At 38.8% G+C, this 57,185-nt stretch carries 60 protein-coding genes and 3 riboswitches (2 of these 63 cut by a window edge); of the genes, 42 read left to right on the forward strand and 18 right to left on the reverse strand.

Annotation, left to right across the window (positions count from 1 at the left end):
• The 4 genes from AC1D0Y_RS07295 to AC1D0Y_RS07310 all read left to right on the forward strand — a co-directional run.
• Positions 1-247 carry the 3' end of a DUF1643 domain-containing protein gene (locus tag AC1D0Y_RS07295; RefSeq protein WP_225049547.1) on the forward strand. The gene continues 392 nt to the left of window position 1, outside the view, so 247 of the gene's 639 nt are visible here — the last part of the coding sequence; its start codon lies off the left edge, out of view; it ends in the stop codon at positions 245-247.
• Positions 248-348: 101 nt separating this feature from the next.
• Positions 349-768, forward strand: coding sequence for a hypothetical protein (locus AC1D0Y_RS07300; RefSeq protein WP_028407667.1), 420 nt, complete (start codon positions 349-351; stop codon positions 766-768).
• 464 nt (positions 769-1,232) lie between these two features.
• A complete protein-coding gene (bluB, locus tag AC1D0Y_RS07305; protein ID WP_028407668.1) occupies positions 1,233-1,886 on the forward strand; it encodes a 5,6-dimethylbenzimidazole synthase in 654 nt (217 codons plus the stop codon).
• A 168-nt stretch (positions 1,887-2,054) separates the two neighbouring features.
• Entirely contained in the window at positions 2,055-3,086 is a 1,032-nt protein-coding gene (locus AC1D0Y_RS07310; RefSeq protein ID WP_060746020.1) for an AI-2E family transporter, read from the forward strand.
• On the opposite strand, the gene AC1D0Y_RS07315 is transcribed toward AC1D0Y_RS07310, so the two are convergent.
• Entirely contained in the window at positions 3,083-3,961 is an 879-nt protein-coding gene (locus tag AC1D0Y_RS07315; protein ID WP_060746019.1) for a LysR family transcriptional regulator, read from the reverse strand. The genes AC1D0Y_RS07310 and AC1D0Y_RS07315 overlap by 4 nt on opposite strands.
• 169 nt (positions 3,962-4,130) lie before the next feature.
• Between AC1D0Y_RS07315 and AC1D0Y_RS07320 the strand changes: the two genes are divergently transcribed.
• Together AC1D0Y_RS07320 and AC1D0Y_RS07325 are read left to right on the forward strand one after the other, a co-directional pair.
• A complete protein-coding gene (locus AC1D0Y_RS07320) occupies positions 4,131-5,111 on the forward strand; it encodes a zinc-binding dehydrogenase (RefSeq protein ID WP_060746018.1) in 981 nt (326 codons plus the stop codon).
• A gap of 233 nt (positions 5,112-5,344) precedes the next feature.
• A complete protein-coding gene (locus tag AC1D0Y_RS07325) occupies positions 5,345-5,911 on the forward strand; it encodes a DedA family protein (protein WP_225049548.1) in 567 nt (188 codons plus the stop codon).
• Between the two features lie 118 nt (positions 5,912-6,029).
• Here the strand turns inward: AC1D0Y_RS07325 and atzF are convergent, their stop codons facing one another.
• The 5 genes from atzF to AC1D0Y_RS07350 all read right to left on the reverse strand — a co-directional run bounded on the left by atzF (position 6,030) and on the right by AC1D0Y_RS07350 (position 14,457).
• Complete coding sequence (gene atzF / locus AC1D0Y_RS07330; RefSeq protein WP_060746598.1) at positions 6,030-7,778, reverse strand: allophanate hydrolase; 1,749 nt, start codon at positions 7,776-7,778, stop codon at positions 6,030-6,032.
• A 14-nt stretch (positions 7,779-7,792) separates the two neighbouring features.
• Complete coding sequence (gene uca, locus AC1D0Y_RS07335) at positions 7,793-11,404, reverse strand: urea carboxylase (RefSeq protein ID WP_060746597.1); 3,612 nt, start codon at positions 11,402-11,404, stop codon at positions 7,793-7,795.
• A 16-nt stretch (positions 11,405-11,420) separates the two neighbouring features.
• A complete protein-coding gene (locus AC1D0Y_RS07340; protein ID WP_060746596.1) occupies positions 11,421-12,074 on the reverse strand; it encodes an urea amidolyase associated protein UAAP2 in 654 nt (217 codons plus the stop codon).
• A 19-nt stretch (positions 12,075-12,093) separates the two neighbouring features.
• Positions 12,094-12,831: an urea amidolyase associated protein UAAP1 gene (locus AC1D0Y_RS07345; protein ID WP_060746595.1), complete on the reverse strand. Its 738-nt coding sequence runs from the start codon at positions 12,829-12,831 to the stop codon at positions 12,094-12,096.
• Positions 12,832-12,878: 47 nt separating this feature from the next.
• Positions 12,879-12,983, reverse strand: a riboswitch (guanidine-I (ykkC/yxkD leader).
• Positions 12,984-13,107: 124 nt separating this feature from the next.
• The gene (locus AC1D0Y_RS07350) at positions 13,108-14,457 is read right to left on the reverse strand and encodes an APC family permease (RefSeq protein ID WP_060746594.1); all 1,350 of its coding nucleotides are present in this window, start codon (positions 14,455-14,457) and stop codon (positions 13,108-13,110) included.
• Between the two features lie 69 nt (positions 14,458-14,526).
• Positions 14,527-14,628, reverse strand: a riboswitch (guanidine-I (ykkC/yxkD leader).
• Between the two features lie 212 nt (positions 14,629-14,840).
• Positions 14,841-14,942, forward strand: a riboswitch (purine riboswitch).
• A gap of 505 nt (positions 14,943-15,447) precedes the next feature.
• On the opposite strand from AC1D0Y_RS07350, the gene AC1D0Y_RS07355 reads away from it, so the two are divergent.
• Positions 15,448-16,776 carry an amidohydrolase family protein gene (locus tag AC1D0Y_RS07355; RefSeq protein WP_477707416.1) on the forward strand — a complete coding sequence of 443 codons (1,329 nt, stop codon included), beginning with the start codon at positions 15,448-15,450 and terminating at the stop codon, positions 16,774-16,776.
• A gap of 47 nt (positions 16,777-16,823) precedes the next feature.
• Here the strand turns inward: AC1D0Y_RS07355 and AC1D0Y_RS07360 are convergent, their stop codons facing one another.
• Positions 16,824-17,021 (reverse strand): cold-shock protein, encoded by a 198-nt coding sequence (locus AC1D0Y_RS07360; RefSeq protein WP_013055689.1) that lies wholly within the window; start codon positions 17,019-17,021, stop codon positions 16,824-16,826.
• Positions 17,022-17,443: 422 nt separating this feature from the next.
• On the opposite strand from AC1D0Y_RS07360, the gene AC1D0Y_RS07365 reads away from it, so the two are divergent.
• The 9 genes from AC1D0Y_RS07365 to AC1D0Y_RS07405 all read left to right on the forward strand — a co-directional run bounded on the left by AC1D0Y_RS07365 (position 17,444) and on the right by AC1D0Y_RS07405 (position 24,382).
• Positions 17,444-18,076, forward strand: coding sequence for an NAD(P)-dependent oxidoreductase (locus AC1D0Y_RS07365; RefSeq protein WP_028407683.1), 633 nt, complete (start codon positions 17,444-17,446; stop codon positions 18,074-18,076).
• A 171-nt stretch (positions 18,077-18,247) separates the two neighbouring features.
• On the forward strand, positions 18,248-19,234 hold the full coding sequence (locus AC1D0Y_RS07370) for a Gfo/Idh/MocA family protein (protein WP_028407684.1): 987 nt from the start codon (positions 18,248-18,250) through the stop codon (positions 19,232-19,234).
• Positions 19,235-19,377: 143 nt separating this feature from the next.
• Positions 19,378-19,536 (forward strand): hypothetical protein, encoded by a 159-nt coding sequence (locus tag AC1D0Y_RS07375; RefSeq protein ID WP_169305225.1) that lies wholly within the window; start codon positions 19,378-19,380, stop codon positions 19,534-19,536.
• 399 nt (positions 19,537-19,935) lie between these two features.
• On the forward strand, positions 19,936-20,478 hold the full coding sequence (locus tag AC1D0Y_RS07380) for a peroxiredoxin (RefSeq protein WP_014461319.1): 543 nt from the start codon (positions 19,936-19,938) through the stop codon (positions 20,476-20,478).
• A gap of 117 nt (positions 20,479-20,595) precedes the next feature.
• Positions 20,596-21,039, forward strand: a complete 444-nt coding sequence (locus tag AC1D0Y_RS07385; protein WP_013055693.1) for a TlpA family protein disulfide reductase — start codon at positions 20,596-20,598, stop codon at positions 21,037-21,039.
• A 453-nt stretch (positions 21,040-21,492) separates the two neighbouring features.
• Complete coding sequence (locus tag AC1D0Y_RS07390; RefSeq protein WP_477707417.1) at positions 21,493-22,104, forward strand: sigma-70 family RNA polymerase sigma factor; 612 nt, start codon at positions 21,493-21,495, stop codon at positions 22,102-22,104.
• Entirely contained in the window at positions 22,097-22,243 is a 147-nt protein-coding gene (locus AC1D0Y_RS07395; RefSeq protein WP_013055696.1) for a YvrJ family protein, read from the forward strand. The genes AC1D0Y_RS07390 and AC1D0Y_RS07395 overlap by 8 nt, the downstream gene beginning before the upstream one ends.
• Before the next feature lie 4 nt (positions 22,244-22,247).
• On the forward strand, positions 22,248-22,475 hold the full coding sequence (locus tag AC1D0Y_RS07400) for a helix-turn-helix domain-containing protein (protein WP_025749662.1): 228 nt from the start codon (positions 22,248-22,250) through the stop codon (positions 22,473-22,475).
• Positions 22,476-22,849: 374 nt separating this feature from the next.
• On the forward strand, positions 22,850-24,382 hold the full coding sequence (locus AC1D0Y_RS07405) for a GGDEF domain-containing protein (RefSeq protein WP_477707418.1): 1,533 nt from the start codon (positions 22,850-22,852) through the stop codon (positions 24,380-24,382).
• 28 nt (positions 24,383-24,410) lie between these two features.
• Here AC1D0Y_RS07405 and AC1D0Y_RS07410 read toward each other — a convergent pair whose 3' ends face one another.
• From AC1D0Y_RS07410 to AC1D0Y_RS07430, 5 genes are all read right to left on the reverse strand, one after another.
• Entirely contained in the window at positions 24,411-24,584 is a 174-nt protein-coding gene (locus AC1D0Y_RS07410) for a twin-arginine translocase TatA/TatE family subunit (protein WP_013055701.1), read from the reverse strand.
• Positions 24,585-24,657: 73 nt separating this feature from the next.
• Positions 24,658-24,972, reverse strand: a complete 315-nt coding sequence (locus AC1D0Y_RS07415) for a DMT family transporter (protein ID WP_028407687.1) — start codon at positions 24,970-24,972, stop codon at positions 24,658-24,660.
• Between the two features lies 1 nt (position 24,973).
• Complete coding sequence (gene sugE, locus AC1D0Y_RS07420) at positions 24,974-25,315, reverse strand: quaternary ammonium compound efflux SMR transporter SugE (protein ID WP_014461313.1); 342 nt, start codon at positions 25,313-25,315, stop codon at positions 24,974-24,976.
• Positions 25,316-25,357: 42 nt separating this feature from the next.
• Positions 25,358-25,948 (reverse strand): TetR/AcrR family transcriptional regulator, encoded by a 591-nt coding sequence (locus AC1D0Y_RS07425; protein ID WP_014461312.1) that lies wholly within the window; start codon positions 25,946-25,948, stop codon positions 25,358-25,360.
• A gap of 83 nt (positions 25,949-26,031) precedes the next feature.
• Complete coding sequence (locus AC1D0Y_RS07430) at positions 26,032-26,685, reverse strand: hypothetical protein (RefSeq protein ID WP_034269809.1); 654 nt, start codon at positions 26,683-26,685, stop codon at positions 26,032-26,034.
• A gap of 908 nt (positions 26,686-27,593) precedes the next feature.
• Here AC1D0Y_RS07430 and pgsB point away from each other — a divergent pair.
• The 6 genes from pgsB to AC1D0Y_RS07460 all read left to right on the forward strand — a co-directional run bounded on the left by pgsB (position 27,594) and on the right by AC1D0Y_RS07460 (position 33,981).
• Entirely contained in the window at positions 27,594-28,775 is a 1,182-nt protein-coding gene (pgsB, locus tag AC1D0Y_RS07435; RefSeq protein WP_014461310.1) for a poly-gamma-glutamate synthase PgsB, read from the forward strand.
• A gap of 16 nt (positions 28,776-28,791) precedes the next feature.
• A complete protein-coding gene (pgsC, locus tag AC1D0Y_RS07440; protein ID WP_013055707.1) occupies positions 28,792-29,241 on the forward strand; it encodes a poly-gamma-glutamate biosynthesis protein PgsC in 450 nt (149 codons plus the stop codon).
• Between the two features lie 40 nt (positions 29,242-29,281).
• Positions 29,282-30,478 carry a CapA family protein gene (locus tag AC1D0Y_RS07445; protein ID WP_028412240.1) on the forward strand — a complete coding sequence of 399 codons (1,197 nt, stop codon included), beginning with the start codon at positions 29,282-29,284 and terminating at the stop codon, positions 30,476-30,478.
• 29 nt (positions 30,479-30,507) lie between these two features.
• Positions 30,508-32,070: a gamma-glutamyltransferase family protein gene (locus AC1D0Y_RS07450; protein ID WP_477707419.1), complete on the forward strand. Its 1,563-nt coding sequence runs from the start codon at positions 30,508-30,510 to the stop codon at positions 32,068-32,070.
• Positions 32,071-32,090: 20 nt separating this feature from the next.
• Positions 32,091-32,294 carry a CapE family protein gene (locus AC1D0Y_RS07455; RefSeq protein WP_013082014.1) on the forward strand — a complete coding sequence of 68 codons (204 nt, stop codon included), beginning with the start codon at positions 32,091-32,093 and terminating at the stop codon, positions 32,292-32,294.
• Between the two features lie 124 nt (positions 32,295-32,418).
• The gene (locus AC1D0Y_RS07460; protein WP_477707420.1) at positions 32,419-33,981 is read left to right on the forward strand and encodes a gamma-glutamyltransferase family protein; all 1,563 of its coding nucleotides are present in this window, start codon (positions 32,419-32,421) and stop codon (positions 33,979-33,981) included.
• A 26-nt stretch (positions 33,982-34,007) separates the two neighbouring features.
• On the opposite strand, the gene AC1D0Y_RS07465 is transcribed toward AC1D0Y_RS07460, so the two are convergent.
• Positions 34,008-34,457 carry a staygreen family protein gene (locus AC1D0Y_RS07465; RefSeq protein ID WP_028407691.1) on the reverse strand — a complete coding sequence of 150 codons (450 nt, stop codon included), beginning with the start codon at positions 34,455-34,457 and terminating at the stop codon, positions 34,008-34,010.
• 148 nt (positions 34,458-34,605) lie between these two features.
• Here AC1D0Y_RS07465 and AC1D0Y_RS07470 point away from each other — a divergent pair, with 148 nt between their 5' ends.
• The 3 genes from AC1D0Y_RS07470 to AC1D0Y_RS07480 all read left to right on the forward strand — a co-directional run bounded on the left by AC1D0Y_RS07470 (position 34,606) and on the right by AC1D0Y_RS07480 (position 36,229).
• Positions 34,606-34,773, forward strand: coding sequence for a hypothetical protein (locus AC1D0Y_RS07470; RefSeq protein ID WP_013055713.1), 168 nt, complete (start codon positions 34,606-34,608; stop codon positions 34,771-34,773).
• A 192-nt stretch (positions 34,774-34,965) separates the two neighbouring features.
• Complete coding sequence (locus tag AC1D0Y_RS07475; protein WP_060746586.1) at positions 34,966-35,439, forward strand: hypothetical protein; 474 nt, start codon at positions 34,966-34,968, stop codon at positions 35,437-35,439.
• Between the two features lie 130 nt (positions 35,440-35,569).
• Entirely contained in the window at positions 35,570-36,229 is a 660-nt protein-coding gene (locus AC1D0Y_RS07480) for a haloacid dehalogenase type II (protein ID WP_013082018.1), read from the forward strand.
• A 30-nt stretch (positions 36,230-36,259) separates the two neighbouring features.
• On the opposite strand, the gene AC1D0Y_RS07485 is transcribed toward AC1D0Y_RS07480, so the two are convergent.
• From AC1D0Y_RS07485 to AC1D0Y_RS07495, 3 genes are all read right to left on the reverse strand, one after another.
• Entirely contained in the window at positions 36,260-36,442 is a 183-nt protein-coding gene (locus AC1D0Y_RS07485; RefSeq protein WP_013082019.1) for a CsbD family protein, read from the reverse strand.
• A 140-nt stretch (positions 36,443-36,582) separates the two neighbouring features.
• Complete coding sequence (locus tag AC1D0Y_RS07490) at positions 36,583-37,077, reverse strand: NUDIX hydrolase (RefSeq protein WP_253352243.1); 495 nt, start codon at positions 37,075-37,077, stop codon at positions 36,583-36,585.
• Between the two features lie 88 nt (positions 37,078-37,165).
• The gene (locus tag AC1D0Y_RS07495) at positions 37,166-38,716 is read right to left on the reverse strand and encodes a glycoside hydrolase family 10-like protein (RefSeq protein WP_060746584.1); all 1,551 of its coding nucleotides are present in this window, start codon (positions 38,714-38,716) and stop codon (positions 37,166-37,168) included.
• Positions 38,717-38,931: 215 nt separating this feature from the next.
• On the opposite strand from AC1D0Y_RS07495, the gene AC1D0Y_RS07500 reads away from it, so the two are divergent.
• The 16 genes from AC1D0Y_RS07500 to rpiA all read left to right on the forward strand — a co-directional run bounded on the left by AC1D0Y_RS07500 (position 38,932) and on the right by rpiA (position 53,623).
• The gene (locus AC1D0Y_RS07500) at positions 38,932-39,786 is read left to right on the forward strand and encodes a MurR/RpiR family transcriptional regulator (RefSeq protein WP_060746583.1); all 855 of its coding nucleotides are present in this window, start codon (positions 38,932-38,934) and stop codon (positions 39,784-39,786) included.
• Positions 39,787-39,800: 14 nt separating this feature from the next.
• On the forward strand, positions 39,801-40,106 hold the full coding sequence (locus AC1D0Y_RS07505) for a PTS sugar transporter subunit IIB (RefSeq protein ID WP_060746582.1): 306 nt from the start codon (positions 39,801-39,803) through the stop codon (positions 40,104-40,106).
• A gap of 82 nt (positions 40,107-40,188) precedes the next feature.
• Positions 40,189-41,490, forward strand: coding sequence for a PTS sugar transporter subunit IIC (locus AC1D0Y_RS07510; protein WP_013082024.1), 1,302 nt, complete (start codon positions 40,189-40,191; stop codon positions 41,488-41,490).
• A gap of 54 nt (positions 41,491-41,544) precedes the next feature.
• Positions 41,545-41,811: a hypothetical protein gene (locus tag AC1D0Y_RS07515; RefSeq protein WP_060746581.1), complete on the forward strand. Its 267-nt coding sequence runs from the start codon at positions 41,545-41,547 to the stop codon at positions 41,809-41,811.
• A 16-nt stretch (positions 41,812-41,827) separates the two neighbouring features.
• Positions 41,828-43,144, forward strand: a complete 1,317-nt coding sequence (locus AC1D0Y_RS07520; protein WP_060746580.1) for a 6-phospho-beta-glucosidase — start codon at positions 41,828-41,830, stop codon at positions 43,142-43,144.
• A gap of 1 nt (position 43,145) precedes the next feature.
• The gene (anmK, locus tag AC1D0Y_RS07525; protein WP_060746579.1) at positions 43,146-44,291 is read left to right on the forward strand and encodes an anhydro-N-acetylmuramic acid kinase AnmK; all 1,146 of its coding nucleotides are present in this window, start codon (positions 43,146-43,148) and stop codon (positions 44,289-44,291) included.
• 17 nt (positions 44,292-44,308) lie between these two features.
• A complete protein-coding gene (locus AC1D0Y_RS07530; RefSeq protein WP_013055725.1) occupies positions 44,309-44,644 on the forward strand; it encodes a PTS lactose/cellobiose transporter subunit IIA in 336 nt (111 codons plus the stop codon).
• Positions 44,641-45,729: a DUF871 domain-containing protein gene (locus tag AC1D0Y_RS07535; RefSeq protein ID WP_060746578.1), complete on the forward strand. Its 1,089-nt coding sequence runs from the start codon at positions 44,641-44,643 to the stop codon at positions 45,727-45,729. The genes AC1D0Y_RS07530 and AC1D0Y_RS07535 overlap by 4 nt, the downstream gene beginning before the upstream one ends.
• A gap of 4 nt (positions 45,730-45,733) precedes the next feature.
• Positions 45,734-46,627 carry a BadF/BadG/BcrA/BcrD ATPase family protein gene (locus AC1D0Y_RS07540; RefSeq protein WP_060746577.1) on the forward strand — a complete coding sequence of 298 codons (894 nt, stop codon included), beginning with the start codon at positions 45,734-45,736 and terminating at the stop codon, positions 46,625-46,627.
• Between the two features lie 35 nt (positions 46,628-46,662).
• Complete coding sequence (murQ, locus tag AC1D0Y_RS07545; RefSeq protein WP_060746576.1) at positions 46,663-47,577, forward strand: N-acetylmuramic acid 6-phosphate etherase; 915 nt, start codon at positions 46,663-46,665, stop codon at positions 47,575-47,577.
• A 160-nt stretch (positions 47,578-47,737) separates the two neighbouring features.
• Complete coding sequence (locus AC1D0Y_RS07550; RefSeq protein WP_225049551.1) at positions 47,738-49,765, forward strand: BglG family transcription antiterminator; 2,028 nt, start codon at positions 47,738-47,740, stop codon at positions 49,763-49,765.
• A gap of 15 nt (positions 49,766-49,780) precedes the next feature.
• Positions 49,781-50,056: a PTS sugar transporter subunit IIB gene (locus tag AC1D0Y_RS07555; protein ID WP_060746574.1), complete on the forward strand. Its 276-nt coding sequence runs from the start codon at positions 49,781-49,783 to the stop codon at positions 50,054-50,056.
• A 3-nt stretch (positions 50,057-50,059) separates the two neighbouring features.
• Complete coding sequence (locus AC1D0Y_RS07560) at positions 50,060-51,322, forward strand: PTS ascorbate transporter subunit IIC (RefSeq protein WP_013055731.1); 1,263 nt, start codon at positions 50,060-50,062, stop codon at positions 51,320-51,322.
• Between the two features lie 68 nt (positions 51,323-51,390).
• On the forward strand, positions 51,391-52,149 hold the full coding sequence (locus AC1D0Y_RS07565) for a carbon-nitrogen hydrolase family protein (protein ID WP_477707421.1): 759 nt from the start codon (positions 51,391-51,393) through the stop codon (positions 52,147-52,149).
• A gap of 132 nt (positions 52,150-52,281) precedes the next feature.
• On the forward strand, positions 52,282-52,872 hold the full coding sequence (locus AC1D0Y_RS07570) for a hypothetical protein (protein WP_028407704.1): 591 nt from the start codon (positions 52,282-52,284) through the stop codon (positions 52,870-52,872).
• An 82-nt stretch (positions 52,873-52,954) separates the two neighbouring features.
• Entirely contained in the window at positions 52,955-53,623 is a 669-nt protein-coding gene (gene rpiA, locus AC1D0Y_RS07575) for a ribose-5-phosphate isomerase RpiA (RefSeq protein ID WP_098525458.1), read from the forward strand.
• Between the two features lie 32 nt (positions 53,624-53,655).
• Here the strand turns inward: rpiA and AC1D0Y_RS07580 are convergent, their stop codons facing one another.
• Entirely contained in the window at positions 53,656-54,249 is a 594-nt protein-coding gene (locus tag AC1D0Y_RS07580; RefSeq protein WP_013055735.1) for a YdbC family protein, read from the reverse strand.
• Positions 54,250-54,385: 136 nt separating this feature from the next.
• On the opposite strand from AC1D0Y_RS07580, the gene AC1D0Y_RS07585 reads away from it, so the two are divergent.
• Positions 54,386-56,317 (forward strand): hypothetical protein, encoded by a 1,932-nt coding sequence (locus AC1D0Y_RS07585; RefSeq protein WP_477707422.1) that lies wholly within the window; start codon positions 54,386-54,388, stop codon positions 56,315-56,317.
• Between the two features lie 64 nt (positions 56,318-56,381).
• On the opposite strand, the gene AC1D0Y_RS07590 is transcribed toward AC1D0Y_RS07585, so the two are convergent.
• Positions 56,382-57,185: the 3' portion of a L,D-transpeptidase family protein gene (locus AC1D0Y_RS07590; protein WP_102813626.1), read on the reverse strand. The gene runs 261 nt beyond the window's last position; the window shows 804 of its 1,065 coding nt (coding positions 262-1,065); its start codon lies beyond the right edge, outside the window; it ends in the stop codon at positions 56,382-56,384.

The following is a 57,185-nucleotide window of genomic DNA, read 5'->3' on the forward strand; positions in this document are numbered from 1 at the left end:
ACACAAGCCGGTATACTGTTTTGGAAAAACGAAGCAGCAATTTCCTCGCCATATTTTATCCGTCGTGCACCGCACAGAATTACAAAAATACGAAATGCCGGCTAATCGTGAAGAGTCGGAAGAAGTTTCTTCATTTATTGAAGACATAGATCAAAGTTTTGGTGGAGAGGAGTATTCTCCAATTAAACAACTAACAGAAGAAGAACCGCTTATGTTTATTGAAGATATTGCCAGTATGTATCGGTAAAAAGAAGAAGCGAGGTTTATATTCCTCGCTTTTTCGTTAGTATAAAACACCAAGTTTTGTCATATGGTTGTATCAAGAAGCGTGTGTGAAGGGGGAACTTTATGAAGTTGAATGAAGTGTTGCACCGCATCACAACTATTTATAATGAGTTAGAAGAAGAGTGCTTTCAATATATAGGGGCTGTGATCAACGAAAATGCAGAGCTGGATATTTCTCGTCTAGAAGAATTAAGTACGCTGTTAAACTTTGTATATGAATGCTCACAGGATGTATTAGTAGGTTCTATTTTAACAAAATTGGATTATGGACAACCCATTTATCAATTTGCTATGTTAAAGCCTATTTCCCTTGAAGGAAATGAAGATAAGTTAGATATTTTATATGAAGAAAAGGTAAAAGTAGAAAGGGCTATTCTAGATGTGTATACAGCTCAGCGAAAGAAGTTATTGACTGAAGCAGCTGAAGACTTAAAAGAACTTCACTACGAGCTGCAGACATACGTGTATGCTTGCAACATATAAGTGAATCTGTTGAAATGGCAAGGCATATATACAAATAAAAGGGAACATGTTAGGATAAATAAAAAGAACTCCTAATCAAAGAGTTCTTTTTATTGTAAAATATATGATTTTTAACTAGTAAAGCATAAAGACGGTGGTAATGGCAGTTACCCTTTTCTTTGTGCTTTTTTTATCCGATTGTGTTGATGATGCTGCTTACTGCGTTAAAAAAGTTCATAAGTACCTCGTTTAGCATGCAATATGCCCCCTCTCTTACTCAATATGTACAATCAAATTATCCAATTGTGTTAATGATGCTGCTTACTGCGTTAAATAAGTTCATTAAAACGTCGTTGAACATGTTTGCAACCTCCTTTATGATAGATTCATATAGTAATACGAGAAAACATAAAGTTTGGATCACATTTTTTTAATGTTTTTTTAGAAAAATAGTTAAAAAAAGAGTTTAATGGAGGTTGAAGAAGATGAATTCGTTTACAAATGACGAAAAGCAAGCAGTATACAAAGCGATTTATGGAAGAAGAGATGTACGAACATTTTTGTCTGATGAGATTCCGAATGAAACGGTTTATAACATTCTGCAGGCTGCTCACAGCGGACCTTCCGTCGGGTTTATGCAGCCTTGGAATTTTATATTAGTATCTGATACAGAAGTGAAAAATAAACTTGCCTGGGCAGCAGATAAAGAGAGAAGAGCACTGGCTATTCATTATGAAGGTGAAAAGAAAGAAGATTTTTTAGAGCTAAAGATTCAAGGATTAAAAGAAGCGCCGTTAACTATTTGCGTAACGTGTGACCCAACAAGAGGGGGATCTCATGTTCTCGGAAGAAACTCAATTCCAGAAACTGATATGATGTCAACGGCGTGTGCGATTCAAAATATGTGGCTTGCTTCATATGCAGAAGGACTGGCAATGGGGTGGGTAAGTTTTTATAAGAAAAATGATGTACGTGACATTTTACATATTCCTCCTCATATTGATCCTGTAGCGCTTATGTCAATTGGCTATACAGATAAATATCCTGAGAAACCAATCTTAGAACAAGCAAACTGGGAAAAAAGAAGGGATTTAAACAAGCTAATTTATCATAATGTATGGGAAAATGAAAAAGAATAGCGGAGAGAAAATAAAGACATACTAAAAAGCGCCGAAATATAGTAAAATTTGAATATTAAATGATACACTATATATAGCGAAAGCGGATATGAGCGTCTAGCGTATCCGTTTTATTTATATGTATACAAATGACTTGGGAAAAAGAGAGATAGGAGAATTGAAGGTTTCATGAATATTGCAAGAAGTTGGCTTCACAACAAACTTACTGTTCGCATCATTACGCTTATTATCATTACAGTTTTACTTGTCAGCATTAGAAGTATGCTTCAGCTGCTGTTATTTACGTTTATTTTCACCTTTTTAATTGGTCGTCTTCAACAAACGTTAAGAAAAAAGCTTCCGCTTAATTCAACGCTTATACTCATCGTCATCTATATCGCACTGATTGGGGCGCTCGGTATTGTAGGATATGTATATATCCCGGTTATTATGACGCAAGTTACTGAGCTTGTACAGAAGCTGATGTATTTTTACAAACACCCCCCTGATAATACATTCGTCACCTATATTATCGATAATCTAAAGAGATTCAAATCACCAGAAAATATTCAGCAGAATATTGATTTAGTATACAGCTATTTATCTAATATTGGAAAAGTAAGTGCACAAGTTTTCTTAGCACTCTTGTTAAGCCTATTCTTTTTACTTGAAAAGTCGCGGATTCACCGGTTATTTGTCCAACTGGAACAATCTAGGCTGGGCTGGTTTTTCAAAGAAGCTGGCTATTTGGGGAGAAAATTTGTTAATTCCTTCGGCAAGGTAATAGAAGTTCAGTTTATTATCGCTTTTGTGAACAGCATTTTATCCGTTATTGCGCTGTGGGTGTTAGGGTTTCCTAATTTGCTTGCACTTGGCGTTATGGTCTTTCTACTAGGGCTAGTGCCGGTTCTTGGGGTATTTGTTTCACTCATTCCACTTTGTACAATCGCTTACAGTTTAGGAGGCGGTGTAAAAGTACTATCTGTGTTAATTATGGTGGTAGTGCTTCACGCACTTGAAAGCTATGTATTAAATCCAAAGCTCATGTCATCTAAAACAAACTTGCCAACGTTCATTACGTTTATCATTTTAGTGTTTGGTGAACACTTCTTGGGCGTATGGGGGCTAATTCTTGGTATTCCAATTTTTATTTTCTTTTTAGATTTGGTAGGCGTAGATTCAGCACAGCAACTGTCAAAAAAAGAAACCTCCGCAGACTAGTCTGCAGAGGTTTCTTTTTTTAAGCAGCGTATCGTTTTTTGAATAGTAGGATGATCGCGATGCTTAAGTTTATAAGCAAGAAAGATCTGATTTTTTACTGCTAAATGTTCAAGTTCGATTTTTACTTTTTTTTCTCGAAGCGCTTCTTGAATTAAATAGCGGGGAAGCAGGCTGATTCCCATGTGATGCTGAATGGCTTTTAACACCGTTTGAAGATTTGGAATCACGTGATGAGGCTGAATTTCAGGTCGTTTTTTAAAATGCTGCCGCCAAAAACGTCTAATAATAGGAAGTTCAAGACCATAGCTAATCCACCGCTGGTTGTATAAAAACTCTTCTATGTCTTTACTAGCTGTCATTTCAAAAGAAGGAGGGACGGTTAAGACAAACTCTTCTTCTTCAATGACCGTATATTCAATTCCAGGTATTTGCAATCTTTGGGTTGTAATCGCAATATCAATTTCGTCGCTTTGTATCTTTTCAAGCAAAACAGAAGCAATACCAAACTGGCTGTAGCAGCGGATGCCTGCATCTTTTATTCTTTCTAAAGCTTGTTCGGTAAAATACTCTACGGGAGAACCAATTTTTACGACCGGCAGCGCGTCGGGAGATGAAGCGGTCATTTTTAATTCAATTGAAGCAGCTTCTAGACTTTCAATTAACGGGACAATACGCGTGTACAGTTCTTTACCTTTTTCTGTTGGAATCATTTTTCTCGGTGCACGGATAAATAAACCTTCCCCTATTTCAGCTTCTAAAGCAGCTAAGTGCTGACTCATGGCCGGCTGCGTTAAGATCCTCGCTCTGGCTGCTTCAGAAACGGATCGGTATTTGTAAATGCTAATAAAGCTGCGATACCATTCAAAATCAATCATTTATGCTATCCTTTCTTATAAATTTATTTATGCATATCTATTTATTTTCTAATTTGTATTATAGACAAGCTCCCTTTAAAATAAAAATAGTAAGCAAATCATTTTTAGATAAAATAATAAAAGCAACGCTACAACGCTAGGAAAATGATTTAAAAAGGAGAGTTAGACTGTGAAAGCATTATTATTGCAAGATAAAAATAAATGGACAGAAATGAAAGTAGAAGAAATAGAAAAACCTCTTCCAAATAAAGGGGAAGTAGTAGTTGAAGTTCACGCAGTAGGACTTAATCCCGTAGATTATAAAACGGCTACTAATGGAAATCCTCATTGGACATATCCTCACATTCTAGGTTTAGATGTAGCTGGGACAATTGATGAAGTTGGAGAAGGAGTAGTTGATTGGAAAAAAGGAGACCGCGTTGTCTATCACGGGGACTTTATGAAAAAAGGCGGATATGCTGAATATGCGGTTACAACTGCTCATTCAATTTCGCGCATTCCTGATGCTGTTACATTTGAAGAAGCTGCTGCTTTGCCTACGGCAGGTTACACAGCGTATGAAGCACTATTTCGTAAACTTCCAATGAACCATATTCAAACAATCTTAATTCATGGAGGAGCTGGAGGCGTAGGAGGCTTTGGTGTGCAGCTTGCTAAAAACGCTGGAAAAACCGTTTTCTCAACAGCTTCAGCACATAATCATGAGTATGTGAAGTCGTTAGGAGCTGATTATGTAATTGATTATCGCGAGGAAAACGTCGCGGAAAAAGTATTGGAGCTGACAAATGGCCGCGGCGTAGATGCTGTGCTTGACACGGTGAGCGCAAAGAACGCAACGGATTCTTTAGATATGATTGCCTATAGAGGACATTTAGCACATATTGCTGGTGCACCTGATTATACAAAAGTAAAGCCTTTTACAAAGGTGATTTCTTATCATGAAGTAGCTTTAAATGCTGCACACCACATTGATGACATGATTGCGCAAGCGGATTTAGCAAAAATGGGCGATGAGCTTTTAGCATTAGTAGCAGAGAAGAAAGTAGCTCCGATGATTGAGCGCATCATCTCGTTAAAAGAAGTGCCAAGTGCATTAGAAGAGCTTTCAAAACGCCATGTGAAAGGGAAAATCATTGCTAAAGTTAAATAATAGCAGAAAAAAACTCTTTTATTATATAACTAATAAAAGAGTTTTTTTCTGCTATTTTCTTTTTTTGCGTTACTTCACTTATGAACTGCATATGATAGAAGATAATCGAATATATCAAACGGGTGCGTATGAGCTTTTTTTACTAGTAAAATTGCTTTGAAATCGTGAAATTTTGAATAGTTTGAGTTATGATGAAAGAACGTGAAATTTGTATGATTGAAAGGAGAAAAAAGGTGCAAGGGTTTATTGATTTTGTACAAAATTTAGGCATAGTGGGCATCTTTATTGCTACAGCAATCGAAGCTGCGGCAATTCCTTTTCCGTGTACGTTATCGATTTTGCTTATTGGCTCGGTGCTGCAGCTCTCAATATGGAAAATCCTTATTGTTTCAGCTGTTAATACCGTTATTTATATTGCATTCAACTATATTCCGTTCGTTATGGGATACAGGTTTGAATCTATTACCAAGCGCTGGTTTGGTGAAAAAAATATAAAACGTGCCCAAAAATGGTTTCATAAATATGGAAAATGGAGTATTACGATTTCCCGTCCCATCAGTATCGCAAACTATATAACCTATTTGGCAGGTCTTAGTAAAATCAAATCTAGGGACTTTGTTTTATACAGCACCTTAGGCATTTTTCCGTGGTTTGTTTTTTTGCTCTATGTAGGAGGACTTGGAGATATTGAAAAAATCCAAAAATATTTGCATGATGTTGATCGTTTAATATTTGTTATTCTCGTAATCGGAGTGATAGTTGGTGCAGGCTGGTGGATGAAAAAGAGAAAAAATACATAAAAAAGGATCTGCCTAAATAAGCACTGCCTTAAAATAAGAGAGTTTTTAAATTGAGGTTTTCATAATTCAAAAGAGCCGCCTCTGAGCCGAGTTTTCGACTTAGAGGCGGCTCTTTTATTCAACTACGAAGAGCCCGCCAGCTTCTATAAGACGTAATATTCTCCGCATCTTCTGTCGCATGAGCTTCACAAAGAAAACCCGCTACTTCACTGCCGTCTTCAAGAGTGATTTTGCCTAGTCCGAGAGGAGAAGGGATAGAATCGGCAAAAGAGCCGAGTAGTGATAAAGGCATTTCCCAAAGTTCAACTTCAATTTTTTCTCCTTGTTGATGTGTTCGCAACAGCCCCGGTTTTGCTGGAGAAGTAGGCAGTTTAAAAAGCTGGTAATAAGGAGCGGTTCGGTCTTTTCGTACGAATGAAGCTCCGTGTTCACGCATTTGAGATTCAAGTGGAAACCCGCGCATATGCAAACCGCAAACAGCTACTAATGTTGTATCTTTTTTTGAGCCAACGGTTCGTTCACCATTTAAAAACAATTCGCTGAGTCCGCAAATGAATTGTTCGCCGTCAAATGTAGAGAAAAATGAAATGCCAAACGGTAAATCAAGATCCGCATCTTGAGATGGAAGAGAGACGGCACACAAGTCGAGTAAGTTACAATGATTTGTAAAACGCCCCATGTCACTGTTTGTTTCAATTGGATTTTCTCTTACTTGTTCCCGCGTCCACGTTCCGCCTGCTGTCGGCATAACAAGAACAGCATTTTTAAGCTGATGATATGCTTTATGTTTAAAGGATTGAAGCTTATGTGAAGCTTGAAATAAAGCAGCAGCATCATATTCTGATTTAGCTCCTGAACGAAGCACTTGCTCGGTTACAGGAAAAGCTGTTTCTTCATGAGAAGTGATAAATTCTCCTAAGTCAGCCCAGCGCTCTGCTACGTAAGGGCCGTCATATAATAAAGCAGCTGCTTCACTTAAATACGAGCCGTCCATGTATTCGATAGGAATAGATAAACCTTCAATCTTTTTCACAGCTTGTTTCCATGCTTTTTCGTACTGCTCAGCAAACGGCCCGTAAAACGAAAGCGGTTCTTTTACCATATAAATTTTTTCAGGAAGCGCCGAAGAAGCCCGAACAACAGAGCGTGACCATGGGTCTCGATCGTCTACTCCTCTAATAATGGAATCTACGAGCAGTACGTCACTCCATTCATGAGCAAAAGCAGTGACGCAGTCTAAGCTTTTACATGCCGGAACTACACCTGCAGATGGCCAAGCTCCAAGGGAAGGTTTGTAGCCGACTAGGCGATTTAAACCAGCTGGAACCCGCCCTGAACCTGCTGTATCGGTGCCTAAAGAAAAAGCAGCATGCCCCCGAGCTACGGATACAGCTGATCCTGAGCTCGATCCGCCGCTAATGAGCTCTTGCTTTAACGCATTCTGCGTTTCGCCATACGGGCTTCGTGTCCCGACCAGTCCTGTAGCAAATTGGTCCAGGTTGGTCTTTCCAAGAGGAATAGCACCTGCATCGATAAGGCGTTGCACAACCGTAGCATGTGCAGAAGGGATATACGTATATTCTTTACATCCGGCTGTCGTTGGTACATGTGCTATATCAATATTATCTTTAACGGCGAATGGAATTCCCCATAAAGGTAACGCTTCAGGGCTTAGGGTAGCTAAGCGATCGAGATAAGGTTTTAACTCACCGAGTGTAGGAGGGGTAATCCAAATGTTCATATCTTTGTCAGCTTCTACACGCGTAAGAATTTGATGTACTACATCTTCCGGAGTTAATTCTTTTTTGATATACATATCACGTAACCATTGAACCGAAAATGTTTTAGGCAAACTAACTGTTTTCATTGTATCCACCGTCCTTAATGAGTAATTGGAGAAAAGGCTTTTATACCGGCAATCAGCTGTCCAGCCTGTACTTCATCGCCGGGTTTTACATGAATAGAACTGATATATCCATCCATAGGTGCTAGCTGTGGAAACTCCATTTTCATGCTTTCTTCGATAATTAACGTATCGCCTTTTTTAACTTTTTGTCCTTCTTCAACAAGAACTTTCCATACGCTTCCCGGCATTGTACAGCGGGCGGCTTCCGTACCTTCAGGCAGCTCTTGTTCCGTAATTTCAGCTGTTTCATGTTCAGAGACGTACTCAGCTAAGCCGAGTGCTTTCCAATCTTCTCGTTCTGTTTGAAAAGCAGCCTGCTGGGTTTGACGAAAAGCAGCCGTGCTTTCTTCAATAGATGAAAGAAAATCTAAATATTCTCCAAGTTTAAACGTTGTCTCCGTAATATCTGCTTCAAATCTCCCGCGAAGAAAATCTTCGCGCAGTTTTAAAAGCTCATCTGCTTCTACTGGGTAAAATTGAATTTGATCAAAGAAACGAAGAAGCCACGGTTTTCCTGCTTCAAAACTTTCCGTTTGACGAAGTCGGTTCCACATTTGAATCGTGCGTCCCACAAATTGATAGCCCCCAGGACCTTCCATTCCGTATACGCACATATACGCACCGCCAATACCAACTGCATTTTCAGGCGTCCATGTACGAGCGGGATTATATTTCGTTGTCACTAAACGGTGACGAGGGTCTAGAGGCGTAGCAACAGGCGCGCCTAAATATACATCTCCAAGCCCCATTACAAGATAATTAGCGTCAAATACAACTCGTTTCACATCTTCAATGTGATCCAGACCGTTTACTCGGCGAATAAACTCTAGATTGCTTGGACACCAGGGGGCATCTGGACGAACGTTTTGCTGATAGCGTTCAATAGCCAATTGAGTCGCAGGATCATCCCATGAAAGCGGAAGTTTTACAATGCGAGACGGAACTTCCATTTCTTCAAGAGGAGGAAGCGCGCGATCAATAGCTGAAATGTGCTGACACAGTTCAAGAATAGACATCTTTGTTGCATCAATATGAATTTGAAGAGAACGGATACCAGGCGTTAAATCTAGAACTGGTAAATCCTTATGCTTTTGAATAGCTTCCATTAAAGCATGCACTTGGAAGCGAAGCAGCAGATCAAGCTCCATTTCTCCGTACTCCACAAGTATATTTGCATCGCCTGAGCAGCGGACGGAAAATGGGAAGCGTCTATTTTCCGTTTCGTTAATCAGCAGCGGATAATCGCTTTTGAGCGGCTGTGCTACTGGATTTGTAAGCACAGGAAGTGATGCAGATGTTCCGATATGCTGTAAAAAGTCTTCCTGCGTACATTTCAGTTTTTCAGCTTGTTCAAGGTCAATTAATTTAAACGAAATTTTATCTCCGGGATGAAGCTGTCCTATTTTCCAAAACTCTGCTGAAGCAGTCGTAACAGGGCAAACAAAGCCGCCAAGGCTCGGGCCGTCTGGGCCAAGTAAAATAGGCATATCTCCCGTTAAGTCTAAGGTGCCGATGGCATAGGCGTTGTCATGAATATTTGATGGATGCAAACCGGCTTCTCCTCCATCTTCACGGGTCCAAAAAGGAGCGGGACCTATTAACCTAACGCCTGTTCTAGAGCTGTTAAAATGAACTTCCCATTTTGTATCTGTTAGCTGCTGTAAGTACTCTGGCTGTAAAAATTCTTCTGTACAATGAGGTCCTGGAATTACTCCGATTGTCCATTCTTTAGTCATGGCTGGCTGGTAGGAAAGGGCAAGTTCATTTTCAACGTGAGAGTGGTCAGAGACACGGAGTACATCTCCAGTACGAAGTGCTCTTCCGCCGTGTCCTCCGAAGCTTCCTAGTGTAAAAGTAGAAGAACTGCCTAATATTTTAGGCATATCAAGTCCGCCGCCAATCAGTAAATACGTACGCATTCCTTCGGTTGCTTCATTAAATGAAAGAATTTGTCCCGGCTTTGCTCTAATGGTCTTATACATAGGAATTTCAGCGCCGTCTAATGTAGCATGCATGTTGGCACCCGTAATGCAAAAAGATACATTGTCTCTAAATTTATAAGAGCCGCCTCGGAGAGTCATTTCAATCCCTGGTGCATCTGGGGAGTTTCCGAGAAGTTTGTTTCCTATGCGAAAAGCAAAAGGATCCATTGGACCGGACGGAGGAACCCCTACGTTCCAGTGCCCGGTGCGCCCCGGGTAATCTTGAACAGTGGACTGAACGCCTCCGTCTAATACTTCGAGTGCTTGTTCGCTTGGATTATATGAGTTAAGCATTTGAGTATACACGTCGCCTGTTTTGCACGCTTTTTCTTCTAACAGTCCCTGCAAGTATTGAAGATTAGTAGTAACGCCGTATAATCTTGTCTCTTTTAAAGCAGCGCTCAATTTTAGAAGAGCTTCTTCTCGTGTTTTTCCATGAACGATAATTTTAGCGAGCATAGGATCATAAAGTGATGTTACAGTAATACCGTCCCGTACCCACGTTTCAACTCGAGCACTTTTAGAGAAAATTGCTTGGTCAATTTGCCCGCCGCTGGGACGAAAATCATTTAAGCAATCTTCTGCATAAATACGAGCTTGGATACTGTGACCTGAAGGCACGGGAAGCAAAGAAGGAAGATTTACTAGCTCATCGCATGCTTCTTTAAGCATCCATTCTACTAAATCAGCGTTTAACACTTCTTCTGTAACGCCGTGCTCTACTTGAAGACGAGTATTTACTTCTAAAAAATAAAATTTCTCTGCTTCAGCGTCATAAAGAAACTCTACCGTTCCTGCGCTTCGATATCCGACTTCTTTAGCTAGTCGTGTAGCTGCTTGCAGCATATTTTCCCGTATATATGAAGGGAAGTTTGGAGCTGGGCTTTCTTCAATTACTTTTTGATTTCTTCGTTGAATAGAGCAGTCGCGTTCTCCTAAAGCCACTACTTCTCCAAAAGAATTCCCGAAGATTTGAACTTCTACATGGCGAGCTTTTTGAATATATTTCTCTAAAAAAACACCGCTGTTTTTAAAGTTTGTTTGTGCTAAATGGCAAACTGAGTCAAAAGCTGCTTGAAGCGCTTTTTCATCTTGGCAAACACGCATTCCAATTCCACCGCCGCCAGCTGTACTTTTTAACATAACGGGATAGCCAATCTCTTCAGCAGCACGTACAGCTTCTGATACATCTGTAATAAGAGGTGTACCGGGCAGCAAAGGCACGTCGGCTTTTTGCGCAATTTCCCGAGCTGAATGTTTTAATCCGAATATTTCCATTTGTTGAGGTGTAGGACCAATAAATACAATTCCTTCAGCCTGACAGCGACGAGCAAATTCCGCGTTTTCACTTAAAAAACCGTAGCCTGGATGAATAGCTTCCGCGCCTGTTTTCTTTGCAATATCTAGAATAAGGTCTTCGTTTAAATAACTTTCTTTGACCAGGCCGCTGCCAATCAAAATGGCTTCATCTGCTTCATCAACGTGCAGGCTGTCTTGATCAGCTTCTGTATAAACAGCTACAGATTTCACTCCTAAATGTCGTAATGTTCGCTCAACTCTAACGGCAATTGCTCCTCGGTTCGCAATTAATACTTTTGTAAACATAGATGAACACTCCTTTTTATAATGAATCCCAAATAACTAAGCGAATAGGGGTAGGGTTATAATCGTTGCACGGATTGTTAAGCTGAGGGCAGTTGCTGATCAATACAAGTGTAGGATTGATAGCTTCCATTTCTACATAGTATCCAGGGGCAGATACCCCGTCATTAAACGTTAATCCGCCGCTTGGCGTCACAGGTACATTCATAAAAAAGTTTACGTTTGGTGCTAAATCTCTTTTGGTGTAGCGGCTATCATATTTTGATAGCTGAAGCATAAATGTATCTCGGCAGTTATGCATCGGAAGCGTGTTATGTGCATAGCGTACGGTGTTGCTTTGTGCCGAGCAAGCTCCGCCTAAGGTATCGTGGCGTCCGCACGTGTCAGCAACAATTTTGACTAGTTCTTTGCCAGATTGAGAAAGCAGCACTGTGCCGGTGGATAAATAAATATTTCCTTGATTAGCAATCGTAGATACTGCACTGTAATGATCTTCTAGGTTTTCAGCATCAAAGAATAAAGTATCCGCTGCTTGATTGCCTTCTACATCTATTATTCTAAGCGTTTGGCCGGGTTTAAGCTCGTGCATCCAGCCGTCCCCAGCCAGTACCGTTTCATCATAAATTGCGTTCTCTATTTTTCTGTTGCTTTCCACTCGATTAAATACAGCCATTATAAAGCCTCCTTTATTTTTAAATCGTTGATAGTGTTTTATTTCCAAGCAATAGATCATAAGACCATGTGTTTTCAAACGCTCGTTTATTTTCAGGTCTAAAATTTAAACAGTAGTCGTCTGAGCTTACAGGAGCTGCTTCATCTACGGTTATTTCAATCGGAACAGAAGGGTACGTTCCGCTCGGGTCTAGAGGGTTAGGTGTATTAGACAGTAGAAAAAGCAAATCCATTTCTGTTCTAAGCGTAATAAAATCTCCTTTTTTACAATGAGAAGAAACAAAATTCATATTGCCTTTTTCGTCGCAGTATATTTTTGAAAACAAGTTAAGGTTAGGGACTAAATCCCGTGTTGTTAAACCGTTGCGCAAAAGCTCCATTGAAAAATTTTCTTCGCCATTTCTTCGCCATTCGTTTCGAGATTCTTGATAAGTAGATGCGCCGTATTTTTGATGAGTTAAGCTGCGCGTAGTGTAGCCTGAAATGGTATCATGCCAGCCGGTGGTGTCAGCAGTAATGCTTGCAAATGCTCTGCCGTTGTCACTCATCAGAACGTGTCCTTTTGTTAAGTGAGCAGTGTGCTGAGCTTTTAAGGTATCGGGCATGTTATATCGTTCTGTTAAATCATAAGCGTTGTATAATAGTAGGGAGACATTTGCACCGGATTCTTGTGCGGTAAACGTCACCGATTTTCCTCTTCCAATTCGGCCTGACCATTTTCCACCAGCCGGGATTGTTTGCTTCCATATAGAACTCATAAAATAACCTCCTTAGAATAAAAAAAAGATAAAAGCCTGGGAGAGTAGTCTCCCAGGCTTTTATCCTTCCGTGTTATACAGCGTAGCGCTATATCGCTCTCTCTCGGACCAGTCTTTAACATATGTTAAACGGAACCCTAGACAGCTTTTTTGTTCTTAACGGCTGTAAGAACCTTTATCCATTTGTGGCTTTCGATTAACCGTAGTATAGTACGAGTGAAAATGAGTTGACAAGCAGTTTGTTAGAATATCTGACATAAAAACTGATTTTTCAGTTTATTTTTCAGGGACCGTCACTTTTGAATGATCTCTCTTTACAAAAGGAGCGGACAGTCGAGATTTTACAAATAAATAGAGAAATCCAACAGTAAGCCAGGCGACACCAATCAAAAGAGTGTCTTTGTTTAACAGTGTGAGCAGCCACCCGATAAATGCTGCTCCGACCAAAGGGAAGATTAAATAGAGTATTGTTTCAGTAAACGACCGTTTCTTTAACTTAATATAAAAATGGGCAATGACTGATACATTAACAAATGTAAAGGCGGTTAAGGCACCGAAACTGACAAAAGTGATGGCTGTGTTTAAATCAATGAACATTCCCAAAAACGAAAAAGCGGTAACAAGCAAGATATTCACCACGGGCGTTTTAAACGTTGGATGAATATATGAAAATACCTTTTGAGGCAGTACGGATTCACGGCCTAAAGCATATAAAAAGCGAGTAACGCTTGTGACTGAAGAAACTCCTTGAGTAAAGGTTGCAATAATTAATACCGTAATAAATAGACTGCTTAAAAGATTTCCGCCCACTAATTTTACAAGGGTGTAGGCTGCATTATCAGGGTTAGTAAACGTGAATCCCGGATAGGCAATCTGTGTAAAATACGAAATAGCGATGTACATAACAGCTGCAATACAAACAATAAGAAAAATAGCTTTTGGAATTGTCCTTTCCGGTTGAATCGTTTCTTCCGCCATTGTTGTAACTGCATCAAATCCTAAAAAGCAAAAGCAAATGAGCGCAGCTCCAGAAAAGATAGTCGTAAACGGTACATCTGAAGCCCAAAAAGGATGAAGTGAAAAAAGAGTAGAAGAACTAGCTTGACCTGTTGCAATATCTTTGATGATAAATAAACAAAACAAACTTATAAATAGAATCTGAACTACAACAGAGATGCCGCTTATACGAGCTACAGATTTAATACCAACAATATTGACTAAAGCTAAGATAATGTTCATGACAATGACCCATACGTATACAGGAATAGAAGGAAATTCCGTATGCATAAAAATACCAAATGTTAAAATAGCGATAATAGGGGAGAAAATATAGTCTAAAAGAAGTGCCCAGCCTACTAAAAAGCCAAGGCGAGGATGTATAGCTTTTTTCGTATACGTATAAGCAGATCCCGCTATTGGATATGCTTTTACCATTCGGCTATAGCTATATGCGGTAAAAAAGATAGCTAAAAAAGCAATTAAATAAGCAAGGACCATTTGCCCTCCAGCCGCATCGTAGGCTACTCCGTAAACCGTAAAGAAAATCATTGGAGTCATCCAGGCAAGACCCAAAAACACAATTTGATATACCTTTAGCGATTTACTTAACGCTGGTTGGTTGTTCATATAAATCCCTTCTTTCCTCTATTTTTATTTTATAGTAGTAAAAAAGAAAAGCCTGGGAGAATGATGTCATTCTCCCAGGCTTTTATCCCTCCGTGTATACGGATCGTTCCGTACGCTCTCTCTCGGACCAGTCTTTAACATGTGTTAAACGGAACCCTAGATCGCTTTTTTGTCTTCAACAGAGTGAAGACCTTTATAGGTAATGTAAGTAGTTCGAAGTATAAGCAGGATTATAAGAAGATGCAACTACTGTGTTAGATAGTTTAACAAACTTTTTTAAAAAGTAAACTTTTGTAAAAGGCGAACTATATACAATTTTATTAAAAAGATTATTCGTTTATAGTTGACTCACAGAAAGACCTGTAGTATATTTGTAGACAAGAAAAAGCTAAATACGGTTCACTCATATATGTTTGAGAATATGGCTCAGACGTTTCTACCTTATCACCGTAAATGATAGGACTATGAGTAAAAAGTGAATCTAGGTTCCCATTTTTACGTTAGTAGAAAGTTTGGTCCAAGCGATTCACATATTCATTTTTGAAAAGAAGTGGATATGACACCGAAGGGATAAAAGCCCAGGCGGGTAGGTTTTTGCTCATTGTATTTGAGAGACCTGCCTTTGTTTGGGCTTTTTCTTATGTGTCTATTTACAGTATGAGCGAGTGATGGAAATTTCTTGTTTGTATCTGCATTGCTTTCTGGGGAGAATAGCGATGCAAAGCATGAAATCACTCACTGAAGCTTTATCTGTAAGCCCTCATTTAACCATGGGAAGTACATTCTATCTATTTTCTAGCATTTTTTCTTTGATGAGCAGCGTGGGGACGCTGCTCCTTTTTTTGTTCTTGCTTTTTTCTCTGTAAATAAAGGTCTCTAAAGAGAAGGTGATTTGCGAAATTTGGCGAATTAATGCTTTAAACAATAAATGATAGAGAAGATAAAGCGGTCTATGAAAAATGAAGAAGTTGAAAAATTGAGGAGGGAATTATGTTGCTTCACTTAATTAATGTTCGTTTGCCAATTATGCACGACCACGCCCTTTTTGAAGTGAAAATTTCAAATGGCATGTATACTTCTATCGTTTTACAAAACGGTTATCTTGAAGGTGACGAGTTTTTTCCGCTGCACGCGGCCGTGTTAGGAAAAGAAATGTCACTTGATGCACAGGGTCGTGTGCTATTACCAGGATTTGTAGATATGCATATGCATTTAGACAAAGCTCATTCGCTTCCTCAAGTGCCCAATATATCTGGAACTCTTCAAGAAGCCATTAAAAATTACAGCAGCAGCCTGCCGGCATTTCCAGAAGAAGAAATTAAGCAGCGAATGTTAAAAACTGCTTTGCAGGCATTAGCTAACGGTACGACTACGATTCGAACGCATATTGATTTTGACTGCAGCATGGAAGAAGATAGTTTATTTCGAAGTTTACAAGCGGCTGTCGAAGTGAGAGATGAATTAAGTCCGTATATGGACGTGCAGGTTGTTCCGCTATTCTCTAACCTAGACATTGATGATATGTACAAGATGAATAAAATTGAACGAGCATTCGACCTTGAAATTGATGCAATTGGAGGCTGTCCTCATTTAGCTAGAAATCCAGAAAAAGAGATTGATGCTCTATTTTCGCTGGCTCAAGCCTATAATAAACCTCTTGACTTACATGTGGATGAAAGCGATGATCCGTCTGTTGATACAATAATTAATATTGCTCATAGAACAATTGAATTAGATATGGAAGGAAAAGTGGTAGTGGGGCATCTTTGCTCGCTTGCAGGAATGACTGATGCAAAAGTGAAAGAAATCTTAAACCTTTTGAAACAGGCGAAAATTGGAGTTGTCACATTACCTGCTTCTAATTTATATTTACAGGGAAGAGAAGATAAAGGAATTGTAAGACGAGGCGTAACGCGTATTCGCGACATACAAAAAGCAGCGGTTCCAATTGCTACTGCATCTGATAACGTGAACGACCCGTTCCATCCGTTTGGAAAAGCAGACTTGCTGCAAGTAGGGTTGCTAACTGCCTATGCTGCACATATGGGAAGTCCGGATGATCAGCGACAGTTGCTCCGAATGATTACAAGTATACCAGCCCGGCTGATTGGAAAAGAAAAGTACGGAGTGGAAGAAGGAAACGAAGCAAACTTTGTTCTATTAAATGTGCAGTCTGTACAAGAAATATGGACTGAACTTCCTGAAACTCGCTTTGTTTTCAACAAGCACCGCTGGCTTAGCGTAAAAGAAACGCATCAGCGGCTCGCGGATACGAACTTGACTAACCTTTGGCAGGAAAATCAAATTTTAATTGGTTAAATAGACATAAAAAGAAGCTGTCACATTAGTGACAGCTTCTTAATCAATTACTTTTGAACGTTAGCAGCTTGTGGTCCACGAGCTCCATCTTCGATTTCAAATGTAACTTCTTGACCTTCTTCAAGTGATTTGAAACCTTCGCCTTGGATAGCTGAGAAGTGTACGAATACGTCGTCTTGTCCTTCTACTTCGATGAATCCAAAACCTTTTTCTGCATTAAACCATTTTACTTTACCTTGTACCATTGTAGTACCTCCTGTGTGGAAAATCCACGAATATATTACTATCTCTGCTCAATTTCAATAAGAATCACTTTAAAGAAAGTCTTTCTATTTGTTAACACCGAACAAGAAATAATATACCTATTATAACACTTTCTTATAAAAAAGAAACCTTTTTTCATAAAAAAGTACTCTGAGATAAAAATAAGTTGAAAATATGGATATATTTTGAAATAGCAAATGAACTATTATTTTGTGGCTTTTTAGCAATCGCTAAAATCTTTTATCTCGTAAAAAAATGAATAGCGAGGTTGACAAATTGAGTGATGTGTAACTATAATGGTTACAACGAGCTGAGAAGAATTAGCAGTGCTATAAAAAGCTCAATTTTTTTGTGTTATATGTAACTGTAATGGTTACAACTAAAATAAAAGGAGAGAATAAGAATGAAAATTGGTGTTATTGGAGCAACAGGTAAAGCAGGTCAATTAATTATGGAAGAAGCAAAACAGAGAGGACATGAAGTAACAGCCGTTGTTCGAAATGCTTCTAAACTAAAAAATCAAACAAACGTAATGGAAAAAGATATTTTTGCCATTACTTCAAAAGACATTGAACAGTTCGATGCTGTGGTAGATGCATTTAATGCACCTCCTGGAAGCGAACAGCTCCACGTTGAGTCTATACAATCACTTATTAAAGTATTTCAAGGTATTCAAACGCGACTCGCAGTAGTGGGCGGAGCGGGAAGTTTATTTGTAGATGCAGAAAAAACAACGCCTTTAATGAGCACAGAAGGTTTTCCAGCAGCTTATTATCCAACGGCTTCAAACATGGGTAAAGGTTTAAAAGAACTTGAAAAATCGACTATAAATTGGACTTATTTAAGCCCAGCAGCCTTTTTTGATGCAGAAGGTGCTCGCACGGGAGCCTATCAATTAGGAAAAGATCATGTGATCACAAATAGTCAAAATGAAAGCTATATTAGCTATGCTGATTATGCGATTGCTTTAATAGATGAATTAGAGAATAAAAACCATGTGAATGAACGTTTTGCTGTAGTGGGTGAGAAAGCATAAGCTTACGTTTGAGTCATATAAAAAACAGCTTACATTTGTTGTGAGCTGTTTTTTATATAAAACAAAATAGATATAAAGCACTTGGAAATGGTATAGATTTTTTATTATTTCTTCGTTTTTCTTTTTAAAGACGATACAATACAATATAGATGATAAAAAGGAGATGAAAAGATGATTCGTTTTGGCGTAATAGGAACAAACTGGATAACAGATCGACTGTTAGAATCAGCTCAGTATGTAGACGACTTTCAGCTTGCAGCTGTTTATTCTCGAACGATTGAAAAAGCAGAAGAATTTGCAGATAAATATGATATTCCTCATATATTTACTGATTTAGAGGAAATGGCAGTGAGTGCTGAAATTGATGCAGTGTATATTGCTACTCCAAATGCTTATCATGCGGAACAAGCTATCTTATTTTTGAAAAATAACAAGCATGTACTGTGTGAAAAGCCGCTCGCAGCCAATGCAGCAGAAGTAACTCGCATGATTCAAACAGCCAAAAATCATAAGGTATTACTAATGGAAGCGATGAAATCAACCCTTCTTCCTAACTTCAAAGTGATTCAAGAGAACTTACATAAAATTGGTCCAATTCGGAAATACGTTGCATCTTACTGTCAGTATTCTTCTCGTTATGATAAATACAAAGAAGGTATCGTGCTTAATGCCTTTAAGCCAGAGCTTGCCAACGGTTCACTGATGGATTTAGGTGTATATTGTCTTTATCCTCTGATTACGTTGTTTGGAGGACCTCATAAAATAAAGGCAACTGCGTTTATGCTAGAATCTGGAGTAGATGGAGAAGGATCAGTTGCTTTAGAGTACGAAGATCGAGACGCGGTCATCATGTATTCCAAAATTACAAATTCGCATTTGCCAAGTGAAATTCAAGGAGAAAAAGGCAGTATGGTTATTGACAAAATACATACCGCTGAAAAAGTAGAAATTCGATACAATGACGGACAGGTAGAAGAGTTAACGGTGGATCAGCCTTATCCTGCTATGTACTATGAAATAAATGAATTCGTAGAGCTGTTAAAGCAAGGAAAGATGGAATCGAACACAAATTCTTATGAGAATTCATATTTAACAATGCACGTGATGGATAAAGTGCGAGAGCAAATCGGTCTTGTATATCCAAATGATAATAAATAAATAACAGAACAGAGGCTGGGCAAAAGTAGTTTAGTTGAAGAAAGATCCGCACGAGTTTGATTCTTGATGGAGAATCAAACTCGTGCGGATTTTTTCATTGATAGGGTGAACGTAGATTTCATGTATGAAGCTGCTTCTAGCTGGTGATTGGAGGGCAAGGTGAAGATTCCTGCGGGAAAAGTGCAAGCGACGAGGATGCTCATCGGCCGCCCGCGGAAAACGAAGTCTTGCACGGAAATCAACAGCGGTGTAACCATTCATCCATACTAGATCATTTTCTAATTTGTTCGTCTCTAAATTAGATTGAGATAATTATGTCTCATTCTCTTTTATTGTGGTTATAAAGAGCATAATTGAGATTCGAAATCTTGCCGCAGCACATTTTAAAAGCAAATATGTTGAAACAAGGGAAGTTTTTTAGTATCTTCTATCTTTATTCATCCCTGCATATATAGGATTAATCAAAGGAAAGAATAAAAAGAGTAGAAAATATTCGATAATTAATCCTAGATTAAAATGATTACAAAAAAGTATTGACTATAATAATAGCTCGTGTATAATAAAGAATGTAATCAATAATTATTACTAGTTTATAATGATACTAATAATCGTTATCAAATAGGAGAAGTCATTGATTGCATTAAAAATAATACATACAAGCATAAGCTTGTGAAATACATTGTACAAGGAGAGATTTTGACATGGCAGAACGTATGGTAGGAAAACAAGCACCACGCTTCGAAATGGAAGCTGTACTTGCAAATAAGGAATTTGGAAAAGTAAGTTTAGAAGAAAATATGAAAAACGGTAAATGGACAGTATTGTTCTTCTATCCAATGGACTTTACATTCGTATGTCCAACAGAAATTACAGCTCTATCAGATCACTACGAAGAGTTTGAAGATCTAGATGCTGAAGTTGTAGGTGTTTCTACAGATACAATTCATACTCACTTAGCTTGGATTAACACAGATCGTAAAGATAATGGACTTGGAGATTTGAATTATCCATTAGCTGCAGATCCAACTCACGCAGTAGCACGTGATTACGGCGTGTTAATTGAAGAAGAAGGCGTAGCGCTTCGCGGATTATTTATTATTAATCCAGAAGGTGAATTGCAATACGCAGTTGTAAACCATAACAACATCGGCCGCAGCGTAGAAGAAACATTACGTGTGCTTCAAGCCCTTCAAACTGGCGGACTTTGCCCAGCTAACTGGAAACCAGGTCAAAAAACACTTTAATAAATAGCGGCGGAGTAGAGGAGAAATTCCTCTACTGCTGCCATTAAAATAGAAAAGATAGTTTTCTAACTATAAAAGACAGAATATTCTGTTTATATTGATGAGGAGGATTTTAAAATGAAATTACGTGAACAAATGCCTGAATTAACTGGAGCAACATCTTGGATTAACGACGAAGTAACAAAGGAAGACTTAGTAGGTGATAAAGCAACGCTTATCCACTTTTGGTCAGTAAGCTGCCATTTATGTAAAGAAGCAATGCCTGAAGTTAATGATCTTCGTGATGAGTATGATGATCAATTGAATGTTGTAGCGGTTCATATGCCTCGTTCGGAAGATGACTTAGATATGGGTGTCATTGAGGCAATGGCAATGGGACACGATATTACTCAGCCAATTTACGTAGACAGTGAGCATAAGTTAACAGACGCTTTTGAAAATAAATATGTACCAGCATATTATGTATTTGATAAAGAAGGTCAGCTTCGTCATTTCCAAGCGGGTGGAAATGGAATGCCAATGCTTCGCAAACGTATTAACCGCGTCTTAGGCGAAGAATAATCTCTACATGAAGAAGAAATAAAAAGGCCCCGGATAAAAATATTTTAACTGAAATTAAAAACGAACCACTGGTCAACATGTTTGATTAGCGGTTCGTTTTTTTTTTTTTGCTATGCTGAACGTAGATTTCATCTGTTTCGTTCCTTCTAGCAGTTGATTGGAGGGCAAGGCGAAGTCTTGCACGGAAATCAACGGCAACGGCGGTGTCACAAGCGGATCAGCTCATATATCCTATTTGTGCGTCTTTAAATTGGATTCATTTCGTTATCTCTCAATCTCTTTTTTTATTTTTTACTAAGTCTTTTCAATCATTAATAAGCCTTTCATCATATTGACATAAAAAACCTAATATAGTTAAATTTAAATAAGAACAAATGTTCGTTTTTGGTGTTGTTATTTTACTCTTTTCTCCCTTTTTAATAAGTATAGGAAAAAAAGGAGGAGATTTGCACAATGACTCAGCTCTATTCGCAGCAAGAAAAGCGGCACGACAAAGAATGTACCTTTCATACATTTCTTACAAACCACAGCGCAACTCTTCAGACTCATATAATGAATACATTTTTGACACCAGAACGCTATGAGCGATTACAAAAAGCGGTTGTTAAACATGATACAAAAGAACAAAGACTTCTAAACAAAGAATTTCATCAGTTTTATAGCGAAGTTAGATTGCTTCATTATATTAACAAGCTTTGCAGACATTATTCCAGAGATGTTATGCGTGTAAAAGAAAAAGAGCGTTCTTATATTCCTCTTCGCCTGCAGCAGCCGGCTGCGCTAGATGGAAATCGAACAGTGGAAGATATGCTAGGAGTACAGGACGGGGCTGTATGGGAGCATGAATTTTTAGGAAATCAATTCGAAAATCGTATTCTTCATCATGCATTTCGCCAATTAACGGCCAAGCAGCAGTATATGCTGCACTTGATTATTGTCGAACGCTGGACTCATAAAGAAATCGCTGCTTATTTTTCTATTTCTCAGCAAGCGGTTTCTAATCATTATCAACGTGCGCTAAGCAAGTTGAAAAAAATTATGAAGGTGAGTGATAGATATGTTTGATCCTCAGTGGCTTCAACTTGTTGGAAACGTAGGATTTCCCGCTGTCCTTTCTTTTTATTTATTACTGCGTGTAGAAAACAATATAAAGCGACTTGAAGAAAAAGTGGAAGAACTAACAACTGACTTAAGAAAGAAGTGAAGAAATGGAAACTCTATATGAGCTTGTAAATAAAGTGAAAGCTGGAGATGAAGAGGCGTCAAGGCGTCTATTAAAAAAGCTGGAACCAAAACTAAATAAAGCTGTCCAAAGCTTTTCACTGCATGAGAGAGAAGACGTAAAGCAAGATTTAAAGATTAAAATTCTTTCCGCTGTTAAGACGTTTGATTTTTCCAAAACGCCAGGACTTTGGGAATTTTTACGCCAAAAATAAAAAAGAGCGCTCGTTGTATCGACGCTCTTTTTTTATTTTTGTTGCAGTTCGACTACGTACCTTACAGTAAAAAATACAAAAAATAGAAAATGGATAAATATTTAAAAAAAGGTAAAAGGTGATGTGTAAGAATAGAGTTTAGTAGTATACTAACAAGTAGAATTTCTTGTGTAAAAGGAAGGTAATCACTCTTTATATAGAAAGGATTGTCGGCGACGAATAGAGGATAGAAGAGTTTTATTTAATGAAGGAAGAAATCGTGCTGTTCGATAAATCAAACAGTACGATTTATAAAAAAGCGGCAGTAAAAAATATGTAAGGTAAGAAGCCTATTGTTTTTTGTTTTAGCTTTTTGCAAAGAGGTGAAGAATAAAGTGAGTCAACTTCTCTTTAATATCACGTTAATTATTTCTTTCATGTTTGCTGCGAGTATAGTTCGAGAGCAAATCATTTATAGAGTAGAAGGAATAAAACGGTACAAAATGTATCGTTTAATTTATTACGGATGTTCTTACGGACTATTAGGCAGCATTTTAATGGTATATACAATTAAAATAGATTCTACTATTATTCTTGACTTTCGTTTTTTAGCAGTGACAATTGTTTGTCTTTATGCAGGAATAGTACCCGCTATCATTGCGGCTTGTATTATAGGGGTAATGCGTCTGCTTTTGTTTGGAATTACGGTAAGCGGAATAATAGGCGCTGCTGCAATTATCGTAATGGCTTTACTGTCTGGGTGGGCGGTTCGCTTACCTTATCGTCCATTTATTCGTTTTCAATTAATGAATTCTATCAGCTTGCTTTGCGTATTTTTCTCACTGTCCTTTCTTTTTAAAGATATCAAGCACGCTGCTACAATTATCGTCTATTTACTGCCTGCTTCTTTTATAGGTGGGTGTTTAGTGTATCTGGTAGGCAGATATATATATGTATCTCGAGTAACGACAAGTCAGCATAAAAAACTGTCTAAAATGTTCTCGGTTATGGTTCAAAATGCAAAGACAGGCACCATGATTGAAACGCCAGAGCGCGAAGTAGCCGTTATTAATCAAACTTTTTGTGACATGTTTGATATACCCGGACCTCCTCATCAATACGTTGGATTGAAAAGTAATCAGCTGTTTTTATCTCACGCTCCTATGTTGAAAGATCCTGCTAGGTTTTTAAAAACGGTAGAAAGCACTGTTTATTCAAAAGAGTCAATAGTAGATGAAGAAATTACGTTTATTAACGGTAAAATTTATGCGCGTGACTACATTCCAATCTATGAAGGTCATGTGTATATTGGCCACTATTGGGAATATCGAGATATTACGGAGAAAAAGAAGGCTGAGTGTGATCTTCGCAAAGCCAATAAAAAGCTTGAAATGCTGTCCATGAAAGATGGCTTAACGGGTCTGAACAACCGCCGATCTCTTGATAAACAGCTGGAAATTGAGTGGGAATACGCACAGAAAGAAAAAGAACCGCTTTCTTTTCTCTTATTTGATATTGATTATTTTAAAGCGTATAACGATACCTATGGCCATATTCAAGGAGACGAATGCTTAAAAGAAGTAGCGAATATTGCTAAAAGCGTTGTCTTTGAAGAATCGGCTTTTGTCGCAAGATACGGAGGCGAAGAGTTTGGTATATTGCTTCCTCGAGCTAATCAATATGAAGCGATAAAAATGGCAGAAGCTATTAGACAGCAAGTGGAGCACCGTGGAATTATCCATCAAGCTTCTGACGTGTTTAAGTGTATCACAATCAGTGTTGGAATAATGACAGTCGTTCCATCCGAAAACATACCGCCGATTTCAATTGTCCATGGAGCAGATCAGGCTTTATATGAGGCAAAGCGTACGGGTCGAAATCGAATTTCAGTATATTCTCACCACAAAGAAGCTGACTCAAACGTTTGAGTCAGCTTTTAAAAGAGATATAAGCCTCTTATTTAGGAGGGGCTTTTTCTTTTTCGTCTTCTTCCATAATTCCTTTTGTAGCGTTTTTAAACTCTTTTAACGTTTTTCCGGCAGCTTTCCCTAATTCCGGAAGTTTCTTCGGGCCAAAAAGCAATAGAGCGACAAATACAATTAAGGCAATTTCTCCAAACCCAAGGTTCATTGTCATCGTCTCCTATTTTTTGAAAGTGTTTACAAGTTTAGTATAGCATGAAAAGAAAGGAAGTAGTACACCATTATCCAGTGATTTTAAGGCCGATTACACCTGCTACAATACAAAAAATAAATAAAATTCGACGCATATCTTTTGCTTCATGAAAGAAAAGCATGCCAAGAAGTACGCTTCCAGCAGCTCCTACCCCCGTCCATATGCCGTAAGCTGTTCCAATAGGTATCTCCTTTAATGCTAAGGAGAGAAGATAAAAGCTTCCTGCACCAAAAAGGATAAATCCAATGGAAGGAACCAGCCGCTTAAACCCATCGGAAAGTTTTAAAAAAATCACAAATCCCACTTCGCAAAAACCAGCAGCTATTAATGCAATCCAAGCCATGTTAAGATTCCTCTCTTTCTGTTTCTTCAGTAGAAATTAACTTTAAACCAACGATTCCAAAGATCATTAATCCTAAAAATAAAATCTTTCCAATATTTGCTCCTTCGTCTAAAACGGTCATTCCAAGTATCGCTGTGCCAGCAGCTCCTATACCAGTAAATACTGCATAAGCTGTTCCGACAGCAATTTTTTTTAAGGCATTTGAAAAGAAATAAAAGCTGATGACAATTGTGACGATCGTAATGATTGTTGGAGTTAATTCGGTAAATCCATGTGAATATTTTAAGCCGATTGCCCATACAATTTCGAGCAAACCAGCGATAATAAGGTAAATCCAAGCCATTTTAATTCCTCCTTGCATAATAATAAGCCCTTTTTACAGGGCCTATTTAGCACGTATGCCTTCCCAAAATATCGTCCAAGCATCGTGGATTTTTTGGTCATAATACTCTGGTTCATAATAAAAGCGCTGAATGAACAGTCCGTCGGTTAAACAATAAAAGCTATTGATATACAAATCAATCGGACGTTCAATTATTTCGCCTTCAGCCATTCCCTGTGTAAAAATAGCATGCAGAATTTGATCAGACAATCGTTCGCTTCTTAAAAAAATAGCTTTTACTTCCGACTGTAAATGTTCAGGTGGAAATAAAATAAGACGACGGTACATCTGACCAAAAGAATCTTTTTCAATCATCGTGCAGAAATCTACAACAAAGCAGTGAAGCTGTTCTTTAGCAGACTTTGTTTTATGCTGTTCGTATATAACAGATAACTTTGTTAAAAATAAATTCATTAAATCATGCACGGTTAGTAAAAATAAGTCGTCTTTGTTCTTAAAATGAGCGTACAGGGAAGGTTTTTTTATGCCTACTTTTGATGAGATATCAGCAAGCGATGTTTCTGTATAGCCTTTTTCTCCAAAGAGCTCCATTGCGGCAGCTCTAATTTTTTCTACAGTTGATAATTCACTCAAAAAAGCTCCTCCTCAATCTAACTAACGGTCGTTAGGTAAAAGATATCAAATATAAAAAAAAGAAGCAAGGGAATCGCTTCTTTTTAATGTATTTTTACTAAATGACGCTGAGTTAAAAATAAAGAAAAGATAAAAATAAGCTCAAACGTATTTGTTACGGCTGTGCTTGGTATAGGAATTGACACGGCACTTCCTACAATCATCACGGCTACTCCAATCATCATGCTGCTCCACCTGGTCTTGCGAAATAAGGAAATTCCAACAAAAAGCAAAATAATCGCCACAATAAGAACCATAAGAGGGGGACCGGATGATCCCACTAATGTATAGCGAACAATGCCATATTCACGTACAACTTCCATACGCTGACTAATCGTCTCGATTATTTCATAGCTAATTAAGGCAAACGTAGTCAGCAAAAAAACAATGCCGGCAACAGGTTTTTTAGCCCATGTAATCGTCGAATATTTCGCTACGCCATACGCAAAGAGCACCAAAGTAGGGGTAAATAAAGCGTGAAACCAAAAGCGAAGCATGCTGAGTGAACGTAAAGTATCGCCTTCACCGATAAATGAACCAATCCCAATCATTACATTATCGTAAATTAGTCCAGCTATTACTAAAGGAAGAAATAGCATGTAAAACGGCGAAGTGTTTTTTCGTACTACATATATGCTAAAGAAAAACAGGACAATGTAGCAAAAAGAAAATAGAAAATAAAGGATTGTATCAACCATTGTTTTCCTCCTTTTGATGATACTTCTTTTTTTTATGATAACATCATATGCCAAAAAAGTGAGAAATCATGCATTTTTCTAGGCAATCTTAACGGACAAAAGATGCCTTTATCGGTAGAAAGATTCAGAAAATATTGAAATAAAAATAGGAAAAGAGGCCATAGTCAAGAGATTTAGATTTACTGAATTGATTATTAAATAAAGGAAATCTATAAAATAACAACAAAAGCACTAGGTACATATGGAGTCTAAATGCTTATAAAATTAGAAAAAAATATTTAATGTCCTTTCTATTTAAGTAAGTTAAATGTAAGCAGAAAATGATAAATAAATGTATTTTTTTTACTTTTATATCTATCTATCATCCTCACAAGTACGGTTGTTAGACAAATTCAATTGGTATATCCATAAAAAGGAATTAATGGGATAAACTATTTTTTATTCCACCTTTATATTACAAAACGTTTTCTAAAGTTAAGAAATTTTTAATTACGTAATATTTCCGTGTGTTAATTGTAAGAGTGATGTATAAAATATTCCTGTTGTTATGGTAAAAAAAGGTATGGATGGGATTTTTCTAGGTAAATAAACTTTAGACCTATTCTGTAAATTTTAAATAAAACGATGAGTTTTTAATTCTGTAAATAGACAATCGGAATTGTAAGAATATATAACATTTGAGCTATTGACCACTAATGAGCGCAGATGATAGTTTTAGAGCTGTTGAAATTGGTACTCGAGTCCATTTTTCAAAGCAGGTGTTTTAGCAGCATGCTAGCGCTGTTAATTGATTAGCTCCCATACATATATAAAGGGAGTGAAACTATGAAATCGTATATCTATCATTATGAATCAAAAGCATTCATAACGTATCCAACAGGAGAAGTTTGGAAGGAGAAGAATGAAACATGATCTTAATTATCCTATGCTGCCTATTTTTAGTAGGGTATGGCGTTTGGGAGTATCGCAGACATTTACGCAAGCTGCATTCAATTCCTGTACGAGTGAATGTTAATGGTATTCGCGGAAAATCCACCGTTACACGATTGATTACAGGTATTGTAAAAGAAGCAGGTTACAAAACAGTAGGGAAAACGACAGGAACACAAGCGCGTATGATCTACTGGCATACAAGTGAAGAAGAACCAATTATTCGTCGTAAAGAAGGTCCGAACATTGGAGAACAGCGACGAGTGGTAAATGAAGTTGCCGATATTGGCGCGGAAGCTCTTATTTGTGAATGTATGGCGGTACAGCCTGATTATCAAATCACATTCCAAAATCAGCTGATTCAAGCCAAGGTAGGCGTTATTGTAAACGTACTAGAAGATCACATGGATGTAATGGGTCCAACTCTAGATGAAGTTGCTCAAGCGTTCACTGCTACTATTCCTTATGATGGCCACCTTGTTACAATTGAAGGTCCATATTTGGAATACTATAAAAAAATAGCCGCAGAGCGCAACACAAAGGTTATTGTAGCTGACAATGATAAAGTATCTGAAGCGTATTTACGTGAATTTGATTATATGGTTTTCCCTGATAATGCTTCCATCGGTTTAGCAGTAGCAGAAGCACTTGGCATCGATGCTGAAACAGCGATGAGAGGAATGTTAAATGCCCAGCCTGACCCAGGAGCTATGAGAATTACAACATTTGGCGATGAAAAAAATCCAGCATTTTTAGTGAATGGATTTGCTGCCAACGACGCTTCTTCCACGCTTCGTATTTGGGAACGTGTAGATTCAATGAACTATAGTGAAAAGCTTCCTATTGTCATTATGAACTGCCGTCCGGACCGTGTAGATCGCACCGAGCAATTTGCTGAAGATGTAATGCCATACATTGAAGCGGATGTAATGATTGCAATTGGTCAGACGACCTCACCAATCGCTGCTGCACACCAAAGAGGCGAATTGCCAACAAAAGAATTCTGGGATATGGAAGGCGCTTCTACAGAAGAAATTTTAGAGCGCATGAAGCCTTATTTAAAAGATCGTATCGTATACGGTGTCGGAAATATCCACGGTTCAGCCGAGCCGCTTGTTGAAGCTATTATTGAAATGAAAAAGATGAGAAAAGCAGTTTAATCTAGGAGGCCATTTCATGTTCGGATCAGATTTATATATTGCCCTTGTGTTAGGGGTTACACTAAGCTTAATTTTTACAGAAAAAACGGGCGTATTGCCAGCCGGTCTTATCGTACCGGGGTATTTAGCTCTTGTATTTGATCAGCCAATTACCATTTTAATGATTTTCTTAATTAGTATTTTAACGTATGTTATCGTCGTGTACGGAATCTCAAAAGTAGTTATTTTATATGGACGTCGCAAATTTACAGCGATGTTAATTACGGGTATTGTGATTAAAGTTGCATTTGATTATTTCTTCCCGATCTTGCCGTTTGAAGTGTTTGAATTACGCGGAATTGGTATCATTGTACCGGGCTTAATTGCAAATACAATGCAAAAGCAAGGTCTTCCTTTAACAGTTGGAACAACGGTTTTATTAAGTGGTGTAACATTTGGAATTATGCAAGTTTATTATTTATTTTAATACACAAACAAACCGCAGCTGGTAAAGGAAGGTGAAAGCGTTGAAAGAGAAAAAATTAAACTTTCAAGAAAAAGTATTGATGTTTATAAAGAAAACAAAGCCTACAACGGGCAAGCAAGCTCTTATCTTAACGCCAATTTTAATCGTAATTTTAGCTCTTTCAGGATGGATGGAGCGTTCGGACGCTCTTGAAAACCCTGAGACGGCTAATCCAGAGGCCAATAATGATTTAACGATGACTATGGTCGGAGACATTATGATGGGTCGCCATGTAAGAGAAGTAACTGAACGCTACGGAGAAGATTTTGTATTCCGCAACGTGGAGCCGTTCTTTAAAAATTCGGATTACGTAAGCGGGAACTACGAAACGCCGATTTTAACAAACGACGTAGATTCATATAAAGCAATGGAAAAAGGTATTCATTTATATAGTAAGCCTGCTGATCTAGCGACCGTTAAAAATGCGGGTTTCGACGTATTAAACTTAGCGAACAACCATTCAATGGACTACAGTGCAAAAGGGTTAGAAGATACGATCTCTACTTTTGAAGCAAACAAATTAGATTTTGTTGGTGCTGGCCGTAACTCTGAAGAAGCAAAGCATATTTCATATAAAGATGCTGACGGCATCCGCATTGCAACCGTAGGGTTTACGGATGTACATTCAGACGGAATGTCCGCTGGAAAAAACAACCCAGGTATTTTAAAAGCAGATCCGGATCTTATTTTCAGCACGATCCAGCAAGCGAAAGCAAATGCTGATTTAGTTGTAGTAAATGCCCACTGGGGTGAAGAATACGATGCACAGCCAAGTCCTCGTCAAGAAGGACTAGCAAAAGCGATGGTAGACGCTGGTGCGGACATTATCATCGGTCACCATCCGCACGTTCTACAGTCATATGACGTATATAAAGGTTCGGTTATTTTCTATAGCCTAGGAAACTTTATCTTTGACCAAGGGTGGTCAAGTACGAAAAATACAGCGATGGTTCAGTATCATTTAAACAAGCAGGGCCAAGCTAAAATTGATGTTATTCCAATGGTTATTAAAGCAGGTACACCAACTCCAACAGATAACCCTTGGCGCATGAAGCGTATTTATAACGATTTAAACAAGTTTTCTTCAAACCCTGAACTGTTAGAAAAAGAACGAAACAAGTTTGAATTAAACTTAGATCATTCTCGCATTATAAAACATGCAGAGGAGCGCAAAAAGAAAGAAGCACAAGCTAACTAATAGCCCGTCATACACAGAGGAGGTAAAAGATGATAAATAAACGTAATACGATTATTGTTTCCATTGTCATCTTTTCACTCATAGTAGGTGTATGTGTTTATCAATTTATGTTTCCAAAACAAGAATATGCAGTAAGTACTTCAGATCCTCGCGCCACAAAAGTAGGTATGGAAATTCTTAAACAAGGCGGTACAGCAGTTGATGCAGCTATTGCCATTTCCTACACGCTTGGTGTTGTGGAACCGTACGGATCAGGACTTGGGGGAGGCGGCGGAATGCTGATTGATCCAGCAGATGCCTCTCCAACATTTATTGACTACCGAGAAATTGCACCTAAGAATGATAAAGAAGATGAGATTGGCGTACCAGGGTTCGTTGCTGGTATGGATTATATTCAGCACCACTACGGATCTATGTCGATGAGCAAACTAATCGACCCGGCCCTTAACTATGCTGAGAATGGGTATAAAGCGGACAAAGATTTGCACGATAGGCTGGTTTCATACAAAGGTAATGTGAATGAAGATGAAATTCCTAGCTTTTACCCAGATAAAGACGCCATTAACACAGGTGAAATTGTCAAACAGCATGAATTAGCGAACACGCTGCAAAAGATTAAGGAAGAAGGGCCAAATGCTTTTTATAGAGGGAAAATTGCAGACGATATTACAGAAGAAACGAAAGTAAGTCACAAAGACTTGCGAAAGTATGCGCCTGTTGAACGCAAACCTCTATCGACGAATTATAAAGGTCATCAAATTATTTCAGCACCTCCGCCTTTTGCTGGTGCTACGCTTATTCAAATGTTAAAAATGACGGATCAAGAAGATATTTGGAAGCTGAAGGAATCGCATCCTAGTCTTTATTATCATTTTCTTGGTCAAATTTCAAAAGTAGCTTATCAAGACCGCTTGAAAAAAATTGCTGATCCGGCTTTTATAAAAGAAACGCCAAATGATTGGATCGACGATCATTACGTGCATTTACTTCGTAATAAATTAAATAATACTGAAACAGATCATACCAAAGTAAGCGACGTCGAAGAACATGAAAGTACCACTCATTTTGTTGTCATGGACGGTGAAGGAACCGTTGTATCAACAACGAATACGCTGAGTAATTTCTTTGGCAGCGGTGAATATGTAGATGGATTCTTTTTAAATAATACGCTCAATACGTTTGGGGAAGGAATTAATAAGCGTCAACCCGGTAAGCGTCCAAGAACATTTACAGCTCCTACCATTATTCGTGAAGGTGATGAATGGGTAATGTCCATTGGCACACCGGGAGGAAATCGCATTCCTCAAGTGTTAACGCAAGTAATTGGGGATTATTTTGAAGACAAAGATTCCATTAAAAACGCAGTAGAAAACAAGCGTGTCATTTTTGATTCTCATAAGTTTTATTCAGAAGCTAAGCTTAAACAGTCAACGAAAGATGGTTTAAAAACGTACGGCTATGACTTAAAAAACAATGATAACGCGATGTTTTACGGAGGCGTTCAAGCACTTGTGAAAGACTTAAAGAAAAATAAGATTCAAGGTGACGCTGATCCGCGCCGCCACGGTTTATGGGAAAAAAGTACAGACTAACTTAATTGGAGGAATAGAAAATGATCGCAAAACGAATCGTAGGGATTGTAGGACCAATTGCTATTGTAGCAGGAGTAGTAGCAGGACTTGGAGCTTTAAAACATCCGGCTACTCTTTCAACAGATGAACAGCAAAAAATCGAAAATAACGTAAAAATGATTGAACAAACAAAATCTGCTGCTACAGATGCAGTAAATGATGCTGCGGCAGCTGCTGGAAAATAAATCTTATGTAGTAACAAAAAAGGCATCGTCCTAGACGATGTCTTTTTTGTGTGCAATGTAATGTATGGATAAAAATGAAAGCGCTTCACAAAATATACAGATGAGTAAAAATGGAGGGTAAGATGTGAATAAAAAATTACTGTTGTTTAATATTATTGCTTTTTTATTATTGATTTGCGTTATAGCCGCTTTCTTTATGACTCAATCAAGTACAGACCTGAGTCCTAAAAAGCTGCTTAAAAAAAATAATGATCATTCTTATGGTGTGAGTTCATCGAATTCTCTGGCAGCAAATGTAGGGATGGACGTATTAAAAGAAGGCGGGAATGCAGTAGATGCGGCTATTGCTATTTCGTATGCCCTTAACGTAGTCGAACCTTTTGGATCTGGAATTGGCGGAGGTGGAGGTATGCTGATTGCCAAAAAAGATCAGCCTGCTACTTTTATCGATTACCGGGAAACCGCTCCAACTTCTATGAACGGTAAAAACGGCGTGCCGGGATTTGTCGCTGGTATGGAATATATTCAGCAGAAGTATGGTACAAAATCAATGAGTGATTTGATTCAGCCGGCTGTTGAATACGCTGAAAAAGGGTTTGAAGTAGACTCTCTTTTATCGTCTCGATTGTATTACTCTAGAGGAAGGATGAATGTAGACGATCTATCCGCTTTTTATCCGAAGGGAGAAGCAATCGAAGAAGGAGAAACACTGTCGCAGCCAGTGTTGGCTAAAACGTTAATTAAGATTCAGCGAGAAGGTGCATCTGCATTTTATAAAGGAGATGTGGCACAAGATCTTGCTGATGCAACGCCTATTTCTAAAAAAGACCTTTCTTCCTATCAAGTAACAGAAACTAAGCCTGTCGTGTCTACTTACAATGGAACAGAAGTGATTTCAGCGCCTCCGCCTTTTTCCGGAATTACACTGATTCAAATGTTAAAAATGGCAGAGAAAGAAAATCTTGAAACAATGCCTGACAAAGAATATTACGAAACGATGAACAGAATTAAAAAAGCAGCTTACTCCGACCGGTTAAAACAAATTGGCGATCCAGACTTTCATAATCAAAACTCAAGTGAATTAGTCAGTGATGATTATATAACAAACTTGGTCAATCACCCGACACGTTTCTCAGGTGAAGGCGATGAAGAACACGAAAGTACAACACATTTTGTCGTTATTGATTCAGAAGGAACCGTTGTATCTACAACTAATACGTTGAGTAACTTCTTTGGTACAGGCGAACAAGTTGACGGCTTTTTTCTTAATAACAACGCTGATACGTTTGGAAGCAAAGAACCGAATAATCGCGAGCCGGGAAAAAGAGCAAGAACTTTTACGGCTCCAACTATTATAAGAGAAAAAGGCGAGTGGGCGATGGGAATAGGTTCTCCGGGCGGAACGCGGATTCCTCAAATTTTAACTCAGGTACTTTCTAAAAACCTTGCAGGAAATGAATCGCTTCAAAAAGCTGTAAACGAACCGCGCTTTATTTTTGACGATTCGACTATTTATGTAGAGCCCGATTTAAATACAAAAAATATTCCTTCTGCGTTTCGAATAGAAACAAAGGAAAGCGACGTTTTTTATGGAGGTATTCAAGCGTTAACCATTAATTTTCAAGATAAACAAATGGAAGGAGCCGGAGACCCTAGAAGAAATGGAGTTTGGAAAACAGGAGATTAACGAAGTAAAGATCCCTTCTCATATGCTTAGGCATAGTGAGAAGGCGTTTGAAAATATCGAATGGAATGAAAATCTTTGTCGCTGGAATGAAAATGTACGTAAATGGGGGAACGATCTAAAGCAGGGTGAGCGTTGAAAAACGTGGCATCACCGTAGCGCAATGCTTTTAGCAAGTAAGGCATTTCCTGTTTGAAAATAGCGTACCGTATGGCTTGAACGGACTTTTCCGTTTGTTCATTGCCAATAAATACGTATACATACAGCGTATCAACACCGTCTTTGTGGAGCCATTCGGCAAAAAGCTCATTTCGCTGCTCATTTAATTGATCAACAGCAAACTTTTCGTCGATCCAAAGAAATAAATCGTCTGTTTGTTCAGAATGTGTGAGCGTATAGCGTCGCCCAATAAAAGGAAAGGTGGGCGTGCTTCCTTGCCGGTATGTGACGCTAAATTGCTGAGGATTAAAAGCAGACAAAGGGCATCTTCCTTTCACGCTTTTAAGTAGTTTATGCATAAAAAAGAGAAATTTCACACATTCGTCAAGAATTTTAAACTGTTTTTCTTACATGCATACTTATGAAAAAGTTGTTACACTGAAGAAAAGAAATAGTGGGTGATAAAAGATGGAGCCGCTGTATATTGTCTTATCCATTTTTTTAGCAGCGATGCTATCGTATGATATTGCTAAATTTGTTCGAGGGGACCGGCCAGATTGGAAAGAGGGTCTCGTGACGGGCCTTGTATTCGTCGGCTTTTTAGCAGCCATGCAAATGGCTTTTCACATTGTATAGCGACGAAAGAGGCTGGGACAAACGTAGTTTAGTTGAAGAAAGATCCGAACGATAAATCGTTCGGATCTTTTATGTTTATGTCTCAATCCCTTTTTTAAAGATATGCCGGATAAGTTTAGTCCGGCAAGACTAAAAAGCTTGGATATCGAATAAGCTGTTGTATACTGCATTTTTGATAAAGGGGCTTTTTACTTGTATCGAAAAAAAACACTGCTTTTGAAGCAAAGTTTAGGAGTAGCTGTGTTTCTTTCTGTTATTGCGCTGGGAGTTTGGATGTTTCAATTTACATTCTTTTCTCCGAGTCATCAAGCCAAATCTGCCGTAAAAGAATTTTATACGCTAGAACAGGAAGGGAACTTTTCGGAATCATGGGATCTTTTTCATTCATCCATGAAGAAGAAGTGGACAAAAGGTGCATACATACAAGATCGAGCACACGTATTTCTCAATCATTTCGGCGTAGACACTTTTACTTATTCCATTGAAGATGTTGAAAAAAGAAAGAACTGGAAGATGGAAAATGATCGTAAAGCGTTTCCTGTTGTTTACGAAATGACCGTTGTCCAAACGTATAAAGGGAAATATGGAAACTTTGATTTAGTGCAGAAAGTGTATGCTGTTCGTGAAAAAGGAAAATGGAAAGTCGTGTGGGATTATAAACAGTAGGAGAACCTGCTGTTTTTTTTATTTTCATAAGAAGTGAGCATACCTCAGCTGTTAATATGCCTCTTTTTTAACAGAAAAAACGTTATGTTTTTTTGCGAGTGGGTAAAATGAAAGAAGGAGGCGAACACAGATGAAATTTAAAACGATTTTATTTGATGCATATGGAACACTGTTTGATGTACATACCGTTATTGAAACGTGTGATAAGCTGTATCCGGAGCGGGGAGAAAGCATTAGCCATTTATGGCGTTTGAAGCAAATTGAATATGCCATGCAATACCAGCTGATGGGACGGTACGTTGACTTTTATACATTAACAAATCAATCCCTGAAATATGCAGCAGAAGCAAATGATATTGATTTAACGGAACACGAAGAAAAAATGCTGATGAGTGCCTACATGAAGCTGAATGTCTACGATGAAGTCAAAGAGGTGCTCGCCTATTTAAAAGAAAAAGGGTATCGTCTGGCTATTTTTACGAATGGCCCTAAGCACATGATTGATCCGCTTGTTTCTTATCACAATATGAATCATTTATTTGAAGACGTTATTTCCGTAGACGAAATCAAACAGTACAAGCCTACGATGGCAAGCTATCATTATGCAAAAAATAAAATGAACGCAAAAAGAGAAGAAGTATTATTTTTGTCATCGAATACATGGGATATTGCCGGTGCTAAAAACTACGGGTTCGCAACGGCTTGGGTCAACCGAAAAGGAAATGTAGCTGAACATAAAGAATTGCAGCCAAACGTAATCATTAAAAGCTTAAATCAGCTTATTAAATAAAAAAAGAACGAGCATTAAGCTCGTCCTTTTTTATTTATTGCTAAATGTATCTTTTGTTTCGCCTACTGCTTTTTGAGCATTGCCTTTTGTTTTCTCAGCTTTTCCTTCACGCTGAAGGTCGCGGTTATTCGTTGCATTTCCTACTTGATCTTTTACTTCACCTTTAGCTTTTGATACATTTCCTTTAACTTTATCTCCTAAACCTTTACTCATTTTAATCTTCCTTTCTATTAGTAATTAAGTAGTGTTACTTGTCTGTTCCACCATTAGAAAGAAATTAAACATATTTTCTGATTTCAACTTAAACAGAAGCTAAGCGTACGATATTCAGGAGTAATTTATAGGCACTATTATTATTGTTCGGAGGTTTTAAGCTCCCAATCATCATAAATCTGAGATTCATAAGGCCATGATAATAAGCTTAAAGATTCCACTGCTTTTAGAACAAGAGGCGAAGCATTATCGATGTTGAGATCCTGCGGTGCAATCCATAATGCTTCCAAAGAATCCTGTCCTTCAAACTGTACGGGGTGGGAAAGAAGCTCACCGCCGGCAATGTCTACGTAATAGAATACAGCGATGTGATGCACGTGGGTAAATTCTTTCCACTTACAAGGATACTGAAAATCTGTTGTACCCGCTTGAGAAATAATGTTAATCTCGAAGCCTGTTTCTTCCACAAATTCTCTTTTCATCGCTGCCGTTAATGTTTCACCGTGCTCTAGCTGTCCACCTGGCAAATCAAAACGATGAATATACGGACCTCTGTTTTTTCGAATAACAAGCAGCTTGTTATCTCGCATACAAATTCCATATACGCCAAAGGCGCGATCATAGTTTGGTTCCATTTTTTTCACTACTTTCTATAACAGAATGGCTTGATAAGGCATCATTTGATTTCTTTATCCTACCATACATTTTGCTATAGAACCTTTTTTAATGAGATGCTTTTACAGTAAGCGTGCGGGAAACAGCACTTTCGTTATGCAAACGGTCAACAGAGGTTACAACATATGTGTATGTTTGATTTTCAAGTGCATTTTGATCTACAAACAATTGTGTTTCTCCCGTTTTTCGAACCGTTGTCAGCAGATTTTCTGCGCTGTTAATGTCGCCTTTTTTATTGCCTTGAAAGCGATAAATGGCATAATAAGCGGAGTCATTCTGCTGGTGATCTCGAATTTCAAATGCTGCTTCTTTTGTATGAGGACCCGCGTTTTTTAATTTTGGTGCTTTTGGGGCCGTATTATCAAGCCAAGGCATTGCTGGAATAAGCGCAGGGTGTTTATAAATATCGTTTTGCAGCTTGTCTTTTATTCCTAGCGGGTTTCGGTTTAAATCTTTCAGGCTAAAATGCATGCTTCCCTGTACTTCTGGAAACTGGTGATTTAGAGCAATTTGCCTTGGATACTCATCGGGATCAGACCAAGCTTCCACCGCGTTGTTATTAATTTTGTAAGCAGCTTGTCCAATATAAAGGTGGACTGGCTTTCCGCGCACTTCATCTCTCCACCAGTTGAGCAGCGTATCGTAAGCAGCGGGTTCAAATCCGATATTCCAATAAATTTGCGGAGTGATGTAATCAATGTATCCATTTTGAATCCACGTACGCGTATCGGCATACAAATCATCGTAGTTTGTTTGTCCAGCAGTCGTCTCAGAGCCAGTTGGATCATTAGCAATGTTTCGCCATACGCCGAACGGACTGATGCCAAATTTCACGTACGATTTTGTTTTTTTAATAGATTTATTTAAATCTCGAACAAGCTGATTAACATTGTCACGCCGCCAGTCTTCAATATTGGAAAACGTTTGAGCACCGTAGGCTTCATATGTTTTTTGATCTGGGAACGTTTGACCTGCAATTTTGTAAGGATAAAAATAGTCGTCCATATGAACAGCATCAATATCATAGTTTCTTACGACTTCGAGCACTTCTTCAATAATAAAGTTTTTTACTTCTGGAATACCTGGGTTGTAGTAGAGTTGTTTTCCGTAGGAGACGACCCAATCAGGATGTTGTTTGGCAGGATGATTATCGGCTAGTTTGTTTAAATCAGTATGATTCATTGTAATGCGGTAAGGGTTAAACCATGCGTGGAATTCTAAGTTGCGCTTGTGTGCTTCGTCTACCATAAAGGCTAGAGGATCATAGCCGGGATCTTTTCCTTGTGTACCGGTTAAATATTCTGACCATGGGCCATATTTTGACGGATAAAAGGAATCGGCGGTCGGTTTAATTTGAACGACAACAGCATTCATCCCCATCTTTTTTACTTCGTCTAGCAAATAGGTAAACTCTTTTTTCTGCTGTTCAATCGGAAGACCAGGCTGAGAAGGCCAATCAATGTTGTATACGCTTGCAATCCAAGCAGCTCGGAGCTCCCGCTTTTGATACGTAGTAGGTACGTCGGCTTTAGCAGGCAATGTGCTCGAACAAAACAGCAGCAAAAACAAGATGCCTCCAACCCATTTTTTAATATGCATGTTCGTTCCTCCTTCTTTTTTGGTTGAGATAAAATTTCTTTCATAATATAGCATGCGGTCGTTATATTCACAATAGATTTTGATGAAATATTCTGAAAAATAAAATAAAGTTTTAAAAATATCAGAAAAATATTGAAATTAAACTTCAGAAAAAATATAATAATGGTAATTTAAAGAATATTTTAGAAATACGTTACTTAACGATGGAGGAATTCATGCGCCAATTTTCCGTACTTACTTTAATCGATGCACAAATGAATCATTACAGTCCCGCTGAAGGAAGAGTAGCTGATTACGTGTTAGAAAATCCTACCACCACGTTGAACTTAACGACCAAACAGCTAGCTAAGCAGTGTCAGTGCAGCGAAGCTACGATTATTCGCTTTTGTCAGCGTGTAGGCATTAATAGTTTTAAAGAATTAAAGATTGAATTAGCCAAAGATGCTCATAAGGTGAATACCGAACAGCTGCCGAATCTTCCAGTTAATTTTGAAGACGAAACGGATGCTGTGCTTGAAAAAGTCATAAGCAAAAGTATGAGCGCACTGATGAATACAAGCCGGCTAGTGAGCACTTCGGCAATTGATGCAGCTGCGGAAGCTATTCATGGAGCGAAACGAGTGTTTTTATACGGAGCAGGAGGATCATCTGTAGTTGCGCTAGATGCTCAGTATAAACTGCTTCGAATCGATATTTCGGCTCTGTTTTCATTAGATAGTCATGTTCAAATGGTGATGGCTACGAATATGACAAAAGCTGATGTGCTGTTTGTGGTATCCACTTCGGGTCAAACAAAAGAAGTGGTAGAGCTGATGCAAATAGCCAAAGACAAAGGAGCAGCCGTCATTTTGCTAACGCAGCACGGATCATCGCCAGCTTCTAGATTAGCTGATATTCTGCTGACTATTTCGGTAGAAGAACAGCATATTCGAATTGGAACGATGAGCGCTCGTATTGCTCAGTTAGCCATTGTAGATGCGATGTTTATACGGTTATGTATTCAAAAAGGCAATCAAGTGTTTGAACGCATAATCGATACACATAATGTAATTCAAAAAATAAAGAGGTAGGGGGAAACGAGAAAATGAAGGTATTGTTTGTATGTTCTGGAGGAATGTCAAGTGCGATTGTGGTAAAAGCATTAAAAACGGAAGCGCAAAAGCACGGAACGGAGATGGAAGTGCTGGCAATTGGAACAAATGAAGTGGCAGAGGAAATTCAAAAGGGCTGGGACGTTGTAATGGTTGCACCGCAGATTCGTCATCGGTTTAACGCAGTGAAAGCGGAAGCGGATAAAGCTTCTGTTCCGTGCGGGCCCATTCCGCCGCAGGCTTATACGCCGCTTGGAGGTCCAACGCTTTTTAAAACGGTTCAACAGCTCGTTAGCTAAGAAAAGCAGGTGTATTCCTGCTTTTTAAATAGATAAGGGGTTTCGTTTACACAAGGGGAGAATATAGAGGGGGAAAGGGTATATGAGCAAATTTGTGTCGTTTTTAGAGAACAATTTATCGGGACCTATGGCCAGGTTATCAGAACAGCGGCATCTTCAAGCCATTCGCGATGGTGTTATTTCCGCTTTGCCGTTTATTATTATCGGAAGTTTTTTCTTGATTCTAGCGTTTCCGCCTGTGCCGCAAGATAGCACAATTGCGAAATGGGCAGCTGATAACAGCGCCAACATTTTAATACCATATCGAGTAACGATGTTTATTATGTCTTTATATATAGCCTTTGGGATAGGATACAACTTGTCTAAAAGCTATAATCTCGATCCGCTGTCAGGAGCGCAAATTGCAGTAGCTGCACTGTTACTTACGGTGACTCCAAAGCTGATTGAAGAAGAAGGGTTTATGCTTCCAATGACAAACCTTGGAGGTCACGGTTTATTTGTAACGATGATTGTATCGATTTTATCAGTCGAGATTCTCAGGTTTTGTAAAGCAAAAAATGTCACCATAAAAATGCCGGAACAAGTGCCGCCTTCGGTATCAAGGTCTTTTGAAGCACTAATTCCGGTTGCGATTGTGGTTGTACTTATGACGATTATTACCATTGTTTTAGGTATCGATCTTCACCATTTAGTTGATAAACTAGTTGCTCCGCTTGTGGAAGCTGGAGATAGTTTAGCAGGAGTGTTAATCCCGGTTTTCTTAATTACGTTTTTCTGGTCATTTGGAATTCACGGCGTCTCTGTTGTTGGGACAGTGGCACGGCCTGTATGGGAAGTATATTTAGCCAAAAATGCTGAAGCGGTAGCAGACGGAGCTTCCACACTTCCTTATATTGCACCTGAAACGTTCTTTCAGTGGTTTGTTTGGATCGGAGGATCTGGAGCGACGCTAGGTCTTGCCTTAGCGATGCTGTTTTTCTCAAAATCTAAATATTCGAAAGCGCTTTCTAGGACATCTTTTATTCCAGCGGTTTTTAATATTAACGAACCAATTATTTTCGGTTTGCCAATTGTCTTAAATCCTATTTTAATTATTCCATTTATCATTATCCCGATTATTACAACGATCATTTCATACGCAGCAACGGCGACAGGTCTTATTACGCCAACCTACGTAATGGTTCCATGGACGCTCCCGGCGCCGATCGGAGCTTACCTATCTACGGGAGGAGACTGGCGGGCGGTTGTGCTAGTCGTTATTAATATTGCTATTTCTGTCGTCATTTATCTTCCGTTCTTTAAAATGTACGACCGAAAGATGGTCGAAATGGAAAAAAGCGATGAAGCAACGGTTGCACCATCTGATAGTTCAGTTCAAATGTAAAGAAAGAGAAGCCAACTTGTTTGGCTTCTATCTCTTTAGTAGGAGTGAGGGTCAATGTTTGTTCGGTTTCGATATAAAACGGTGTTTTTATTTCTGCTAACCATGGTTCTTTGCAACGTTATTTTTACACCTCTGCTGCAGTATGCCGGTTTATCAGCGCAGCATAGTTTATTTGCCATTACAAGCCTATCAGCAGCGCTGCTTACAACATTTATTTCCATTCGGCTTTCAACCGCAGTTTTATCTAAAACCGCCGTTTGTATACGCTTTGTTTTGCTTGGAATAGGGTGCACAGCCGTTACATATTTAGCCGTTTTTTAACAAGGAGGGGCAAAAAATGAAAGTAGTGACAATAGGGGGAGGATCAAGCTACACACCGGAATTGGTCGAAGGGTTTATTAAACGATATGATGAGCTTCCAATTCGAGAGCTATGGCTTGTAGATGTTGAAGAAGGAAAAGAGAAACTTGAAATTGTAGGAGCACTTGCGAGAAGAATGGTCAAAAAAGCAGGTGTTGATATGAAAATTCATTTAACGCTTGATCGACAAAAAGCGTTGATAAATGCTGATTTTGTAACGACACAGCTTAGAGTAGGTCAGCTTGATGCGCGTATTCAAGATGAACGCATCCCTCTTAAATACGGAATGATTGGTCAAGAGACAAACGGGGCGGGAGGATTATTTAAGGGCTTGCGAACAATCCCGGTTTTGTTGAAAATTGCCGAGGAAATAAACGAAATTTGTCCAAACGCCTGGCTGATTAATTTTACAAATCCTGCTGGTATGGTAACGGAAGCGCTGCTTCGCTACGGAAAGCATTCTAAAGTAGTAGGAGTTTGTAACCTGCCTGTACATATGACAAATTCAATCGCGAGCCTGCTTCAAATAGAAAAAAAAGATGTTCACATTGAATTTGCAGGGTTAAATCACTTGGTATATGGACTGCATGTGTATGCAAAAGGAAAGGAAGTAACAAAAGAAGTCATTCAGCGATTAAGTGATCCAAAGTCTCAAGTAACAATGAGAAACATAGCTCCTATTCCGTGGCAACCGGACTTTTTTGAAGCTCTTGGCGTGATTTTATGTCCTTATCACCGCTACTACTACAAAACAAAAGAAATATTAGCAGAAGAGCTTCTGGCCTTTCAATCAGGTACTACGCGTGCTGAAGTGGTCAAAGTATTAGAAGCCGAGCTTTTTGAACTCTATAAAAATCCAAATCTAGAAATGAAGCCTCCGCAGCTGGAAAAACGAGGAGGCGCTTATTACAGCGATGCCGCATGCAATTTAATTTCATCCATTTATAACGATAAAGGCGATATTCAAACATTAAATGTAGAAAACAAGGGAGCTATTTCCTCACTCCCAAACGAATCTGCGGTTGAAGTAAACTGTGTAGTAACAAAGCAAGGGCCAGTACCGCTCGCTGTCGGTGAACTTCCGGTAGAAGTGAATGGACTTGTGCAGCAAATTAAATCGTTTGAACGAGTAGGGGCAGAAGCTGCGGTTACAGGATCTTATGAAAAAGCACTTGTTGCCATGACCATTAATCCGCTTGTTCCAAGTGACGAGCTGGCTAAGTCGGTCTTAGATGAATTGCTTCAAGCTCATCGCAAGTATTTACCTGCTTTTTTTAAGGAAGTGAACGCGTAGTATGTATGCTGTTGGACTTATGTCAGGAACGTCACTCGACGGAGTTGATGCAGCTCTCGTTCAAATTGAAGGAAGCGGCTATGAAAGTAAAGTTAAGCTTCTTCATTTCATTACCGTGCCGTTTTCACCTCAGTTAAAAAAGGAAATTGAGCAGGCGCTTTCTTTTGAATATTCAAATGTACAGCTGATCTGCAGCTTAAATTTTAAACTTGGCTATGCATTTGCAGATGCAGTGAAAAAAGTGTGCCAAGAAGCCGGCTTTTCTCTTGAACAAATAGATGTTATTGGATCGCATGGGCAAACCATTTACCATCAGCCTTATGCTTCGGGAAGTACAGCGATGTCTACACTCCAAATTGGAGAGCCGGCTGTTATTGCCTATGAAACCAAAACGAAGGTAGTAGCAAACTTCAGAGTGATGGACATGGCAGCGGGCGGGCAAGGTGCTCCGTTAGTTCCTCACACGGAACGGATTTTGTACAGCCACGATGACCGTACAAGGCTGCTTCAAAACATTGGAGGTATTGGAAATGTAACGTTGATTCCGCCAAAAAAATCTCCTATACCCGTAGTAGCTTTTGATACGGGGCCGGGAAACATGATGATCGATGAAGCGTGTCAGCAGCTTTTTCATGTTTCATTTGATGAAAATGGGCGTTTAGCAGCTGAAGGAAAGATTATTTCAGAGCTTTTAGAAGACTGTATGAATCATGATTACATGAAGCTTTCTCCTCCTAAATCGACGGGAAGAGAGCTGTTCGGTACACAGTACACAAGGAGACTGCTAGAGAAATATAGCAAACATAAAAAAGAAGATCTGCTAGCTACGATTACTATGTTCACAGCATCATCCATTGTACATCACTATGAAACATTTATTTTTCCTGCCTATTCTATTGACGAAGTGATTATTGGAGGAGGCGGAAGTTATAATAATACGCTGATGAATATGATTAAAACGCAGCTCGGGAAGCGCTGCAGCGTGTATACACAAGAAGAAATTGGAATGTCTTCAGAAGCAAAAGAAGCCGTAGCTTTTGCGGTGCTCGCAAATGAAACACTTTCAGGTTATCCAAGCAATGTACCAAGTGCAACCGGCGCCTTGTCTCCTGTAATTTTAGGAAACATTACGCCTGCACCACTATAAAAAAGGGGATGGAAGAAATGACAGAAGCAGCAAATATGGAAAATGAAATTTTTGAACTTATTGCATATGGAGGAAATGCCAGATCACTTGCATATGAAGCGTTAGAAGCAGCTGAAGACTATGATTTTAATAAAGCTGACGAACTTTTAAAACAGTCTCAAGAAGAGCTCAGTCATGCTCATAAAACGCAAACTGCGCTTATTCAACGTGAATTGAACGGAAAAACAATTGAAAAGTCCCTGCTTTTAATTCACGCACAAGATCATTTAATGACGGCTATTTCAGAGCAAAAATTAATTGAACATATGATTAAGCTTATTAAAAAATTTAAAAAAGAAGGCGAAAATCAATGAAAAAGCTAGGTATTGCGATTTATCCTGAACATTCGACTGCCGAAAAAGATAAAGCGTATATAGCACTTGCGCATCAATACGGATTTACCCGTATTTTTACATGCTTGCTTTCTGTTGAAGGCGATCAGAAAAAAGTAATGGCAAATTTTAAAGAAACCATTGAGTTTGCCAATGAGCTAGAGATGGAAGTAGTAGTGGACATCGCTCCTCGCGTATTTGGAGCGCTTGGCATTTCTTATGATGACTTATCTTTTTTTCACGAATTAGGGGCTTATGCTATTCGTCTTGATTTAGGGTATACGGGAAATGAAGAGTCCATTATGACTTTTAATCCATACGGCTTAAAAATTGAAATTAATATGAGTAATGCGACGAAGTATGTGGATAATATTTTAAGTTACCGACCGAATCGAAAGCAGCTGCTCGGGTCGCACAACTTCTATCCTCATCGATATGCGGGATTGTCGTATGATCACTTTTTGAAGTGTTCAGCATTGTTTAAAGAACATAACCTTGAAACAGCAGCCTTTATTAATTCACCAAGCGCTACTTTTGGACCGTGGCCTGTTACTGAAGGACTTTGTACGCTTGAAATGCATCGCACGCTTCCGATCGACGTACAGGCTAAGCATCTTTTTAAAACGGGATTAATTGATTGTGCCATTATTGCGAATGCGTATGCATCAGAAGAAGAGATGAAGGCGCTGCGTGATGTTGTTCAGCAAGAGCGCTTTACTTTTAACGTGACCCTGTATGATACGATTACCGAGCTTGAGAAAAAAATTGTGCTGGAAGAGTTTCATTTTTACCGCGGAGACGTATCTGATTATTTAATTCGCTCTACGCAAAGCCGAGTAAAATATAAAAAAGAAGAATTCAAGCCTACGCATACTCCTTCCATTCGAAGAGGCGATATTTTAATAGAAAATGAGCTCTATGGACAGTACAAAGGAGAGCTGCAAATTGCGCTGTTAGACATGGAGAACTCAGGTAAAACAAACGTAGTAGGACGCATTGCAGAAGAGGAAATTTTTTTACTAAATGAACTGCAGCCATGGGACAAATTTGCTTTTTGTGAGCAGTGATAAAATGGACTATATTATTGGTATCGACGGCGGGGGAACAAAAACAGAAGGCGTTGCATATAGCTTAGACGGTCAAGAGCTCGCTGCTTCAAAAAGCGGCTATGGAAATTTGCTCATTAATTACAACACGGCTATTACTCATATTGATGAATGTATTACGGCGTGCAAAACTGCGCTTGCTGGTCATACATGTAAAGGCATTTCACTAGGGCTTGCTGGAAGTAAAGCATTATCTAAAGAAGAAATAAAAAGATATTTTTATGATCGTTATCAGGTAGAAGTAGGTTTATATGATGACGCCATGATTGCACATGAAGCACTACTGCATGGAAAAGACGGGATTTTAACCATTGCAGGAACTGGAGCCGTCAGCATTGGAAAAAAAGACGGAGTGTACGAATACGGAGGAGGGTGGGGACACCTTCTTGGAGATGAAGGAAGCGGATATTGGATTGGTCTTCAAGCACTGATATTGCTGACGAAAGAGCATGATCAAAGCCTTCCTTACAGCAGCCTTAGTCAGACAATCTTGCAACATGTAAAAGCAAATACCATACACGATATAAAAAAGTTTGTCTATTCATCTCCTAAATCAGAGGTTGCTTCACTCACTCCGCTTGTTGTAAATCAAGCGAGAAATCATAAACAAGAAGCAAGTGACATTCTTCAACAGGCTGGAAAGAACCTTGCAAACATGACTCTTCATTTATATAAGAAACAGCGGTTTGAAGGGAGCTGCTTGCTGTCATGCAAAGGCAGCATTTTAACGGAAGTTCCAGAAGTGTTTGATGTTTATAAAAAAGCATGTGAAAAAGAAATCAAGCATATCCAGTGGGCAACACAGCGAGTATCATCTGCTAAAGGAGCTTATCAGCTGTTCATGAACGAGTATAAATAGAGAAAAAATGATGGTGGAAAAGGCAGGGGATCACAGTGAACTTAAATCATATCTTAACAGAAAAACGCAATCCGCAAACCTTAAACATTGATGAATTATCAAGTCTGGAAATTGTAAAAAAAATTAATGAAGAAGATCATCAAGTGCCTCAGGCAATCAATAAGGTGCTGCCCGTTATTGCTTTGTTAGTAGATGAAATTGTCAGTGCTTTTAAACAAGGCGGACGTCTTATTTATATCGGAGCAGGTACAAGCGGACGGCTAGGTGTGTTGGATGCATCTGAATGTGTACCAACATTCGGTACACCTGCCGAACAAGTAATTGGGATCATAGCCGGGGGAGACAAAGCGCTCCGGCATGCGTTAGAAGGAGCAGAAGATAATAAGAAACAAGCGATAGAAGATTTGAAAGCGATTAATTTATCAAATAAAGATATTCTTGTAGGTATAGCTGCAAGCGGAAGAACTCCGTATACACTCTCAGCGCTTGCGTATGCAAACAGCCTGGGGACAGTAACGGGCTGCGTTGTCAATTCTCCTCAATCACCTATGGAACAAGAAGCAAAATATGCAATAGTAGCAGAATCAGGGCCGGAAGTTGTAACAGGTTCAACAAGAATGAAAGCCGGAACTGCCCAAAAGCTTGTTCTTAATATGCTGACGACCGCTTCTATGATTCAAATTGGTAAAGTCTACAGCAATCTAATGGTAGACGTACAGCCGACTAACGATAAACTCGTACAGCGTGCTAAGAATATTATTGCGGAACTAACAGGCGTCTCATCAGAAGAGGCAGCGGAAAGTTTACAAACCTACAAAACGCCAAAAGCCGCCATTCTTGCGCTTCTTACTTCTACAGAAGGTGATGAGGTGCATCGGCTGCTTGATAAACATGATGGACATTTAAAAAAAGCCATTGGAGAAGCAATGAAACAGCCGACTAAAGATTAACCCTTAAAAGAAGTGCATACAGCACTTCTTTTTTTTATTGAGTACATTTTTTGCACAATGTATGTGGGTGAATTCGGTCTAATCATTTTGTAAGACCCGTAGTATAGTAAAAGCATAAAGCATAGTAAGTATTTCAATTTGTGCACGAATTGGACTGAAGGTGATTCATTTGTTAGACAAACGCAGTACGGCCGTATTGCAAGTTTTGCTTCAAGCCGCAACATTTATATCAGTACAAGAGTTAATGAAGCAGTTTCAAGTGTCAAGGCGTACCATCTATTATGATATTGAGAAAATTAACGATTGGCTGTGTCAGCAAGAATTAGAGTTTGTTCAGTACACATATGGGAAAGGCTTTTTTCTAAACGATCAAGCAAAGGACCAAGTTGCTAAACAAATTTCTCATGTTATGCCATCTGCTTACTTATCAGTTGAGGACCGGCAAATATACGTTGCTTTGATGTGTATACTTCGAGGCGGGAAAATCGGAACTCAGCAGCTCATGGATGAAACAGAAGTTAGTCGCAACACTGTCTTACAAGATATTAAAGACTTAAAAAACAAGTGGATAAAGAAAGGCATATCTTTGACATATAGCTATAAAGATGGATACGAAGTAAAAGGATCTGAAAGCGACATTCGAAATTTGCTTTATATACACATCACAGAATTATTAAGTCAACATCAGGAAGAGTTGTTGAAAAGGGTCATGAAAGCAGATTACGAATATTCAATGATTTATAACTGGCTTGTAGAGTGTGAAGATAAACTGGGAATGGCGTTTACAGACAAGATGCTGACGCAATTAGCCTATATGCTCACGTGCTGTATTCAGCGTATTGGAGGCAAGCGCTATGTAGACGCCTCGATTACTAGAAAAGAAGAATTAGAAAAAACCAGGCAGTACAAAGCGCTCCAAGAAATTGAAAGCGTTTTAGAGTTTGATTTTCCACCTCACGAAAAACATTATCTGGCCACGGTTTTACTAAGTGCAAAAGTAAATGTAGTAAATCAAGCAGATAGTGATGATTGGATGAGAAGCATTGTAAAAGAAATGGTATCACGGTTTCAAGCATATGCTTGTGTGGTATTTGAAGATCGAAATCGTCTTGAACAAAATTTATATATTCATTTGAAGACGGCTTATTACAGGCTTCTCTATAATATTCACCTCCCTAACCCTATGCTTTCGGCTATTCAAACAAAGTATCAGGATATAGTGGAACTGACAAAAAAAGCGTTGCTTCCTTTGGAAAACAGCCTTCAAATACGTATTAATGAAGACGAAATTTCTTATTTTGCTCTTCATTTCGGAGGGTGGATGAAAAAACAAGAGGGAAGGCAAAAACAAAAGCGTATTGTTATTGTTTGTGCCAATGGAATTGGAACGTCCCGTATGCTTCAGTATCAGCTTGAACAACTGTTAACAGATGCTGAATTGATAGGGCCAATGACGGTAAGAGATTATGAGCAGTTTAAAGAAACCTATGATTTAGTTATTACAACTACGCCATTAAAAAAGCGAATGAATGTGATGCTTGTGAATCCTATTTTAACGGATGATGAAAAGCAGCGGTTAATCGACTTAGTTGAACCAGCTTCTTCTCAGCTAACCACTCAAGCCATCATGGGTATTATTAAGCAGCATGCAAATATTCAGGATGAACCAGCTCTGTTAGCTAATTTAAAACTAGTGATACAGCAATCTAAAAAAATGGTAAGAGAGGATAAAAAGCCAATGTTGCATGAAGTATTGCAAGAGCCATTCTTGCAGCTTACAGATTCAGCAGATGATTGGAAATCAGCTGTTAGGCTGGCTGCCAAGCCTTTGTTGAACTATGAATATATTGAACCTTCTTATGTAGAAGCAATGATCAAAAGTGTAGAACAGTTAGGCCCTTATATTGTTATTGCGCCAAAAGTGGCGCTCCCTCACGCAAGGCCGGAACAAGGTGTAAATCGTGTGGGTATGAGCATGCTTCGTTTAAAGGAGCCGGTCTATTTTTCTACTGAAAAACAGCACGGAGCGCAGCTTATTATTGTACTTGCTGCTACTGATAATGAAACCCACTTAAAAGCACTGTCACAGCTTTCAATGATGCTATCTGAAAACGATAATATTGACAAGCTTATTGCTATGAATACAAAACAAGAAATGCTTGCATTAATTGAAGCGTACTCAAATTAAAAGGAGAGATAAAAAATGAAAAAGATTTTAGTTGTATGCGGAAACGGTTTAGGAAGCAGTTTTATTGTGGAAATGAATGTAAAGAAAATTTTAGTAGAGCTTGGTGTTGAAGCACAGGTATCTCATACGGATTTAACAACTAGTAAAACGGAGCAGGCAGATATCTATTTAGGATCTGCAGATATTGTAAATCAATTGGATGATGGCACTCGCACGATCGTGGCACTGCAAAACATTTTAAATCAAGCGGAAATTAAAGGAGCACTGCAAAAATACTTCGTGGAGGCGTAAGCCATGTTTGATTTAATTATGAAAGATATATTAGGAACACCCGCTATTCTAGTAGGTTTGTTTGCACTAATCGGTTTGTTGCTTCAAAAGAAAAAAAGTGCAGATATTGTATCGGGCACCTTAAAAACAATTATGGGTTTTCTTATATTAGGAGCGGGAGCTAACATATTAATTGCTTCACTTGAAGCGTTTGGAAAAATGTTTAATAAAGCGTTTTCCGTTGAAGGCATCATCCCTAATAATGAAGCAATTGTAGCTGTAGCTCAACAAACTTTTGGTACAGAAACAGCGATGATTATGCTTTTAGGTATGATTGTAAATATCATTATCGCGCGCATCACGAAATTTAAGTATATCTTTTTAACTGGGCATCACACCATGTTTATGGCTTGTTTGATTGCAGCAATTTTGTCTACAGGCGGGTTAACGGGAGCACCTTTGGTTTTGATCGGTGCACTATTATTAGGTATTTTAATGGTTTTATTTCCTGCACTGCTTCAGCCGTATGTACGTGAAATTACAGGGTCAAACGATATTGCCGTTGGTCATTTTGGTTCCTTAGGCTATTTAGTAGCAGGGTTTATCGGCAAGCGAGTAGGAAATCGTGAAAAAACAACAGAAGAAATTAAAGTTCCTCAATCCTTAGGATTTCTTCGGGATACATCCGTTTCTGTCTCACTGACCATGACCGTTTTATTTATTGTTGTTGCTCTTTTTGCAGGTCCTGCATTTATCGAAACAAAATTAAGCGGGGGTCAAAACTTTATTGTGTACTCGCTAATTCAAGCAATCACCTTTGCAGCAGGAGTATATGTCGTGCTGGCGGGTGTTCGTATGCTTTTAGCAGAAATTGTACCAGCATTTAAAGGAATTGCTGACAAAGCGGTACCAAATGCCATTCCAGCTCTAGATTGTCCAACGGTGTTTCCGTTTGCTCCTAACGCAGTGGTCATTGGATTCTTTTCAAGCTTTATCGCAGGTCTCATTTCAATGTTCTTTTTGCCTCTATTTGGTCTAAGTATTATCGTGCCAGGCCTCGTTCCGCACTTTTTTACGGGAGCAGCTGCCGGAGTATTTGGAAATGCGACGGGGGGAAGAAGAGGAGCAGTGGTCGGGTCATTTGCCAATGGAATCTTAATTAGTTTTTTACCGGCTATTTTACTGCCTGTTCTCGCGTCGTTAGGTTTTAAAGGCACAACATTTGGAGATTCGGACTTTAGTGCGGTAGGTATTCTTCTTAGCATGCTAATTAAATTATTTACGTAAAGATAAAAAACTCATGTTACGCTAGTAGCATGAGTTTTTTTATGATATTGGAAGTGGAGGAGCAATGAATGAAAATTGGGTTAGCGCAAGTGAGATTTCCAAAATCAGCCTCAGAGGGTGTAGAAACGGTAGAAAATTATATGAAACAAGCAGCAGAAGAAGGGTGTAACCTTGTATGTTTTCCAGAATCAATTGTGCCGGGACTTAGAGGAGTGGGTTTTGAAGTTGAGACATACAATCACGAAATTCAACAAAATACGCTTTATAGAGTTAAGTTGCTTGCCAAACAGTTAAAGCTCAACGTAATTTTACCACTGGAGTGGCGCGACGAACTTGGTATGCATTTAACTGCTTTTGTAATTGATGAAAATGGAAAAGAATTAGGGTATCAAACTAAAAATCAAATTGATCCAGCAGAAGATCAATTTGGTTATAAGTCTGGAAATGGCCGCCAGTTGTTTGAAATAAACGGCGTGAAATTCGGTATTGTCATTTGCCATGAGGGATGGCGCTATCCTGAAACTGTCCGATGGGCTGCTGTAAGAGGAGCAAGCATTGTGTTTCATCCACAGTTTACTGGTGAAGTACCAGATCCGAAGTTTTATGATTATGCAATGATTGCAAGAAGTACGGAGAATGGTATTTACTTTGCAAGCGTGAATTATGCCTTAGAGAACCAAAAAAGCACGACTTCTCTTCTTTCTCCAAAGGGTGAATGTTTGATAAAAGCAAAAGCTGAAAAGCAGGAACTACTAACGTATACGATAAAGACCGGTGAGGCTAACCGGCTGTTGGCTCAGCGTCTGTTACCAAATTTACTATTGTAAAAAAGTTTATTTTCTCTAGTTAAATTAGCATGTGCACTCTTATAACCCTTTGGTTATTTCTCCTTATGACGATATAAACGTCAATATGGTATTATCAAAAGTTAAAGGGGTATTAAAAGGTGTGTGGAAACAATGGATCGAAAAAAAGTCGCATCAGTAGCCGGAGCATTGGTTATTGCCGTAGGAATTTGGCTATTTCAAAGCGGGAAATTTAAAAGTGAAGCACAGGCAGATAAGTTTACGAGTACATTTTTGGTCGATCATGAACAAACAGACAATGGATTTGAATTATTTACTTCGGATACCAATCAATATAGGATGTGGTTTCCGCTTCAGTATGTTATTCATAAATCTTCTTATAAAAGCAGTGAAGATGAAAGTGAAGTATGGACAGCATCAACGAAGGAAAATGATTCATACAATGCTGGGAAAATAACGGCTTTATTTTCCAAGAAAAAAAGCAAAGCAGCTCAAAATAAAATGGATGCGTTTCAGCCTGATTACATGTTAAAAGGTAAAAATGCAACGATTTATGTGAAAAAACAAACAAGAGATGGAAAGCATAGCATTTATCATGCTTATGTGAATGATGATTATTCAGACAAGTATATTTACTATACGTTTGAACTAAAAAGCAGCGAACAGACAAACAGTACAAAACAGCAGTATTGGGTAGAAAAAATTCTTCTAAATACACAGTTTCAAAAAAACTCAGCTGAGTAGTCAGCTGAGTTTTTACGTAAGGGTTCATAATGCTTTTCCTTTTTTATGTAAACGGGTACAATATGAGTAAGGAGGCCTTTGTATGATTGAAAAACAAGCAGTTGGTGAAAAAGCAGCACAATTTGTGGAAGATGGAATGATTGTAGGACTAGGGACAGGTTCAACAGCTTATTATACAATTATAAAACTAGGTGAACGAGTAAAAAATGGATTACACATCAAAGCGGTTCCTACTTCTCAAAAAACAGAAGAGCTGGCAAGGAAACTAGGTATTCCCATTGTTACCTTAGCGGATGTTGAATATATTGATATAGCAATTGACGGAGCAGATGAAGTGGATAGCGAACTTTCTTTAATTAAAGGAGGAGGAGGCGCGCTGCTTCGAGAAAAAATGATTGCGTACGCAGCGAAGCGGTTTATCGTGATCGCCGATTCTAAGAAAATAGTGAAGACGCTAGGAGCTTTTCCTCTTCCTGTTGAAGTTATACGTTTTGGCTGGGAAATGACGGCGAAGCACATTCGCAGTGCAGGTTGTGTACCGCAGCTTAGGCTTTTAGATGATCATACGCCGTTTATCACCGATAATGGAAATTACATTCTAGACTGCCATTTTTCAGAAATTGAAAATCCTGCTGAGTTGGAAAAACAGCTGATAAGGATCCCAGGCGTAGTAGAAAGCGGTTTGTTTGTAGGAATGACGGAGGAAGTCATTACCGTACAAAACCAAGATGTTCATATCATAAAAAAATAGAAGCTTTGGCGTCGGGCCTAGGCTTCTATTTTTTAATTGGAAAGAACGTTCCAATTTTTCTCTAATTGATATATGTATTGAGACGCGTTCAGTACATTTGGATGAACGAAAGTATCAATTGTTTTTTGCGGACAAGCAGATCCGTATAATGAAAAAATGACAAGCTTGCTATGCTCGATTGGTGATACAACGTGAGATAAACAGCGATAAGAAGGATTTATCAAGCTTTTTACCATCTCATGAATATCTTCTTTGTCGTAAAAATCGACTTCAATTTCCGTCTTTACTAAATAACGGCTTTCAATGGCGCTGCTTCGATAATAATTGTAGCGTGCTCCTATGAAGTAGGACGGATCTGATGTTGAAACGTCTAAATTCGTATATGTTTGATCTTGCTTGCTTTTATAAAAAATAGAATCATGAGTATGCTTCATGAATTCTTGATAAGTTGTTCCATCTTCCCATAGAGCTAGAATACACGCATCTGTTTCATCTTCCACGTTCCAACCCCCTAATTGGCCAATGAAACCATTCACGTGTGCAAGAGCAGCCCAATGCTGTTGCGTATATGAAAAAGAAGCTTTTTTATCAGTCGGTATGCTGCATTTCACAATTTTTGTCAACATTCTCCCATCACCTCAATTAATTACTTCGATAAATGAAGGAAAAATCCTTCTAAAAAGAGGAAAATCATAGACATATCCCCCCTTTAAAAGCCATACATTTCAAATAGGACAATGTTAGGGAAAGAAGGGGAAATGAATGAAAGTTTTTCGTGCAAAAGCCTGTCAGTCTCCTACGCGAAAAGGCTGGTCAATTATGTTTCAGCATCCGTTTAAAAAAGATGAAAGAGGAAGATCGCACCCGTTTGTTAAACGGTTTATGTATACAGAGCAACACGATGAAATTGACATGTTGGTTGAAGAGATGAATGAACTGCTGAGAGTGCAGGATTTTTGGACAAGTACTGCAAAAGGAAGAGCAAAAGCAAGATATGATGAACGAGTAGTGAGTGCTTTTTATAACGATATTGAAAAAAAGACAAGCGAACAAATTGACAGCGAGTATGAGTACGTTCATGTAATCGGAGAACAAGGAAGCGGCAAAACATCTTTAATCCGCCAGCTTCTTGGTATAAAAAAGGAGTGCGGCTTTCTAGGAATAGGCAGTAAAGGCGCTTATTCTGCTACGTATAAGGTGAAGGATTCTCAACACTATGAAGCTGCCGTCTCTTTTTTTACGCGAAGTGAAGTGCAAAGGCAATTGGAGAAAATCCTACTAAGAAGCGCTGAAGTGTATGCTGAAGGAGGCACGGATTATGACTTGGTCTTTGAGTTATTACACGGAGATTCCTCTTTTAATCTGCGCGCTCTTTTGGGAGATATCCCATACAAAGCCCGTTATTTTAATGATGATGTTCCTTTAAGAATGAGCGACGAAAATAGTTCATTCAAACAATTTGTAGATGCAATTAAACGAGAAAGTGAAACAGTGAAAGACGCTGTTGATCAAGAAGGAAGAGATTTTGCAGAGGTATGGCATAAGCGGCTTGAATGTAGGAAGATCACTGAGCAAATGCTTCTGGCAATTGAATCTCGGTTGAGAGAATACAAGGAAGGAACGTGGGAAATAGGAGAAGACGACTGGCCAATATCCTGCCGTCTCACAGCAAAAGAGCTGTCTTTCTTTGATCCGCTAACAAATGAAGAAGAAGAAAATAACGGACGTCTTATTTATCCATTGTTTCGTAGAATTGAAGTTTGCGGCCCTTTTTCTTTTAAAAAAGGAGTAGCGATTTGCGAGCATGCGTGTTTTGAATATACGAGCACCATCCACGATTCTTTTAAACAAGCAGCTTCTATTTTATACGTACATCATGGGCTTAAAGAATTAGATATTCAATTTCTTCAACAGCTCATCGTACATGGTCACGGTGCTAAGGTAAACGTTTGTGTTACACACGGAGATTTGCTGACCTCTCCAAGCTGCCGTACGGATTATGCTAAAAAACATGCCATGGCTAAAATGATAGATTATGCGCTTAAAAGCGTTTCACCTCTTATGAAAAAGCAGCTTCACTACTATTTAACAGTAGGGAATACGACTATTTTAGAACGTGTACACGAGGAATTCAAAGAGAGTCACCTTCTGTATAAAGACTTAAAGGCAGCTTTAGTATCAGAAACGAGAAAAAAGCAGCAAGAGCTGCATCCTATTTATTTAAACTTGACTGTCTCTCAGGCTTTTTATGAAGCGATGGAGTCGCTAAACATTCCTTATATGGATAGAGAAACATGTTTGAACATTTCCTTAGGAGAGCATGAAGGGCCTGTGCCAGTCATTGCGTCCGCTTTTATTTCATCTGTCTACGAGCATTTTCTAATCCAGCCGTCTGGGTGGTCAAGTACCTATCATTCGGTCACCGACCGACAGCAGGTTATTCAAGAATTGGCAGGTGAGTTTGCATCCGTTGTTTATTCCTATTTCAACGAACAGCTGCTTGAAAAATCTCGTAATGACTGGCTCGCTCTTTATAAACAAAAAGAAGACGATCAAGCCTACAAATATAGCAGACTGATAGAAAACGTAATTCCTGCCAAAAATGATATCTATCAGCAGCAAATTCTTATGAGAACGGTTTATCAGCTGATTAAGTATGTCATAGAAAAGAAAGACGGCGTACTGGTTCATTAAGGAGTCAAGGCGCGACTTAAAAAAGGTTTATCAATAAAAAAACAGAGCCTGAAATCAGGCTCTATTAGCGTTTAGAAATAGCAGTTAAAGTATTAGGTCCGGCAATGCCGTCCACTGCTAGCTTATTGTCTTTTTGAAAATTACGTACAGCTGCTTCCGTATTAGCACCAAAGATACCGTCCGTGCCTTTTGTATCATAGCCAAGCGACGTTAATTTCTTTTGAAGAGCTTGAACATTGCTGCCTTTGCTTCCTTTTTTAAGCGTTTGTTTTGTGTTAATTGTTGTATCTGCCGGTGGATTTGTTGGCTTTGGATTTGTTGGGTTTGTTGGTGTCGTCGGGTTCGGTTTCGTTCCTGAACTTCCTAAAGCTTTATATGTTGATGGGCCAACAATGCCGTCAGCCGTTAAGCCGTGGTCTTTTTGGAACTTGCGAACAGCTGAATCTGTATTAGCACCGAACACACCGTCCGTACCTTTTGTATTATAGCCAAGTGAAGTTAGTTTCTGCTGAAGTTCTTTAACTGCATTTCCTTTGCTGCCTTTCTTTAAAACAGTTCCTGTAGAAGGAGCTGGAGTAGAACCTGAGTTTCCAGAAACGTTGTATCCGTTTGCTGCTGCAATGTCATTAAATGATTTAGAAGAAGTTGTAATCACAACCGGTGTACCGACGGTCACTTTACTAAATAACCATGCGACTTCTTCATCGTACATACGAACACATCCGCTGCTTACATATTTGCCAATGGAAGCAGGATTGTTATTTCCGTGAATAGCATACGTCGTGCCGTATGTACCTCTCGCATTTAGACCTAGCCAGCGATTGCCAAGAGGGTTTCTAGGATCTCCACCAGGAATGTTCCCTGAGTA

This window comes from Priestia sp. P1_B12_1 (genome assembly GCF_056406695.1).

What these genes read in the sequence shown, in the direction of transcription:
- AC1D0Y_RS07300 (WP_028407667.1), top strand. Translation starts at nt 349, where the DNA reads ATGAAGTTGAATGAAGTGTTGCACCGCATCACAACTATTTATAATGAG.
- bluB (WP_028407668.1), top strand. Translation starts at nt 1,233, where the DNA reads ATGAATTCGTTTACAAATGACGAAAAGCAAGCAGTATACAAAGCGATT.
- AC1D0Y_RS07310 (WP_060746020.1), top strand. Translation starts at nt 2,055, where the DNA reads ATGAATATTGCAAGAAGTTGGCTTCACAACAAACTTACTGTTCGCATC.
- AC1D0Y_RS07315 (WP_060746019.1), bottom strand. Translation starts at nt 3,961, where the DNA reads ATGATTGATTTTGAATGGTATCGCAGCTTTATTAGCATTTACAAATAC.
- atzF (WP_060746598.1), bottom strand. Translation starts at nt 7,778, where the DNA reads ATGAAAACAGTTAGTTTGCCTAAAACATTTTCGGTTCAATGGTTACGT.
- uca (WP_060746597.1), bottom strand. Translation starts at nt 11,404, where the DNA reads ATGTTTACAAAAGTATTAATTGCGAACCGAGGAGCAATTGCCGTTAGA.
- AC1D0Y_RS07340 (WP_060746596.1), bottom strand. Translation starts at nt 12,074, where the DNA reads ATGGCTGTATTTAATCGAGTGGAAAGCAACAGAAAAATAGAGAACGCA.
- AC1D0Y_RS07345 (WP_060746595.1), bottom strand. Translation starts at nt 12,831, where the DNA reads ATGAGTTCTATATGGAAGCAAACAATCCCGGCTGGTGGAAAATGGTCA.
- AC1D0Y_RS07350 (WP_060746594.1), bottom strand. Translation starts at nt 14,457, where the DNA reads ATGAACAACCAACCAGCGTTAAGTAAATCGCTAAAGGTATATCAAATT.
- AC1D0Y_RS07355 (WP_477707416.1), top strand. Translation starts at nt 15,448, where the DNA reads ATGTTGCTTCACTTAATTAATGTTCGTTTGCCAATTATGCACGACCAC.
- AC1D0Y_RS07360 (WP_013055689.1), bottom strand. Translation starts at nt 17,021, where the DNA reads ATGGTACAAGGTAAAGTAAAATGGTTTAATGCAGAAAAAGGTTTTGGA.
- AC1D0Y_RS07365 (WP_028407683.1), top strand. Translation starts at nt 17,444, where the DNA reads ATGAAAATTGGTGTTATTGGAGCAACAGGTAAAGCAGGTCAATTAATT.
- AC1D0Y_RS07370 (WP_028407684.1), top strand. Translation starts at nt 18,248, where the DNA reads ATGATTCGTTTTGGCGTAATAGGAACAAACTGGATAACAGATCGACTG.
- AC1D0Y_RS07380 (WP_014461319.1), top strand. Translation starts at nt 19,936, where the DNA reads ATGGCAGAACGTATGGTAGGAAAACAAGCACCACGCTTCGAAATGGAA.
- AC1D0Y_RS07385 (WP_013055693.1), top strand. Translation starts at nt 20,596, where the DNA reads ATGAAATTACGTGAACAAATGCCTGAATTAACTGGAGCAACATCTTGG.
- AC1D0Y_RS07390 (WP_477707417.1), top strand. Translation starts at nt 21,493, where the DNA reads ATGACTCAGCTCTATTCGCAGCAAGAAAAGCGGCACGACAAAGAATGT.
- AC1D0Y_RS07395 (WP_013055696.1), top strand. Translation starts at nt 22,097, where the DNA reads ATGTTTGATCCTCAGTGGCTTCAACTTGTTGGAAACGTAGGATTTCCC.
- AC1D0Y_RS07400 (WP_025749662.1), top strand. Translation starts at nt 22,248, where the DNA reads ATGGAAACTCTATATGAGCTTGTAAATAAAGTGAAAGCTGGAGATGAA.
- AC1D0Y_RS07410 (WP_013055701.1), bottom strand. Translation starts at nt 24,584, where the DNA reads ATGAACCTTGGGTTTGGAGAAATTGCCTTAATTGTATTTGTCGCTCTA.
- AC1D0Y_RS07415 (WP_028407687.1), bottom strand. Translation starts at nt 24,972, where the DNA reads ATGGCTTGGATTGCATTAATAGCTGCTGGTTTTTGCGAAGTGGGATTT.
- sugE (WP_014461313.1), bottom strand. Translation starts at nt 25,315, where the DNA reads ATGGCTTGGATTTACCTTATTATCGCTGGTTTGCTCGAAATTGTATGG.
- AC1D0Y_RS07430 (WP_034269809.1), bottom strand. Translation starts at nt 26,685, where the DNA reads ATGGTTGATACAATCCTTTATTTTCTATTTTCTTTTTGCTACATTGTC.
- pgsB (WP_014461310.1), top strand. Translation starts at nt 27,594, where the DNA reads ATGATCTTAATTATCCTATGCTGCCTATTTTTAGTAGGGTATGGCGTT.
- pgsC (WP_013055707.1), top strand. Translation starts at nt 28,792, where the DNA reads ATGTTCGGATCAGATTTATATATTGCCCTTGTGTTAGGGGTTACACTA.
- AC1D0Y_RS07450 (WP_477707419.1), top strand. Translation starts at nt 30,508, where the DNA reads ATGATAAATAAACGTAATACGATTATTGTTTCCATTGTCATCTTTTCA.
- AC1D0Y_RS07455 (WP_013082014.1), top strand. Translation starts at nt 32,091, where the DNA reads ATGATCGCAAAACGAATCGTAGGGATTGTAGGACCAATTGCTATTGTA.
- AC1D0Y_RS07470 (WP_013055713.1), top strand. Translation starts at nt 34,606, where the DNA reads ATGGAGCCGCTGTATATTGTCTTATCCATTTTTTTAGCAGCGATGCTA.
- AC1D0Y_RS07480 (WP_013082018.1), top strand. Translation starts at nt 35,570, where the DNA reads ATGAAATTTAAAACGATTTTATTTGATGCATATGGAACACTGTTTGAT.
- AC1D0Y_RS07485 (WP_013082019.1), bottom strand. Translation starts at nt 36,442, where the DNA reads ATGAGTAAAGGTTTAGGAGATAAAGTTAAAGGAAATGTATCAAAAGCT.
- AC1D0Y_RS07490 (WP_253352243.1), bottom strand. Translation starts at nt 37,077, where the DNA reads ATGGAACCAAACTATGATCGCGCCTTTGGCGTATATGGAATTTGTATG.
- AC1D0Y_RS07495 (WP_060746584.1), bottom strand. Translation starts at nt 38,716, where the DNA reads ATGCATATTAAAAAATGGGTTGGAGGCATCTTGTTTTTGCTGCTGTTT.
- AC1D0Y_RS07500 (WP_060746583.1), top strand. Translation starts at nt 38,932, where the DNA reads ATGCGCCAATTTTCCGTACTTACTTTAATCGATGCACAAATGAATCAT.
- AC1D0Y_RS07505 (WP_060746582.1), top strand. Translation starts at nt 39,801, where the DNA reads ATGAAGGTATTGTTTGTATGTTCTGGAGGAATGTCAAGTGCGATTGTG.
- AC1D0Y_RS07510 (WP_013082024.1), top strand. Translation starts at nt 40,189, where the DNA reads ATGAGCAAATTTGTGTCGTTTTTAGAGAACAATTTATCGGGACCTATG.
- AC1D0Y_RS07515 (WP_060746581.1), top strand. Translation starts at nt 41,545, where the DNA reads ATGTTTGTTCGGTTTCGATATAAAACGGTGTTTTTATTTCTGCTAACC.
- AC1D0Y_RS07520 (WP_060746580.1), top strand. Translation starts at nt 41,828, where the DNA reads ATGAAAGTAGTGACAATAGGGGGAGGATCAAGCTACACACCGGAATTG.
- anmK (WP_060746579.1), top strand. Translation starts at nt 43,146, where the DNA reads ATGTATGCTGTTGGACTTATGTCAGGAACGTCACTCGACGGAGTTGAT.
- AC1D0Y_RS07530 (WP_013055725.1), top strand. Translation starts at nt 44,309, where the DNA reads ATGACAGAAGCAGCAAATATGGAAAATGAAATTTTTGAACTTATTGCA.
- AC1D0Y_RS07535 (WP_060746578.1), top strand. Translation starts at nt 44,641, where the DNA reads ATGAAAAAGCTAGGTATTGCGATTTATCCTGAACATTCGACTGCCGAA.
- AC1D0Y_RS07540 (WP_060746577.1), top strand. Translation starts at nt 45,734, where the DNA reads ATGGACTATATTATTGGTATCGACGGCGGGGGAACAAAAACAGAAGGC.
- AC1D0Y_RS07555 (WP_060746574.1), top strand. Translation starts at nt 49,781, where the DNA reads ATGAAAAAGATTTTAGTTGTATGCGGAAACGGTTTAGGAAGCAGTTTT.
- AC1D0Y_RS07560 (WP_013055731.1), top strand. Translation starts at nt 50,060, where the DNA reads ATGTTTGATTTAATTATGAAAGATATATTAGGAACACCCGCTATTCTA.
- AC1D0Y_RS07565 (WP_477707421.1), top strand. Translation starts at nt 51,391, where the DNA reads ATGAAAATTGGGTTAGCGCAAGTGAGATTTCCAAAATCAGCCTCAGAG.
- AC1D0Y_RS07570 (WP_028407704.1), top strand. Translation starts at nt 52,282, where the DNA reads ATGGATCGAAAAAAAGTCGCATCAGTAGCCGGAGCATTGGTTATTGCC.
- rpiA (WP_098525458.1), top strand. Translation starts at nt 52,955, where the DNA reads ATGATTGAAAAACAAGCAGTTGGTGAAAAAGCAGCACAATTTGTGGAA.
- AC1D0Y_RS07580 (WP_013055735.1), bottom strand. Translation starts at nt 54,249, where the DNA reads ATGTTGACAAAAATTGTGAAATGCAGCATACCGACTGATAAAAAAGCT.
- AC1D0Y_RS07585 (WP_477707422.1), top strand. Translation starts at nt 54,386, where the DNA reads ATGAAAGTTTTTCGTGCAAAAGCCTGTCAGTCTCCTACGCGAAAAGGC.